The following is a 57,140-nucleotide window of genomic DNA, read 5'->3' as shown; positions in this document are numbered from 1 at the left end:
AAAAGAGGAGAGAGGAAATGATGGAGAGCGGAATAGCTGATGTAAATAAACAGGACACTAAATTAGAAAGTGGGAGTGATGATGCTTTGTGTGCTTCATCAAAGGGGTTAAATCAGAATACATGGGATTTAGAGGCGGTTATCTCCGATTTGAAAATTGAGGCGCATAGATTGCATGAGATTCTTCAAGAAAAAGAAAAAAAGCTAGAAGAGTTGGAGTTGAAGGTCTCATCGAGAGAAGAGGAGAATTCTGAATTCGAGGAGAAGATTGCGTTGTTGGATAAGGAGATAGCGACTCTCCGTGATTCTCAGGCAAGCTTAGCTCGTGATATTTCAATCGAATCGGGACGAGTTCATGCGATGCTTAACTCTAAGTCCTGGAGGCTAACCCGGCCGCTGAGACTGTGTGCTGATGTTTATGGAAATAAGAATAAATATATTTATCAAATCGCTAGAGCTACTTTCTTTGCATTACCTGGATTTGTTAGGAAGATGATAGAGCGTCCAGCGTACGAAATCTCTAAATATTCCAGGAACAAAATTCTTTTAGAAAATAAGGTTGAGAAGGATTGTGATTTAAGTTGGGATAGATTCTCTGAAGAAGTGCTTTCCAAAAGAAAACAATATAAAGGAATATTCATCCAAGAGGTTGTTATCGATTGGAATGTTCCTCTTTATCAAAGACCTCAACATATGGCCGTTGCATTGGCTCGGCTGGGTTATCTGGTTATCTATCGTACAGATAATTGGACAGCAGACGATGTTAATGGTTTTAGAGAGGTTGAGAATAATGTCTGGATCTCAAATAGAGATGAAGTCGATCTGATAGATGGTGTTATCAGGTCTGTATATTCCACAGCATATTCAAATTCTGCCGAACGCCTTTTGAGAAAAGGTGCACGTGGCACGCTTATTTATGAATACATAGATCATATTGATCCAGAAATATCGGGTGACGATGAAAATATTAAGCGTCTTCTCTCGCTAAAGAATTTTGCTTTTACTGGTGGGGCTGACTATGTGGTTGCATCAGCTCAGAAATTGTATGAGGAGGCCGTCCAAGCAGTAGGCGAGGAAAAGGTTATTTTTGTTCCGAATGGGGTGGATACCATTCACTACAGAAGTGAATCGCATAGGAGTTTTGTTCTGCCAGATACGCTTTTGGAATTTCGAGGGAAATACAAAAAGATTGTTGGATACTTTGGCGCTCTAGCTCCTTGGTTATGGTATGACGTAATTAAGGAACTGATCTCTCAGCGCACTGATGTTGGGTTTGTTTTTATTGGCCCTGATTACTATGGTGGCGCTGATTGCTTGCCTGAGTTAGAGAATGTTCTCTATATGGGGTCAATTGACTACAAAGTGCTCCCGGCCTATGCAAGAATGTTTGATGTTTGCTTTATTCCATTTAAGCCAGGGGAGATAGCCAGAACAACATCGCCTCTTAAATTATTCGAGTATTTTGCTCTTGAGAAGCCAGTTGTTGTTACTTCTGAAATGCTTGAATGCGTGCGCTATCCTGAAGTGTTTCGAGGTGATTCCGTAGAGTCTTTGTCAAAAGCGATTGACGATGCTTTGCTCACAAAGGACGATAAATCCTATAAATCCAGATTGTCGGTATTGGCTGATGATAATAATTGGAGCAAACGGGCGTCGGCATTGTTATTGGCAGTAAAATCTGAAAAGAAGGAATAAAAGCTATGAAAAAAATTATATGTGTTGTGGGTACCCGTCCGGAAGCTATAAAGATGGCTCCTGTGATACTCGCGCTAAAAAAAGAGCCATGGGCTGATGTACGTGTGTTAGCCACAGCACAACATCGAGAGATGTTGGATCAAGTTTTGAGTTTTTTTAGAATAGAGCCGGATATTGATTTGAATATCATGCGGCCAAATCAGTCACTAACGGAGTTGACGGGGCGCCTGCTTCTTCAACTCGATGAAGTCTTCAAGGCTGAAAAGCCGGATGTTGTACTAGTCCAAGGTGACACCACCACGGTAATGACTGTTGCATTGGCTTGTTTCTATCATCGAATTCCTATTGGACACGTTGAAGCAGGTTTGCGTACTTGGGATATACAGAATCCATTTCCGGAAGAGGCAAATCGCGTAATTGCAGGTAAGCTCGCGCGTTGGCATTTCGCTCCAACCGAAGGATCACGTCAGAATCTCCTTAAGGATGGAGTTGCTGATAAAGATATAGTTGTGACTGGCAATACAGTGATCGATGCACTGCTAATGGCCGCGAAGAAGGACTTGGAAATCGGAATAACCATTGATCCGAATAAACGCCTCGTACTTGTTACCTCTCACCGCCGCGAAAATTTCGGAGAGCCATTTAGACGAATCTGCCAAGCATTGAAGGTGTTGGCGCGTAAAAACCCTGATATTCAGTTCCTTTATCCTGTGCACCCCAATCCGAATGTAAAAAATGTGGCTTATGAGTTCTTGCAAGAAGAAGAAAATTTTATTTTATGTGAGCCACTGGACTATGCTCCTTTTGTTGCAGCAATGAAGAGATCAGTCCTGATCTTGACCGATTCCGGAGGCGTTCAGGAAGAGGCTCCTGCACTTGGCAAGCCTGTACTTGTATTGCGCGAGGAAACAGAACGCCCTGAAGCAGTTGCTGAAGGAGTTGTGGAATTGGTGGGATCTGATAGTGAGCATATTGTTCAAAGAGTGCAGTGCTTGCTAGATGATGAAACGGAATACAAGAAAATGGCACGAGGTGTTTCTCCATACGGAGATGGAAAGGCCGCTGAAAGAATAGTTGCCGTTCTGAGAGAGCAAGCTTAGTGAAAGTATTGCTTATTGCATATGAGTTTCCTCCAATATTGGCTGCCCAGGCATTGCGTTGGTTTTATTTATCCAATGAGCTGGTCGATATTGGTGTGGAAATCCATGTCGTATGTCCAGATATTTCGACAGAAAACGCGTTTCCCATGGATATGGATGCGCGTATTACTATCCATCGAGTCTGGCCAGGGCCTTTTATCGGATTTAGCCAGAGACTGGCAGGAAATGTCTGGAGAAATAGTAAAGCTGCGAATAGCAGAAATGCGTCAAAGCCATCTTGGCTATTTCAGGCTTATCGAGTAGTCCGATCGATTTTGAATGCTATTTTTTATCCGGATGTAAGGTCTGAATGGTATCCTTTCGCACTTCGAAAGATAAAGAAGTTGTTGAGGGACGAAAAATTCGATGCAGTAATAAGCTCACATGAGCCGTGTGTTGATATTTTTGTTGGAAATTATGCCCGTAAATTGGGGATTCCTTGGGTTATTGACATGGGTGATCCATTGCTAACCCCATACTCGCCAAAATGGAGGCGCGGAATTGATCTGAAAGTGGAGCGAAAGGTTATTCACTCAGCCTCTTCCATCTGGGTCACGGCTGGCAGTGTGTTGGACTTGTTGATAAGTCGTCATGGTGCCAGTGTCGAGAGAAAAATATCAGTATTGCCTCAAGGTTTTTCGTATAGGCGAGTAGGTCGGAAAAATAAAGAGGATGAACAACGCTTTCTTATGGTGTTTACAGGAAATTTCTACAGAGATTTCAGGAATCCGATAGAGTTGGCAAAGGCACTTTTTGGATTACAGGATCTGGCAATATCTTTTATCATTGCTGGGGATAATTCTGAATTTGAGCCCATGTTTCAAGGGATTTTCGGTGTTGAGTTTGCTGGAAAGAAAAGTCATTTTGAGTGCCTTGAGTTGCAAAGACAGGCAGATGTACTAGTGAATATTGGAAATGTCCAAAGCTACCAGATTCCAGGGAAAATATATGAATATCTGGGTGCTGAGAAGGCCATACTACACATAAAGACTGCTGAAGATTCTGACCCTGGTGTCGAACTTTTGGAAGAGACAGGTTCAGGGATTGTTGTGAAAAATTGCAGCAGACAAATTGAGGCTGTGCTAAGAGATATGTATAGGCAATGGGCAGATAATCCAGAGCAACTGACTGATGGAAGAAAAGAGGATGTTATTAAGGCTCATTCTTGGAGTCATCGAGCTCGTACTTGTAAGGAGCTGTTGAAAGAAATATTGCATTGACACTGATCGCTCTGATAGGGCAATAGATTTTTAATATATTCTGGTGTCAGATAATGCTCTTATGAGACTTGATGTAATTTTTGCCGCTGATGCGCTTCGCCCACCACTGACTGGTATCGGGCGATATACCTATGAGCTGGCGAAGCGGCTGGGTTGTCATGAGCGTATTGATAGATTGCGGTATTTTTCTTCCGGGCGATGGGTTGATGATCCCATGGCTGCTTTGGAAACCACCGCCCCTTTAAAATTATCCGTAACTAAGACCAAAGCGGCTTTGCGGGATAGGGTTGCGGGGAGTAGATTGGCTGTTCGTTTATACAAAAGGATCACCCCTGCTCTTTTTGGATGGCGACTGCGTGGAAATGACGGGTGTGTATATCATTCACCTAATTATATTGTTCCGAATTTCAGTGGTAGGACTGTAAGCACAATACACGATCTCTCTCATATCCTTTATCCGAATTTTCATCCCCAGGCCCGTGTTGAATATATGAATATGGCTTTGGGTGAAAGTTTGGCGAGGACAGATCATGTAATTACGGTATCCGAGACTGTTCGCCAGGAAGTGCTGGCTCATGGATTGATGTCGCCAGAACAAGTGACCGCTATACATTTGGCGGCGGGTAGTGATTTCCGACCTCATACATCAGAGATGCTAGACTCTGTACTGAATGCTTTGGGGCTTAAGTCTGGGAGGTATAGTCTATTTGTCGGTACCATAGAGCCACGGAAAAATATCCAACGCCTTGTTGAGGCGTATGGAATGCTACCCAAAGAGGTGCGGCACAATTGGCCTTTGGTGATTGCCGGTGGAAATGGCTGGAACTCTAGTGCGATTCACTTGTGCCTTGCAAAAGCACAAGCCCAAGGCTGGTTGCAATATATATCCTATGTCGACCAAAGCTGGCTTCCGGCATTGTATGCGGGGGCGCGGCTGATGGCCTATCCATCACTTTATGAAGGTTTTGGATTGCCTATTGTAGAAGCAATGGCGAGTGGCACTCCTGTGCTCACATCCAACGTTTCCTGCATGCCAGAGATTGCCGGAGGTGCCGCTAGGCTGGTGAATCCCTTGAATCTGGAGGAAATCTCGTTTGGCCTTCAGACCTGCCTGACTGATGAGCATTGGCAAAGGCAGGCGCGAACCTTAGGGTTGGTGCGATCTGGTCAAATGTCTTGGGATCAATGCTCTGAGCGAACAATAGAAATCTATGCCAAAGTAGCTCAATTGGTTCGATAAATCAGCGGGAGGTTTGAAGTGGATTTCGCCTATCTCTGCCATGTGCAATACTCAGTAATGAAGATACAGCTACATATCTCACTGCATTCCCCCATGATCTGAAGATTTTCGATCGATTGACTTTCGCAGTATGTAGTGGCAGAGCGATCTCTGTAACTTGTAGTCCCTGCCTGCGCATAAGCAGCAGCGTGCCGATGTCTTGATAGTCAAGCATTGTGGCCTCCGTAGAGGCTGCCACCTCCAATGCTTGGCGGTTGTACAACCGGAAACCTGACACAAAATCCCGCAGGCCAAAACCTGTCAACCAGCGGAACCATTGCCACGCGATGCGGCGCACCAGGCTGTTGCGCTCGGCGAAGTAGGCTACGACCATGTCCGCCTGCTGGCGTTGTGCCAGCAGCGTGGGCAGCTCCTCCACCTCATAGCGACCTTCAGCGTCGATGGTGACGACCGTCTGGAACCCATGGGTCTGCGCGTAGCGCAGGCCGGTCTGCAGGCTGCCCCAATTGGTCATTGCCAGCAAGGGGCGCAGTACCCTGGCGCCGCATTGCTCGGCTTCATGGCAGGTGGCATCCGTGCTTCTGTTGTCCACGACGAGCACGCTGGCCTCGACCAATGCATGCACGCGACGTATCAGGTGCGCAATCTCGGCTTCGTTGTTGCGCGTGGAAATGACAACCAGCAAGTCCTGGCGTGCTCTTGCCGGGCGGGTGTCGGGTGCCAGGCTGCGGTAGTGGCGTGCCACGCTGCGTTCGCAGGGACCGATGCTGAAAAACCGATGCAAGGCCTTGTGGCCCGATTGGCCCAGTCGTTGCCTGAGGGCCGTGTCGTGCTGCAGGCGAGCAATGCTGCTGCGCCAGGCATCAATGTCTTCAAACGGTACATGCAGGCCGGCGTGTGAGTGGGCGACCACCCAGGGCATGCCCGAACCGGGAAGGTCGGTGACCAGGCAGGGCTTGCCGTGCAGCATGGCCTCCAGCAATACGATGCCGAAAGCTTCCGTGCGTTCGCGCGAGGCAAGGCAGAAGATGTCGCATTCTGCAAACAAGGCATGTTTTTCCTCGTCCGATACCGAGCCCATCAGTCGCACGCAGGCCTGTCTGCCCTCTGGAGTGCATTGGCGTATCAGCTCTTCCAGGGATGCTCGCAGCTCTCCTTCTCCCGCGATCAGCAACTCCACGCCAGGCATGGCCGAGACGGCTCGGATCAAGGTCTCGAAGCCTTTGTAGTAGGTCAACCGTCCTATGGACAATAGGCGCAGCCGGGTGTCGGGCCGCCAGCCTTGGCCGTGATGCAGCAGCGCTGGTTCAGGAATGGTTTCGAGGTTCAGGCCCAGCGGAACGATCTCGCATTTGCTGCGCCAGGTGCGAAGGGCATTGCTGGCCTCAAGATATGGCGGCGACGTTGCGAATACTTGTTGGGCGCGTTCCAGCAAGGCCTGCTCGAACGGCCGGTACAGCATGTAGGCCAATGCCACGGACCACTTGATGTTGGACACCACCACATCGGAGTGCCAGTGGATGACCCAGGGCACGCGCCGCGCGATGGGCAGGGTCAGTGCCCAAAGCGCCGAGTTGTTGGGCAGATGCAGGTGCAGTACGTCGGGCTGAATGCGTTCGATGGCGCGGCCCAGTGCGCGCCGGAATCCCATGGCCATGGGGGCATAGACCAGATTGAATTGAACGGGCACGCGTTCCAGCCAGGCGGGATCATCTGGCTCCGGATCACCATGGACCAGGGCATGGGCATCGACACCCTGGCGTCGTTGCTCGTGTATCAGGTCGGCCAGAAAGACTTCCATGCCGCCCCGGTAGGGAGGGAAGAATTTACCGACGTGAAGTATGCGCAGGGCCATGGCGGACAGCGCCTACTTCGTCGTCTGAGGCTTTGCGGTAGCCGGGCTCAGCTGATTGCGGACCTGCCGGTACTGCGGATTCTGTGGCTCCAGGCGTATTGCCTGATCCAGACTCTTCAGTGCTTCCGGCAGGTTGCCCAGGCCGTGATAGGCCATTGCACGCCCGTAGAAAGCGGGCGCGCTGGGGCTGCGAGCAACCAGTGGTTCCAGCAGCTCTTTGGCTTGAGCGCTATCACCCTGGCCGACAAGGGCCAGCCCCAATCCGACGATCAGGCGAGGGGCGTTTGGCGAGGTCTGCAGCAGAGTTCGGAAGTCGTCGGCTGCAACTTTGTATTGCTGCGCACCTATGGCCGCCTCTGCGCGTTTCAGGCGCAGGGTCTGCTCCATTTGCTTGGCGTTGGCACTGTCTTCAGTGGGCTCGCCCAGGGCGCGCGAGTATTCCTCGAATGCTGCGCGCAACTGGCCTGTGGCCATCAACGCTTCGGCTTTCTGGTAGTACAGGGCTTGGCCATTGAAGCCTTTGGCCTGGGCTGCGGCAAAGGCATTGAGGGCTTCGGGGAATTTCTTTTGCTGGGACAGAACGGCACCCATATTGAACAGCGCATTACCGCCCAAGTCTCCAAGTGCGTTGGCCGTGGCGAAGTCTTGCAGCGCCTGGTCGAGCATGCCCTTGTCTGCGTGTGCTGTTCCTACGTTCAGGAAGGCACGGCCACGTCCCACGGCATTGGCGGGGGCTTTTTTGTCGATTTTTTCAGCGGCATCGGCCCAGGATGTGCCTGCATCCTGCAGAGAGAGCACGCGTTCGAAAGCGAGGGCTCCGAACACCACGCCGATGACGATGCCGACGATGTAGATGGTGCGTGGCTTGACCCCCGTCAGCGCAATGGCCGCCAATCCCGGGATGGCCACAGCCCACAGATAGCTGCGATACAGAACGAAGGGGTCCTGCAGCCAGACCGTGGCGAATTCGGTCGCATACCAGAGCAGGGGAAACAGGAGGCAGAGCGCGACCAAGCCAATGACACCGGGACGCCTAAGCACGGCCCAGATTGAGCAGGCCAGCAGGGCCAGGTAACCGAGCGCGCCGGCTAGGTGCCAGATCGAGCCGAAGCCGAGAGGAAATGCCGGTCTCAGGTCGATGGACATCCAGCCCACATAGGGAACGATCCACAGAAAGCCATAGGCAAAAAACAGGGCCGCTTCATTGAGGATGCTCAGGGGATAGATCTGTGAGGTGATCCCGGGCCGAAGGGCTTCCAATTGCCTTGCATAGCCTTGGGATTGCTCGTCGAAAATCTGGCCCACCAGACTGCCGAAGAAATGAAAGACTGCCGCCGAGGCAACGGCCAGCAGCAGCAAGGCCATTCCCACAATGACCATGGCAGCCTTCAGGCCGGGGCGCCGCACAAAGATATAGAGCGGCACCACCATGGCGACCGTCAGAAAGGCATGCTCCTTGGACAGGATGGCGAGCACATAGCAGATCAATGCCGCGATATGCCAGAGGGCTCGCCCGCCCTGAAGCCCGCGCACAAAGGCCCAGCATGCCAGAACGGCAAAGAGCGTTGCCATGACGATGGATCGCTGCACCAGGTATCCAACGGCGTAGACCGCGACAGGGTTGAGCGCGAAAAGGACCAGGCCCAGTTGCAGGGCTGCATCGCGCGACGCGTGGAAGTGGGGTTGCTCCTCGATGTCGTGCGGAAAGCGCGTCTGTGTCAGCAGTGCCTTGAACAATGCATAGAGAGCCGCCACGGTCGCGAGATGCAAGGCGATATTGAAGACGCGCTGCTTCCACCAGCCGTCTCCGAAAATCTGTTCGATCCAGACGAAGCTGCCATACGACAGCGTGCGCTGCTTGAAGTCCAACAGGCTGCCATAGTTGCCGAAAATCGTTCCATCCGTCAGACGCATATCGTCGAACAGCAGCCCGTTGTTCAGGCCGGGCAGATACACCCCCAATATGGCCAGCAAAAGAAGGGCACTGAACCAGTAAATCGCTTTGGAGGGGGCAGCCATTGCTTCTTGTCTTGTCTCGGATGTGGCGGAACTTGGAATGGTGGGCCGGGAAATGGCCGCTCTTGGGAAGAGCGCAGGCAGTTTACCAGCCGAGCAACCCGCTACCGCAGCCTGCTGCGCCGGTTTGACGTGAGTGTTGTGAGAAGGCTCGAGATGAAAAAAGCCCCATGCTGCGTCAGGCGCGGCATGGGGCCGGGAGGCCATCAGATGGGCGTGAACGCCCCTGGCATTTTGCTTACAGGCCAGCCGCAGCACGCAGCGCCGCTGCCTTGTCCGTCCGCTCCCAGGTGAACTCGGGCTCTTCACGGCCGAAGTGGCCATAGGCAGCGGTCTTGCTGTAGATCGGGCGCAGCAGGTCCAGCATCTGGATGATGCCCTTGGGACGCAGGTCGAAGTGGGCGGCCACCAGCTTGGCAATCTCGGCGTCGGGGATGACGCCCGTGCCTTCGGTGTAGACCGTGATGTTCATCGGGCGTGCCACGCCGATGGCGTAGGCCACCTGGATCTGGCACTGGCGCGCCAGGCCGGCGGCCACGATGTTCTTGGCCACGTAGCGCGCGGCGTAGGCGGCGCTGCGGTCCACCTTGGTCGGGTCCTTGCCACTGAAGGCGCCGCCGCCGTGGGGGCAGGCACCGCCGTAGGTGTCGACGATGATCTTGCGGCCGGTCAGGCCGCAGTCACCCTGGGGGCCACCCACGACGAAGCGGCCCGTGGGGTTGATCAGGTACTTGGTGTCCTGCAGCCACTCGGAGGGCAGCACGGGCTTGATGATTTCCTCGATGATGGCTTCGGTGAAGCTGGACTTCATCCTGGTGGCCGATTCCGACTGGTCGGGGCTGTGCTGGGTGGACAGCACCACGGTGTCGATGCTGTGGGGCTTGCCGTCCACGTAGCGCATGGTCACCTGGCTCTTGGCGTCAGGACGCAGGAAGGGCAGGCGGCCGTCCTTGCGCAACTGTGCCTGGCGCTCGACGAGGCGGTGCGCGTAGTAGATGGGCGCGGGCATCAGCTCGGGGGTCTCGTCGCAGGCGTAGCCGAACATCAGGCCCTGGTCGCCGGCGCCGGTGTTGAGCTCGTCATCGCTGGCCTTGTCCACGCCCTGGGCGATGTCCTGGCTTTGCTTGTCGTAGGCCACGAGCACGGCGCAGCCCTTGTAGTCGATGCCGTAGTCGGTGTTGTCGTAGCCGATGCGCTTGATGGTGTCGCGTGCGACCTGGATGTAGTCGACGTTGGCGCCCGTGGTGATCTCACCTGCCAAAACCACCAGGCCCGTGTTGGTCAGTGTCTCGGCGGCCACGCGGCTGTACGGGTCTTGGGCGAAAATGGCGTCCAGGATCGCGTCAGAGATCTGGTCGGCCACCTTGTCCGGATGGCCTTCAGAGACGGATTCCGAGGTGAAAAGAAAATCGTTCGCCATGTGAATAAACTCCTTGGTTGCAGCTTTTTTGATGGGCGTTGCCCAAGCTGCAGGAGCCCTGGCGAACGCTTTAGCAGACTTGTTTTACGTCGCTCTGCAAGTTGCTCAGTTAACTCAGCGACCCGCACATTTTAATGCCTTCCTTGTTCCGACTGTTTGCTGCACTGCCTTTGTGGCTATTGCACCCCCTTGGCGCGCTCATCGGCTGGGTGGCTTTCGTGGCCTCCGGCACGTACCGGCGCCGCTTTCTGGCCAATGCCCGCCAGGCCGGCTACGGCTTCGGCGCCGTGGCGCCGGCCGTGGGGCACGCGGGGCGCATGGTGGCGGAGCTGCCGCGCATGTGGATGGGCAGGCAGCCGAGCTGCCAGATGCACAACGAGGAATGCGTGCGCCGGGCCTACGCTGCCGGGCGCGGCATCATCTTTCTGACGCCCCACCTGGGCTGCTTCGAGCTGTCGGTGCAGCATGCGGCACGGCAATGGTCGGCCGAGCATGGCGCGATCACCATTCTCTACCGGCCCGCGCGCCAGCCCTGGCTGGCCCGCGTCATGGAGACGGCGCGCAACCGCCCCGGCGTGCAGGCCGTGCCGACCACGCTGGCTGGCGTGCGCCAGATGATCAAGGCGTTGCGCAAGGGCATGGCCGTGGGGCTGCTGCCCGACCAGGTTCCGCCCGAGGGGCAGGGCGTCTGGTCGCCGTTCTTCGGCCGTGATGCCTATACGATGACGCTGGCGGCGCGCCTGGCGTTGCAGACGGGGGCCGCGGTGATCGTGGCCCGTTGTGAGCGCTTGTCCTGGGGGCGGGGCTATGCGCTGTATCTTGAGGAGTTGCCCGTGCCCTTGTCCGAGAATCTGGAAGCTGCGGTGCAGCAGATCAACGAGGCGATGGAACACACCATCCGCCAATGCCCGCAGCAGTACCTGTGGGGCTATGCGCGCTACAAGCAGCCGCGCCGTGAAGCAGCTGCCGGCGAGGTGGGTGCATGAGCGGGCGCATCGGCGTGTGGCTGATGCGGTCGCTGGCGTGGATGCCGCTGCCGTGGCTGCGGGGGCTGGGTGCGTTTCTGGGGCGGCTGCTGTTCGTGCTGGCCGCGCCGCGCCGCAAGGTGGCGCTGCGCAATCTGGCGATGTGCTTTCCCGAGCTGACCGAGGCGCAGCGCGTGTATCTGGCGCGCCGCAACTTCATCGTCTTTTGCCAGACCTGGCTGGACCGCAGCTGGCTGTGGGCGGCGCCGCGCGAGGTGGTGGCCGAGCGCGTGAAGCTGCAGGGTGCCGTGCATGAGCTCGATGGCGACACCCCGACCATCCTGTTCGCGCCGCATTTCTACAGCATGGACGCGGGCGGGCTGGCCTTGCCTCTGCACACCACGCGGCCCTTCACCTCGATCTTCTCCACCCATCCGGACCCGGCGGTCGATGAGTGGTTCATGTCGGGGCGCCAGCGCTTTGGCGACGTGCGCATGCTCAACCGCGCCGACGGGGTCAAGCCCATCATCTCCAGCCTGCGCAAGGGCGGTTTGCTGTACCTTTTGCCCGACATGGACTTCGGTCGCAACGACTCGGTCTTCGTGCCTTTCTTCGGCGTGAACGCGGCCACCATTCCCTCGCTGTCGCGCTTCGCGCGCCTGGGCCGGGCCAAGGTGCTGGGCATGTACACGCGCATGACGCCCACGGGCTACGTGGCCGAGATCACGCCGGCCTGGACGGATTTCCCCACCGACGATGTCGAGGCCGATACGGCCCGCATGAACCGTGAGCTGGAGGCGGCCATCCGCACCATGCCCGACCAGTACTACTGGGTGCACAGGCGCTTCAAGACCCGGCCCGAGGGCGAGCCCTCGGTCTACTGAAAGGGGCGGGACAGGAACTGCTCCAGCGCTTGCCGCACCGCATCGGGCTGCTCGTGCACGACCCAGTGCGAGGTGCCGGCCAGGTGCTGCACCGTCAGGCGCGGCACCCACGGCTCCAGGCCTTCGACCAGTGCAGGCTGCAGCGCCGGGTCGCTGTCGCCCCAGAGCACATGCGTGGGCACGCCGATGTCCAGCATCTCGGGCGGCAGCCTCAGGTTGCGCAGTGCGTCGGCTGAGGCCGGATCTTCGGGCCGGGGCGGCACCAGGGGACTGGCGCCGTAGTAGTGGCAGGAGCCTTGCACGCCCAGGTCCCAGTGCTCGCGGTAGCGCTGCTGCAACTGCGGCGTGAGCCATCCGGGCAACTCGCCCTGCGGTGTGCGGAAAAATCCCAGCATGCGCTGCCAGTCGTTCTCGGCCAGCAGGGCGGGCGCATCAGGTCGGCGCAGGAAATGCATGTACTGGCTTGCGGCCTGCTGCACGGGGTTGTGCAGCAGTTCGCGCAGAAAGGCGCCCGGATGCGGGGCGTTGAGGATCATCAGCCGTTGCATCAGCCCGGGATGGCGGTTGGCCAGGCCCCAGGCCAGGGCACCGCCCCAGTCGTGGGCAATCACGCAGGCTGCGGGTGCGCCAGGGCTTTCGATGGCGATCAGCGCCGCCAGATCCTGCAGTAGGTGCTTGGCCTTGTACTGCTCCACACCGGCTGGCTGGCTGGAACGGCCAAAGCCCCGCAGATCGGGGGCGACGCAACGCCATTGCGTGCCGAACTGCTCCAGCATGCCTTCCCAGATGAAGCTGCCTTCAGGAAAGCCGTGCAGGAACAGCAGCAGTGGCTGGCCGGGTTCGCCGCTGACGCGGCAGTGCAGATGGATGCCGTGAGGCAGCTCGCGAATGCAGGTGTTCACCATGTTGCGCTCCTTGCGGGGCGCTGGCTACACGAGCGCCTCCAGGCGCTAATCTTGGGGGCTGTCGGTCGCGGCGGGCGTCGCAGTTGCGACGTTCGCGACGTCGGCGGGCTCGTCCGTGGCCGCCGGCGGATTCAGGCCTTCGGGATGGCTCCAGTGCCACAGCAGCTGGGCCACCTCGTCCACGCCCTGCTTCTTGAGCGCGGAGAACATGCGCACTTCGCCACCACCGGCGTTGAGCCGCGTGATGGACAGCACCTTGGCCTGCTCGGCGCGCGTGAGCTTGTCGGCCTTGGTCAGCAGCACGAGGAATTTCAGGCCTTCCTGCACGCGCGGGCGCATGGCGTCGAGCAGGGCTTCGTCCAGCTCCGTCAGGCCCAGGCGCGGATCGCACAGCAGCACGATGGCCGACAGGCTCTCGCGGCTGACCAGATAGTTCAGCATCACGCGCTGCCAGCGCTGCTTGTCCGTGCGCGAGACGGCGGCATAGCCGTAGCCGGGCAGGTCGGCCAGCACGGCGTCGGTCACGCCCTGCTTGCCCAGGGAAAACAGGTTGATGTGCTGTGTGCGGCCAGGCTTCTTGGAGGCGAAGGCCAGCTGCTTTTGCTGCGTCAGCGTGTTGATGCAGGTGGACTTGCCGGCGTTGGAGCGGCCCACGAACGCTATCTCGGGCACATCGACCTTGGGAAGATGGTGCAACTGCGCAGCCGTCGTCAAAAAGCGCGCCGTGTGCATCCAGCCCATGGCCAGCTTGGGATCGATCAGGGAGGAAGTGGGGGCGGCATCGCCAGCCGGCGCAGCAGGATTCATGGTGTGGTCAGTCTCTCGGGGCCTCATTGTAGGTTCCCCCATGGAACCGGCGCGCCCAGCGGGCTATAGGCAACGGTGCTGACAAAGCGTGGCGCATGAAACTGGCGCACTCCAAAGTCGGAGACAGCGAGCAAGGGCCGCCCCGCCGCGAAGCTGTCGTCCCCCTCCCCCGCGAAGCGGGCAGAGAGGGGGAAGGCGCGCAGCGCCTCAGGGGGAGCCTAAACCTCTTCGCTCCAGCAAAAACCATCCCTCGCAATCATGGCGCTGGCTGCGCTGGGCCCCCAACTGCCCGCCGCATAGCCGCGCGGCCCCGAGGTGTCGCTGCGCCAGTGCTGAAGGATGGGTTCCACCCAGCGCCAGGCCTGCTCCTGCTCGTCGCTGCGCACAAAGAGGTTCAGCCTGCCGGCGATCACGTCCAGCAGCAGGCGCTCGTAGGCGCCCACGCGCTTGGCACCGAAGCGCTGGTCGAAGTCCAGGTTCAGGTGCACGGGGGCCAGCGAAGGCTCGGCCTGCTGCTGGGTGGCGCCCTGTGCCAGCAGGTGCAGCTCCAGCCCGTCCTTGGGCTGCAGATTGATCACCAGGCGATTGGCTTCGGACAGGGGTGAGCGGAAGATCGGGTGGGGCACGGGCCGGAAGTTCACGACGATGCGCGCGTCCCTTCCTGCCAGCCGCTTGCCGGTGCGGATGTAGAAGGGCACGCCGGCCCAGCGCCAGTTGCAGATCTCGGTGCGCAGGGCGACGAAGGTCTCGGTTTGGCTGCCCGCCGCCACGCCTTTTTCCTGCTGGTAGGCCGGCACGGGCTGGCCCTGGCTGGCGCCGGCCAGGTACTGGCCGCGCACCACGTGCTGGCTCAGGGTTTCCGGCGTCCAGGGCCTGAGCGACTGCAGCACCTTGAGCTTTTCGTCGCGTATGGCATGGGCCGATGCGTTGATCGGCGGCTCCATGCCGATGGCGCACAGCAGCTGCAGCGCATGGTTTTGCACCATGTCGCGCAGCGCGCCGGTCTGGTCGTAGAACGCGCCCCGGCTTTCCACGCCCAGTTCCTCGGCGATGGTGATCTGGATGTTGGCAATGGTCTCGCGCCGCCACAGCGGCTCGAACAGCGCATTGCCAAAGCGCAGCGCCAGAAGGTTCTGCACAGAGGGCTTGCCCAGGTAGTGGTCTATGCGGAACACCTGCTCTTCGCGCAGCACCTTGCGCAGCGTGGCATTGATGGCCTGGTTGGAGGCCAGGTCGTGGCCCAGCGGCTTTTCCAGCACCACGCGGGTGCGCGGGCCGTTCAGGCCCACGGCGGCGATCTGCTCGCAGACCGTGGTGAACAGGCTGGGGGCGGTGGCCACGTACATCACCACCGTTTCTGCGTCGCGCGCGGCCAGCGCCTGTGCCAGCTTCCCGTAGTCGGCGGGCTGCGACAGGTCCATGCGCAGGTAGTGCAGCAGGTCTGCGAAGCGGGCGAATTCCTCGGGGTTGGGGCGCTTGGACAGCTCGACGCCGTCAAAGCGCGACTGGATGAGGGCGCGGTACTGGTCGTCGCTCAGGTCATCGCGGGCCACGCACAGGATGCGGCCGCCCTCGGGCAGGGTGCCGTGGCGAAACGCCTGGAACAGCGCCGGCATGAGCTTGCGCCATGCCAGATCGCCCGTGCCGCCAAACAAGACCAGATCGAAACCCATGTTGCCTCCCGAGGTGAATATTTTGGTAACTTAGTTACCAATTTTTGAGGAAATCGAATAAATTATAGAGTAACCACGTCATTTGATTGAAGCTTCAGATGATGATTGTTGTAATTTGATTACTTCTCTGCAAGCAGCCCTGTCGGTGAACCCCATGCTTATCCGTTGCGATCACGCCCTCGCCTGGCCTCTTTTGCAAAACCACGCCCGGGCCGTGATGCCCGATTTCGACCTGCGCGGTGCCTTCGCCTCTGACCCCGCCCGGTTCGCGCGCTTCAGCCAGGAGGCTCCGCACTGCTTTGCGGACCTGTCCAAGAATCTGTGGGACGCGCAGGCCGAAGACCTGCTGCTGCAGCTGGCCCGCAATTGCGAGGTGGAGCGCCAGCGCGACGCCATGTTCGCGGGCGAGGCCGTCAACTCCACCGAGGGGCGTGCGGCGCTGCACACGCTGCTGCGCCATCCGCCCGGCAATGCGCCGCCGGGCCTGGCCTGGGCGCTGGCCCAGGTGCACGAGACGCTGGATGCCATGCTGGCCTATGCCGAGCGCGTGCGTGCGGACGAGGACATCACCGACGTGGTGTGCATGGGCATAGGCGGATCGGGTCTGGGGCCGCAGATGGCGGTCCAGGCGCTGCAAGGCCTGGGCGATGCGCGCCGGCGCATGCACTTCGTCTCGAACGTGGATGGCCACGCGCTGCAGGCCGTGCTCGTGGGCCTGCAGCCGCGCAGCACGCTGTTCATCGTGGCCTCCAAGGTGTTCAACACGCAGGAGACGCTGACCAATGCGCGCAGCGCACTCGACTGGTTCCACGCAAACGGCGGCAGCGAGGTGTCCCGCCATTTCGTCGCGCTGACCACCCATGCCGCTGCGGCGGCGCAGATGGGCATCACCACCACCTTCGGCTTCTGGGACTGGGTGGGCGGGCGCTATTCGCTGTGGTCGTCCATCGGACTGCCGGTGGCCGTTGCCGTAGGCGCTGCCGCGTTTCGCGCCATGCTGGCCGGTGCGCACGCTATGGACATGCATTTCCGCACGTCGCCGCTGCAGGCCAATCTGCCCGTGCGCCTGGGCCTGCTCGACGTCTGGTACCGCAATCTGCTGGGCTTTGGCAGCCGCTGCATCGCGCCCTACCACGCAGGCCTGCGGCGCCTGCCGGCCTATCTGCAGCAACTGGAGATGGAGAGCAACGGCAAGCGCGTGGACCGGCAGGGCCGGCCGCTGGCGCTGGGCTCGGCGCCCGTGCTCTGGGGTGAGCCCGGCACGGATGGGCAGCATGCCTTCTTCCAGATGCTGCACCAGGGCAGCGACATCGTGCCGCTGGAGATCATTGCGGTGAAGCAGGCTTCGCACACCTTGCCAGGCCACCAGGAACAGTTGCTGGCCAACGCGCTGGCCCAGGCCCAGGCCCTGATGCAGGGGCGCGCCAGCGAGGACGGGCACCGCCATTTCCCCGGCAACCGTCCCAGCAGCTTCCTGCTGCTGGACGCGCTCACGCCTGCGGCGCTGGGCGCGCTGGTTGCGCTGCAGGAGCACCGCGTGTTCGTGGCCGGCGCGCTGTGGGGCATCAACAGCTTCGACCAATGGGGGGTGGAGCTGGGCAAGCTGCTGGCGCGTGACCTTCAGCTGCGCCTGGGCAATGGCGACATGGCGGGGCTGGACGCCTCCACCGCCGGCCTGCTGCAGCGGCTGCGGGCCTGATGGCCTGAGGGCCTGGCCCCGCTCTACGCCTCCCGGAAGCAGTTGACCGGCAGCCCTGGCACCTCGACGCGGCAATGCATCAACGCCCCGGCAGGCACGGCGGCCCGGCGTTCTTCCTCGGGGCGGCCGTGCGAGGCGGAGGTGATGTAGAGCGTGCGCAGGTCTTCTCCGCCCAGGCAGACCATGGTGGGGCAGCGCACGGGCGTCTCGATGCGCTGCACGACTTCGCCCTGCGGGTCCAGCCGCAGCACGCAGCCGCCTTCGTACATGGCCACCCAGTAGTGGCCCCGGGTGTCGACGCAGGCACCATCGGGCCGGCCGCCGTACAGGCGCCCTTGCGTGCGGGGCGCGAAGGCCTTCCACAGTGCGCGGGCCCCCAGCGTGCCGGTGTCCAGGTCGAAGGCAAAGCGGTCTATGCGGTGTGCGGGCGTGTCGGCCCAGTACAGCCATGCGTCGTCGGGGCTGAAGGCCAGCCCGTTGGCCGTGGTGCAGTCGCCTGCCATGCGCTGGACCGCGTAGCCGCCGTTGTCCACCGCGCGCAGGCACCACAGTGCCGCCTCGGGCGCGGTCTTGGGCGCGAACAGGGAGCCCGCCCAGAAGCGGCCGGCTCGGTCGCAGCGGCCGTCGTTGAGGCGGAACTGGCGTGGATCGTGGTCCAGGCCGGCCAGCATGGTGATGTGGCCGATGGCCGGCTCCAGCAGGCCGAAGCCGTCTCGCAGGCCGATGACGATGCGGCCCTGGTCCGTGGGCGCGCAGCAGCCGGGCTCGCTGGGCGTGGCCCAGCTTTGCTGCTGGCCGCTGGCCGGGTCCCAGGCATGGATGCGCAGGCCCTGGATATCGCACCAGTAGAGCCGGCGATCAGCGGGGTGCCAGAAGGGCGATTCGCCCAGGGCGCTGGGAGGAACCGGGGCGATCTGCATGGCCATGGTCTGCTCGCTGGAAGTCATGGCCAGCATTCTAGGAGCGGCTCCCGCCAGACCGCTGCTCGCAGATAGTGTGTTGCGCAGATCAGGGATATCTCTAGCCATGCATGTGCATAGAAGTATCAGCGGCCGGGCTGCCCGTACCAATGCACCCGCAGGCCTGTCCCCACAATCGGTCACCAGCGGCAGGGATGGACCGCGAAGACCACAGCATTCATTGCGAAGGAGACAGACATGCACAGCTTGCTCAGGGCGGGCGCGGCGCTGGCCGTGGCCGCATCGGCCGCCGGCGCACAGGCCGACACCGAACTCGTGATTGCGACCGTGAACAACGGCCACATGATCGAGATGCAGAAACTCTCTGCCCGCTTCGAGCAGGCCCATCCCGGCATCACGCTCAAATGGGTCACGCTGGAAGAGGGCATGCTGCGCCAGCGCGTGACCACCGACATCGCCACCAAGGGCGGCCAGTTCGACGTGATGACGGTGGGCCTGTACGAGGTGCCGATCTGGTCGAGGAATGGCTGGCTGCTGCCGATTGCCACCGATGCCGCCTATGACGCAGACGACTTGCTGCCTTCCATCCGCAAGGGCCTGTCGCACGAGGGCAGGCTCCACGCCCTGCCGTTCTATGGCGAGGCATCGATGCTCATGTACCGCCGTGATCTGGCCGAAAAGGCGGGTTTCACCATGCCCGCGCAGCCGAGCTGGGAGCAGGTGCGGGAATTTGCCGCCAAGGCCCATGATCCCAAGGCTGGCGTCTACGGCATCTGCCTGCGCGGCAAGCCGGGCTGGGGTGACAACATGGCCCTGGTCACCACCATGGTCAACACCCACGGCGGCCAGTGGTTCGACATGCAATGGAAGCCGCAGCTGGACACACCGGCCTGGAAGAAGGCCGTGGGTTTCTATGTGGAGCTGCTGAAGGCCTACGGGCCGCCCGGCGCATCGGCCAACAGCTTCAACGAGAACCTGGCGCTGTTCAACGAGGGCAAGTGCGCGGCCTGGGTCGATGCCAGCATTGCGGCCTCGTTCGTGGGCGATCCACGGCAGTCCAAGGTGGCCGGCAAGGTGGCGTATGCGGCCGCTCCCGTGGCTTCCACGCCCAAGGGGGCGACGTGGCTGTGGACCTGGAACCTGGCCATCCCCGCCAGCTCCAGGAAGGTGGATGCGGCCCAGGCCTTCATCAAATGGGCCACTTCCAAGGAGTATGTGCAGCTGGTGGCGCGCGAGCATGGCTGGCGCGCCGTTCCCACGGGCACGCGGCAGTCCACCTATGTGAGCGCCGAGTTCCAGAAGGTCGCGGACTTTGCCGGCGCCGAGAAAAGCGCCATCGACAGCGTGAGCCTGAGCGATGCGACCGAGCCGCGCTCACCCTACATCGGCGTGCAGTACGTGGCCATCCCCGAGTTCCAGGCCATAGGCATTGCCGTGGGGCAGCAAGTCAGTGCGGCGCTGTCGGGCAAGGCCACGGTGGAGCAGGCGCTCAAGACCTCGCAGACCCTGGCGGACCGCGAGATGAGGAAAAGCGGCTACTACAAGTGATGGCTGCCTCGATGCTTCGACCAAGCCCCGCGCCCATGACGCGCCTGCTGCCCCGCGCGCTCATGGCTCCCGCCGTGGCCGTGCTGCTGTGCTGGATGCTGGTGCCGCTGCTGATGACGGTGTATTTCTCGTTCGTCGACTACAACCTCATGCAGCCGGGCGGCCACCCCTTCGTGGGCCTGCGCAACTACGAGTTCTTCGTCACCGACCCGGACTTCATGCCCGCCGTGCGCCAGACCCTGGTGTTCCTGGCCAGCGTGGTGTCGATCACCGTGGTGCTGGGCGTGCTGCTGGCGCTGCTGGTCAACGAGCCATTTCCGGGCCGCGGCATGGTGCGCGTGCTGCTGATCTCGCCCTTCTTCGTGATGCCCGCCGTCAACGCGCTGCTGTGGAAGCACATGATGATGAATCCCATCTACGGCGTGCTGGCCAGCCTGTGCAGGGCGCTGGGCCTGGAGCCTGTGGACTGGCTGACCGAGGTGCCGCTGCTGTCCGTGGTCATCATGGTGTCCTGGCAGTGGCTGCCTTTTGCCTGCCTGATCTTCATCACCTCGCTGCAGTCGCTGGACCGCGAGCAGATGGAGGCGGCGCGCATGGACGGCGCCAATGCCCTGCAACGTTTCCACCACCTCACGCTGCCCCATCTGGCCCGACCGATGGCGGTGGTGGTGATGATCGAGATGATCTTCCTGCTGGGCGTGTTTGCGGAGATCGCCATCACCACGGCGGGAGGCCCGGGCAACGAGAGCACCAACCTCACCTATCTCATCTACAAGCAGTCGCTGATGCATTTCGACGTGGGCGTGGCCTCTGCGGGGGCATTGTTCGCCGTGGTGCTGGCCAACATCGTTGCCGTCTTCCTGATCCGCATCGTCGGCAAGAGCCTGGACTGAGCGCATGACGGCTCCTTCACTTTCCACCGCCTTGCGTGCCGCCGCGGCCTGGGCGCTGGCTCTGCTGCTGTTCTTTCCGCTGGGCTGGCTGTTCCTGACCGCGTTCAAGACCGAGCTGCAGGCCATTGCCGTGCCGCCGCTGTTCGTGTTCGAGCCCACGCTGGCCAACTTCGGCGAGGTGCAGCAGCGCAGCAACTACCTGCTGCACGCGCGCAACTCCTTGGTCACCAGCCTGGGGTCCACCCTGGCGGGCCTGGCCATCGCCGTGCCCGCCGCCTACTCGATGGCCTTCTTTCGCACGCGGCGCACACGCGATGTGCTGATGTGGATGCTGTCCACCAAGATGATGCCCGCCGTGGGCGCATTGCTGCCCATCTACGTGCTGGCCCAGGGCGCCGGCCTGCTGGACACGCTCACGGTGCTGACCGTGGTCTTCACGCTGTCCAACCTGCCCATCATGGTGTGGATGCTCTACAGCGCGTTCAAGGACATCCCGCACGAGATCCTCGAAGCCGCGCGCATGGATGGCGCCGGCCTGTGGGCCGAGTTCCGCCATGTGGTGCTGCCGCTGGCGCTGGGCGGCATTGCCTCCACGGGCCTGCTGTGTCTGGTGCTGAGCTGGAACGAGGCCTTCTGGTCGCTCAACCTCAGCAGCGCGCGCGCCGGCACGCTGGCCACGCTGATCGCCTCCTACTCCAGCCCCGAGGGGCTGTTCTGGGCCCGGCTCTCGGCGGCATCGCTTTTGGCCATCGCGCCCATCGTGGTGTTCGGCTGGTTCAGTCAGAAGCAACTGGTGCAGGGCATGACCTTCGGCGCCGTCAAGTAGCCGCTCTTCAAACCAAGAAAACCATGGCCTATCTGCAACTGCAAGACATGCGCAAGAGCTTTGGCGAGGCGCACATCATCCGTGGCGTGGACCTCGCCATCGAGCGCGGCGAGTTCATCGTCTTCGTCGGCCCCTCGGGCTGCGGAAAATCCACGCTGCTGCGCCTGATCGCGGGGTTGGAGTCCGTCAGCGCGGGCCATCTGCTGCTCGATGGGCGCGACATCACGCACGCGCCCTCGGGCCGGCGCGATCTGGCCATGGTGTTCCAGAGCTATGCGCTGTACCCGCACATGAGCGTGTACGACAACATGTCCTTTGCGCTGCGCTTGGCGGGCGTGCCGCGCAAGGAGATATTGCGCAAGGTCGGCCGGGCGGCAGAAACGCTCAATCTCACGGCCTGCCTGGAGCGCCGCCCGGGCGAGCTGTCGGGCGGGCAGCGCCAGCGCGTGGCCATCGGACGCGCCATCGTGCGCGAGCCCAAGGTCTTCCTGTTCGACGAGCCGCTGTCCAATCTGGATGCGGCGCTGCGCGGCAACACGCGCGTGGAAATCCTCAAGCTGCACCGTGCATTGGGCGCCACCACCATCTATGTGACGCACGACCAGGTGGAGGCCATGACCCTGGCCGACCGCGTGGTGGTGATGCGCGACGGCGCCATCGAGCAGGTGGGCTCTCCTCTGGAGCTCTATGACCGCCCGGCCAACCGCTTTGTCGCGCAGTTCATCGGCATGCCGCCGATGAACCTGCTGGCGGCCCATGCCGTGCCGGGCCTGTCGGCCAGCACGCAGGGGCGCTTGCCGCCGGACGGCACGCTGGGCATACGCCCCGAGGCGCTGCGCCTGTCCCGGGCAGATGCAGGTCCCGGTGATGGGGCTGGCGTCCAGGGGCGCGTGGACCTGATCGAAGCCTTGGGTGCCGACACGCTGGTCCATGTGGATGTGGCCGGCGTGCCGCTGGTGGCACGCCAGACCGAGCGCATGCCGCTGGCCGTGGGCGATGGGGTGAGGGTGTCCCTCGACCCGGGCTGCATGCTCCATCTGTTCGACCGTGATGGCCGTGCGCTGGCGGCCTGCTGAGCCTGGCGGCCGAGCCCTGCCTTCTTCTTTCCGTCTCTTCCCATCCCTTTGTCCGGGACACCATGAACGCGACTGCCCCCTCCCTTTCCCGCCCCACGGTGCTGCACCTGGGGCTGGGCTCTTTCCATCGCGCGCACCAGGCTGCCTACCAGCAGCGATTGATGGATGCGGGCGACACGCAGTGGGCGCTGGTGGGCGCCAACCTGCGCCCTGACATGGCGCAGACGCTGGACGCCCTGGTGCGACAAGGCGGTGCCTACACGCTGGAGACGATTGCGCCCAACGGCACGGTGCACTACCAGTGGATGGATGCCTTGAGCGAGGTGATTCCGTACGCGCCCGGGCTGGCCGCCGTCGTGCAGCGGGGCGCCTGGCCGGCCACCCGCATCATCTCCTTCACGGTCACCGAGGCTGGTTACTGCCTGGATGGTCAGGGAGCGCTCGACGCCGCGCATCCCGATCTGGCGCAGGACCTGGAGCGCGCACGCCGGGGCGAGGCGGGGACCACCCTCTATGGCGTGCTCTGCGCCATCCTGCAGGCGCGCCGCGCCACCGATGCCGGCCCCGTCACGCTGCTGAGCTGCGACAACCTGCGCCACAACGGCGACCGCCTGCGCGCCGGCCTGCTGGCCTTCATGCGCCAGGCACAGCTGCATGGGCTGGCCGACTGGGCACAGCGGCATACCAGCTGCCCCAACGCCATGGTCGATCGCATCACTCCCCGCCCGCCACCGGAGCTGCGCGCGCGCGTGCTGGCCGCCACCGGCCGCGACGACGAGGCCGCGGTGATGGCCGAGCGCTTCACGCAATGGGTGATCGAGGACCGCTTCATTGCCGGGCGCCCCGCCTGGCAGACCGTGGGCGTGGAGCTGGTGCCCTCGGTGGCGCCTTACGAAGAGGCCAAGATCCGCATCCTCAACGCCAGCCACAGCTGCATCGCCTGGGCCGGGACGCTGGCGGGCCTGGAGCATATCCACGAAGGCTGCGCCGTGCCCGCGATACGCCAGATGGCCTGGGACTACGTGACCCGGGATGTGATCGCCTGCCTTTGCGCACCGGGCCGGCCCAGCCCGCTGGACCTGCCGGCCTACCGTGACACGGTGCTGGAGCGCTTTGGCAATGCGGCCCTGCGCGACACCAACCAGCGCGTGGCGGCCGATGGGTTTGCCAAGATCCCCGGCTTCATCGCGCCCACGCTGCGCGAGCGGCTGGCGGACAACGCCGCCATCGATGCCGCGGCCATGCTGCCAGCGCTGTTCCTGGCCTTCCTGCAGCGCTGGCACCGGGGCACACTGCCCTATGCGTACCAGGACCAGGCCATGGACCCGGCGGTGGCGCATGCCATCTGCGCGGCGCCCGATCCCGTGGCCTCGCTGTGCGCCGAGCCGCTGCTGTGGGGCGAGGTGGCAGGCCATCCGCAGCTGGTGGAGTCGGTGCGCCGGGCCTCGGAGCGGGTACGGGCATTTGTGGACAGAACCGAAACATGCACAAGGCGGAGCTGACATGCGCATAGCCATCGTGGGCGAGGCCCTGATCGATTTCACCGCCACGGGTGGCCTGGCCTTCCAGGGCCATGAGGGCGGGGCGCCCGCCAATGGCGCCATCGCGGCGGCGCGGCTGGGGCAGGCCACGGGCCTTGTCTCGCAGCTCTCGGAGGACCTCTTTGGCGAGCGCCTGTTCGCGCACCTGCAGCGCAACGGCGTGGACATGCGCCTGGTGCAGCGCTGCAGCGCGCCCAGCACGCTGGCCTTTGTGGAGCGCGGCGAACACACCAACCGCTATGCCTTCTACATGCAGGGCACGGCCGACACGCTGTGGGCGCCTGCCGAGCTGCCGAAGTTGCCGGACGAATGCCGCATCCTGCAGTTCGGCTCCATCGCGCTGCTGCATGCGCCGGCGGGGCCGCGCATCCTGGATCTGGTGGCCGCGCAGCGCGGTCGGCGCCTCATCGTCTTCGACCCCAATGTGCGTCCCACGCTGATCCGCGATGCGCAGGCCTTCCGGCGCGACTGCCTGGCCTGGCTGGCCCTGGCCGACCTGGTCAAGCTCAGTGACGAGGATGCGGCCTTCATCGCGCCCGGTCAGCCGGTGCTGGAGGCTGCCGGGAGCTGGCTGTCGCGTGGGCCCAGGGCCGTGGTGCTAACGCAGGGGGCCGAGGGCGCCACCTTGCTGCGCGCAGGCCGCGCTCCGCTGTCGGTGCGCCCGCCTGCAGTGCCGCTGGCGGACACCATCGGCGCGGGCGACACCTTTGGCGCGGCACTGTCCGTGGCGTTGCTCGAGCGCGGCGTGGAGCAGGCGCAGCAGTTGAAGTCCCTGCCAGATGCCGCGTGGCGCGAGGTGCTGCGCTTTGCGGCCACGGCAGCCGCGCTCAACTGCACGCGCGCCGGCGCCCAGCCGCCCTGGCGTGCGGAGCTGGATGCCGCGCTTGCGGGCCTGGATGCTGCGCAGGCGCAGCAGCACCACAGGGCGTAGCGGCCGCCGGTGTTACCGTGCGCCCTGTGCCCGTCTCATCGTCCCTGATTGACCGACTGCCATGCCCAGCACACGCCGCCGCCCGCCGCGCCAGCGCCATCCCGAACTGGAGCGCGACTTTGTCCGCACGCCCGCCCTCGGCTATGAAGACGTGGAGGGCAGTGGCCTGGTGCGCTGCCTGGCGCATGGTTTCCCGAGTCCGCTGGTGCGCTGGCATTTCCATGACGAGTACGAGCTGCATCTCATCACCCACACCTCGGGCCGTGCCTTCGTGGGTGACTGGATAGGGCCGTTCGAGCCGGGCCACCTCGTGCTGTGCGGGCCGCGCCTGCCGCACAACTGGATATCGTTCGACGTGCCCGAGGCCGGCGCGCCCGAACGCGATCTCGTCATCCTGTTCAACCACGATCCCATTGCCCGTGCGGCCGAGCAGATCCCCGAGATGCGCGAGGTACTGCAGCTGCTGGACCGCGCGCGCCACGGCATCGAGTTCTTCGGCATGGCCGAGGCAGCGCGCGCGCACTGGGAGGGGGTCCGGGGTGCGCGCGGCATGCGCCGCTTCGCGGCCTTTTGTGATCTGCTGTCCGATCTTTCCGAATGCACGGACTACCGGCTGCTGTCGGCCGTGCAGATGCAGGGCGTGCAGGCCGAGGCCCAGGTGGACCAGATCAACGAGGTGGTCAACCGCATCATGGCGCGCGTGAACGAGCCGCTGAGCCTGGCGGACGTGGCGGCCGAACTGGGCATGAGCGAAAGCCGCTTCAGCCGTTTCTTTCGCCGTGCCACAGGCAACAGCTTCACCGACTTTGTCAGCCGCGTGCGCATCAACAGTGCCTGCCATCTGCTCATGCAGACCGATTGCTTCATCGCCGATATCTGTTTTCAGGTCGGCTTCAGCAATCTGGCCAACTTCAACCGGCGCTTCCTTGAAATCAAGGGGATGACGCCCTCGGAATTCCGCAGGCAGGCCGAAAGCCGCTTCGGCGCGGGCTGAGGCGGGCGAGGGACCTGGAATCCGGGAAAGAAGGGGTGTGGTATTGCGCGCCACATGGGTAGAGCCCTTATTGCCGCGCTGGCACAGATCGATATGCTGGGTTGCGAAAAACACATGTTCCGCATCGGATCCGTGGCCAGTTTGTGACCACGATCAAGGAATGTGTCTTCCTCTGCGCGCAGGGGCGAAAGCAGGGTTCCTGACGATATCAATCACAGGGGGCCCCATTGTAGAATCCGCCGAATTTTGCGCTTTCAACAACAGAACCACGCCCTCGATATGAAGTTGCTTGCCTCTTTGCTGACGGCTGCCATTCTTGCTGCAGCCCCCGCCTTTCCCGCTTTCTCCGCTGGCGAGGCACCTGCTGCCCCGGCTCAGCCGAAGGCGGCCAAGGCCGATCTGGCGAAGGGCGAGGCCAGCTACACCGCCGTCTGCGCGGCATGCCATGCGGCCGACGGCAATTCGACGGTGCCCATCCAGCCCAAGCTGGCCGGCCAGCATCCCGAGTACCTGGTCAAGCAGTTGCTGGAGTTCAAGGACGACAAGCGCAAGGACCCGGTGATGAAGGGCTTTGCCAGCATGCTCAGCGAGCCTGACATGAAGAACATCGCCGCCTGGCTGCATGCGCAAAAGCCCAAGGACGGCTTTGCCAAGGACAAGGACCTGGTGGCCATGGGCGAGCGCATCTACCGTGGTGGCATCCAGGAGCGCAACATCGCCGCCTGCGCAGGCTGCCACAGCCCCAACGGCGCCGGCATCCCGGCCCAGTACCCGCGTCTGGCCGGCCAGCACGCCGACTACACTACCACCCAGCTCACGGCCTTCCGTGACGGCAAGCGCGGCAATAGCATTCAGATGACGCAGGTTGCTGCCAAGCTTAACGATCGCGAAATCAAGGCCGTGGCAGACTACATCGCTGGCCTGCGTTGATGTGCTCCCGGAACCGATGCGGTTCCCAGGGTAATCACCGGGAACCTATTGCCCTATAGACGCCCCAAGCCAGGCGGGTCCATCGCATGAATGCAGATGGTCCCGCTTTTTTCATTCGGGTTTTGGTTTTTCGCTCTTCATGTCAGACAACTCTTCCGGTGCCGCTCTTGCCTCCCCCCGCCCGCAGGCCGCGCGCGCGATGCTGGAGCTGCTGGCATCGATGCGCTTTGCGATCTCGCTGCTGACGGTCATCTGCATTGCCTCGGTGATCGGCACCGTGCTCAAGCAGCATGAGCCGGTGGGCAACTACGTCAACCAGTTCGGACCGTTCTGGGCCCAGCTGTTTCTTGCGCTCAAGCTCAATGCGGTCTACAGCGCCTGGTGGTTCCTGCTGATCCTGGCCTTTCTGGTGATCAGCACCTCGCTGTGCGTGGCACGCCATGCGCCCAAGTACCTGGCCGATCTGCGCAGCTACAAGGAAAACGTTCGCGAACAAAGCCTCAAGGCCTTCGGCCACCGTGCGCAGAACGTGGTGCCCGGCAGCACCGAAGAGGCCGCCAGGCGCCTGGGCCAGCAGCTGGTGTCGGGCGGCTGGAAGGTGCGGCTGCAGCAGCGGGACACGGCGGCCGGTCCCGGCACGGGCTGGATGCTGGCGGCCAAGGCGGGCGCGGCCCACAAGCTGGGCTACATCGCCGCCCATGGCGCCATCGTGCTGATCTGCCTGGGGGGGCTGTTCGACGGTGACCTTATCGTGCGTGCGCAGATGTGGCTGGGAGGCAAAACACCTTATACCGGCGGTGGCCTGATCTCCGAGGTGTCCGAGCAGCACCGGTTGAGCGAACGCAACCCCACCTTCCGCGGCAACCTGCTGGTGACCGAGGGCGGCACGGCGGGCACGGCCATCCTGTCGCAGTCCGATGGCGTGCTGCTGCAGGAGCTGCCCTTTGCGGTGGAGCTCAAGAAGTTCATCGTCGAGTACTACTCCACGGGCATGCCCAAGCTGTTTGCCAGCGAGGTCGTCATCCACGACAAGGCCACGGGCGAGAAGCTGGAAAAGCGCATCGAGGTCAACCACCCGGCCAGCTACCGCGGCATCGAGATCTACCAGTCCAGCTTTGATGACGGCGGCTCGTCGGTGAAGCTGCATGCTGTGCCGCTGGAGGCCGGGACCAAGCCCTTCGATGTCGAAGGCGTGATTGGCGGCTCCAGCCAGTTCACGCGCAAGCTCGCCGACGGCAAGGACGAGGCGCTGACGCTGGAGTTTGCCGAGCTGCGCACCATCAACGTCGAGAACTTCGGCGGTGCGGGCGGCGCCAGTGGCAGCGCCACCGCCACCGATGTGCGCAAGGTGGACCTGAAGCAGGCCATCGACGAGCGCCTGGGCGCGGCCCACAAGACCGTGACCAAGAAGGAGCTGCGCAACATCGGCCCCAGCATCCGCTACAAGCTGCGCGATGCCGCGGGCCAGGCGCGCGAGTTCCAGAACTACATGCTGCCCGTGGACACGGGCGACGGCCAGCGCGTGTTCCTGCTGGGCGTGCGCGACAACCAGGCCGACGCCATGCGCTATCTGCGCATTCCCGCCGACCCCGAAAGCGAAATGGACACCTTCCTGCGCCTGCGCAGCGCGCTGCAGGATCCCAAACTGCGCGAGCAGGCGGCCCGGGCCTATGTGGCCAAGGCCATCGATTCCTCGCGCTCCGAGCTGAGCGGTGCGCTGGCGCAGTCGGCCACCAAGGCGCTGGAGCTGTTCGCGGGACAGACCGACAAGAAGGGTCCCGATGGCAAGCCGCTGGGCGGGCTGCAGGCCATCTCCGATTTCATGGAAAGCAATGTGCCCGCTGCCGAGCGTGAACGCGCGGGCGAGGTGCTGGTGCGCATTCTCAATGGCGTGCTGTTCGAGATGGCCCAGATCGTGCGGGCCCAGGCCGGCCAGGCACCGCTGGAGCCCAGCGAGCAGACGCAGTCCTTCATGACACAGGCCGTGTTCTCGCTCAGCGACGCGCAGTTCTACCCCGTGCCCATGGTCTTCATGCTGCAGGACTTCAAGCAGGTGCAGGCCAGCGTGTTCCAGGTGGCGCGTGCACCGGGCAAGAACGTGGTGTATCTGGGCTGCCTGTTCCTCATCATCGGCGTGTTCTGCATGCTGTACGTGCGCGACCGCCGCATCTGGATCTGGCTCACGCCCCGCGATGGCCAAAGCCATGCCGAAATGGCCTTGTCCACCAATCGCAAAACGCTCGATGGTGATAGAGAATTCGCCATGCTGGCCGGCAAGCTGATAGGCGCCGAGCCCATCCACAAGAAACCCCACGGAGGTTCCGCATGAACACCGCCACCACGACGACTTTGACGCTCAACGAGGGCTTCTTCGCCCGCCGCAACTGGTTCGACTGGGTGTTTGCGGCCCTCGTGGCGGCGGGGCTGCTCTATGCGCTGCAGCGCTATGGCGAGTACATGGATGTCTACGAGAAGTGCATCCTGGTCGGCACCATTCCCGCAGCCATCTGGCTGGGCTGGTTCTGGCGCTCGCTGCGGGCGCTGATGCTGGTGGTGGCCGGGCTGTCGCTGCTGGCCATTGCGCTGTACCAGGGGCCGGAGGGGGCGCAGCTGGCGCGCTCGGACACGGTGTTCGGCCTCAAGTACTTCCTGTCCAGCCAGTCGGCCATCCTCTGGATGAGCATGGTGTTCTTCATCAGCACCGTCTTCTACTGGATCGGCATGTTTGCGCGGGGCGAGGGCACGGCGCTGTCGCTGCTGGGCTCGCGCCTGGCCTGGCTGGCCGTGACGCTGGCGCTGGTGGGCACCATGGTGCGCTGGTACGAGAGCTATCTGATCGGCCCTGACGTGGGGCACATCCCGGTCAGCAACCTCTATGAAGTGTTCGTCATGTTCTGCTGGATGACGGCGCTGTTCTATCTGTACTACGAACAGCACTACGACACGCGTGCCCTGGGTGGCTTCGTGATGCTGGTGGTCAGCGCGGCCGTGGGCTTTTTGCTGTGGTACACGCTGGTGCGCGAGGCGCACGAGATCCAGCCCCTGGTGCCGGCGCTCAAGAGCTGGTGGATGAAGCTGCATGTGCCGGCCAACTTCATCGGCTACGGCACCTTCGCGCTGGCTGCCATGGTCTCCTTCGCCTACCTCATCAAGCAGCAGGCCACGGAGACGCGCTGGTACAAGCTCGCCCCGCTGTGGATGCTGGGCGTGGTGCTGTGCTTCGAGCCCATCGTTTTCCGCAAGGGTGCGACCGACAACGGCGGCAGCTACTGGATGGTGTACTTCGGCGTCTCGGCGCTGATCGTGGCCGGCATCCTGCTGGCGCGCAAGCGCATCGCCGAGCGGCTGCCCAGCTTCGAGCTGCTGGACGATGTGATGTACAAGTCCATCGCCGTGGGCTTTGCCTTCTTCACCATCGCCACCGTGCTGGGCGCGCTGTGGGCGGCCGAGGCCTGGGGCGGCTACTGGAGCTGGGACCCCAAGGAAACCTGGGCGCTGATCGTCTGGCTCAACTACGCGGCCTGGCTGCACATGCGCCTGGTCAAGGGTCTGCGCGGCACCGTGTCTGCCTGGTGGGCGCTGGGCGGGCTGGCCATCACCACCTTCGCCTTCCTGGGCGTGAACATGTTCCTGTCGGGACTGCACAGCTACGGCGAGCTGTGATCCGCTGCTGATTCGGACTGCCGCCGAACAAAGGGCTCTTTTTCATGGCAGTTGAGGCTGGGGCGTAGCATGGAACTTGCGCGGGCCTGCAATGCTCCCAATCGTCATGCCGCCCGGCACCCCTGCCGCAGCAGGCACTTTCGGAGATTCCCATGCTGATCCGCTCCCACGACAACGGCTTCCAACATCCGCAAGGCAGCGAAATCACGCCCCGGGCGAGCTACCTGCAGCGCCGGGCCTGGCTGCAGTACCTGGCCGCAGGTTCGGCCGGTGCCGCCTTGCCGGGCTGGGCGGCAGGCGTGCAGCGCCCCGGCAAGCTGGCGGCGCTGGCTTCCGTGCCTTCGCAGGTGCCGGGTGCGAACTCCATGGAGCGCGTCACCGCCTATGCCGATGCGTCGCAGTACAACAACTTCTACGAATTCGGCCTGGACAAGGACGATCCTGCCAAGAACGCCCACACGCTCAAGACGCGGCCGTGGACGGTGAAGATCGAAGGCCTGGTCCAGCAGCCGCAGACACTGGACCTGGATGCGCTGCTCAAGCTCGCACCGCTGGAAGAGCGCATCTACCGGCTGCGCTGCGTGGAAGGCTGGTCCATGGTGATTCCCTGGGTTGGCTATTCCCTGGCCGAGCTGCTGCGCAAGGTGCAGCCGCTGGGCAGTGCCAAGTACGTGGAATTCGTGACCCTGGCCGACAAGGCGCAGATGCCGGGCCTGCGCAGCGGCGTGCTGGACTGGCCTTACACCGAGGGGCTGCGCCTTGATGAAGCCATGCACCCGCTGACGCTGCTGGCCTTCGGCATGTATGGCGAAGTGCTGCCCAACCAGAATGGCGCGCCCGTGCGGCTGGTCGTGCCGTGGAAATACGGCTTCAAGAGCGCCAAGAGCATCGTTGCCATCCGCCTGACCGACAAGGAGCCGGGCACGGCCTGGAACAAGGCGGCGCGCAACGAGTACGGCTTTTATTCCAATGTGAATCCGGACGTGCCGCACCCGCGCTGGAGCCAGGCGACGGAGCGGCGCATTGGCGAGGATGGCCTGTTCGCCAAGAAGCGCAAGACGCTGCTGTTCAACGGCTACGAAGCCCAGGTCGGCCAGCTCTACACGGGCATGGATCTGAAGAAGTTCTATTGATGCGGTCCATGCAATGACGGTGTTACAGCGCCTTTTGCTGCACCGAGCGGCCAAGCCGCTGGTGTTTCTTGTGTGCCTGCTGCCGTTTGCGTGGCTGCTGGCCGGAGCCATCCTGAACACTCTTGGCGCCAATCCGGCCGAGGCCCTGCTGCGCTCCACGGGGGACTGGACGCTGCGCTTTCTTTGCGTGGTGCTGGCCGTGACACCGCTGCGCCAGGCGCTGGGGCTGACGGCGCTGGCGCGCTTTCGGCGCATGCTGGGCCTGTATGTGTTCTTCTACGCCGTGTTGCACCTGCTGTGCTATGCGTGGTTCGACATGGGGCTGGACTGGGGCGAGATCGTGCTCGACCTCCCCAAGCGCCCGTTCATCCTCGTGGGCTTTGCGGCCCTGCTCTTGCTGACCGCGCTTGCCGCCACATCGCCGCACCGTGTGCTCCGGGCCATGGGCGCAAAGCGCTGGCAATGGCTGCACCGCTGCATTTATGCGGTGGCGCCGCTGGCCCTGCTGCATTTCTTCTGGATGCGCGCGGGCAAGAACAACTTCGCCGAGGTCGGCGTATACGCCGCCATTCTTGCGCTGCTGCTGGGCTGGCGTGTGGCCCATGCACTGCGCCGCCGGCGCGCCAGAAGCTAGCCCGCGACGGCGCGCAGGGCAGGGCGCAGCTGGCGGGTGACGGGGTCGATGTCCGCCATGGGCAACTGGTAGTTGCGCTGGTCGAACAGATCAATGCCGCACTGCAGGCCTTCCAGCCAGTTGAACAGGTCGGCAATCGCCTTGGCGCCCATGATGGGCGCGCCGTGCTGGGGCACGATCATGTCGATGGGCAGCTGGCGCGCCATTTGCACCCACAGCCGCAGGATCTTGTTGGAGACCATGTAGCGGCGGTGAAAGCCTTCCATGCGCGCGATGTGCGGCACCAGATCGGTCACCGGCACCTGTGCCTCGATGCCGTTCATCAGGGACACGCCCAGGTCGCCCGTAAACAGGATGCGGCTGACGGGATCGTAGAAGTGGAAGTTGCCCTCGGCATGCAGGAAGTGGGCGGGCAGCAGGTGCAGCTCATGGCGGCCCAGCGGCAGCCGGCCGCCGGCGTCCGGCACGCCGATCACGCGGTTCTCGGTCTTGCCGACCTTGGTGAAGTGGGGCGCAAAGCGCTCCCAGATGCGCGAGATCACCAGCTGGGCCTTGGTGCTGGTCATCCAGCGATCCAGCGAGGCAATGATGTCGGGATCGGCGTGGGAGGCAATCAGATAGGAAAGCTTGTGCGGCGCGAAATGCCGAGACATGCCCATGAACAGCTCGTTGAACGCGAGATTGCCGCCCGGATCGATGATGGCGCCCGTGTCGTCATCGACGATGAGGAACTGGTTGGCCTGGATGGCCTGTCCATCTTCCTCGATGAGGTCGGTGAACATCAGGCAGGCGTGGTTTTTGTCTCGGTAAAGCTCTACGGGCATGGCGGGTTGTCGAGGGACAAGATGCGGTCACTCTAAGCGCCATGCCATGCAGCGGGGTTGACGTGCATCAAGCCGCAGTGCGGCTGCCGCGTCAGTCGGCCTGTGGCCTGCGGGAGTCCGAGGCGCCCGTGGGCGTGGAGCTTTCCTCGACGGCTGCATTGGAGGGGCCGGTCGGCAAGGTGGTGGGCGCCGGTGCGGGCGTTGCCCGCTCGGCCGGGCTGGAGATGCCCAGGGTCTGCGGCAGCGTGGCGCGGTGGCTGGCGGCTGGCGAGCTGGGCAGGAACAGAGGCCCCTTCTGCCCACAGGCCGCAAGGGACGCCGCACAGGCCCCAAGGGCAATGCACCTGACTAGAATTTGCGAGGCTTTCAACATAAGCGAATTGTAATGACCGACCAAGAATTTCTGGACCTTGCCGAACGACTGCTGCTGGCGGTGGAGCAAGACTGCGATCGCATCAACGATGAAACCGATGCCGACCTCGATGCCCAGCGCGTGGGAGGCATGGTGACCCTGGTCTTTGCCAACCGCAGCCAGATCGTGATCAACCAGCAAAAGCCGCTGCACGAGATCTGGCTGGCCGCCAAGGCCGGTGGCTTCCACTACCGCTACGACGCGTCGCAGGGCGCCTGGCTCGATACCAAGGGCGCGGGCGAGTTCTTCGCCAACCTGAGCCGCTACGCCACCGAGCAATCGGGCCTGGCGCTGCAGTTCTCGGCACGCTGAGACCCCGGCTTTCGGCTGGCTCCAAAAGAAAAGCCCGGCATGGCCGGGCTTTCTTGCGTGGTCGACCGCCTCAGTTGCGGAACAGGTCGAGGATGCGGTTGCGCTCCTCGGTGGCGGGCGGGGGCGTGGCGCCTGCGGCGCTGCCCGTGGATGCACTGTCCATGCCCAGGCTGCTGACGCCGCCGTTGCGCGCGTTTTCCTCGTAGTACCACTCGCCGCCCATGTTCACGACGCCGGGCGGCACGGGCATCTCGGCCACGGGAACGCCCTTGAGCGCGTGCTGCATGAAGCTGATCCAGATCGGCAGGCTCAGGCCGCCGCCGGTCTCGCGGCTGCCCAGGTTGCGCGGCGTGTCGTAGCCGATCCAGGATACGGCGGCCAGCGTGGGCTGGAAGCCTGCAAACCAGGCATCCACCGAATCGTTGGTCGTGCCGGTCTTGCCATACAGGTCGGGGCGCTTGAGCGTGGACTGCGCGCGCGCTGCCGTGCCCACGCGCGCCACGTCCTGCAGCAGGCTGTCCATGATGAAGGCGTTGCGCGCGTCGATGGCCTGGGGCAGTTCCTGCACCGGGGGCGGTGTGAATTCGGACAGGATGCGGCCCTTGTGATCGGTGACGCGGGAAATCAGCCAGGGATTGACGCGGTGGCCGCCGTTGGCGAACACGGAGTAGCCGGCCGCCAGCTGCAGCGGCGTGACGGCACCTGCGCCCAAAGCCATGGTCAGGTAGGCCGGGTGCTTGGCGGCATCAAAGCCGAAGCGCGTGACCCACTCCTGGCCCTGCTTGGGTCCCACGGCCTGCAGCAGCCGGATGGAGATCATGTTCTTGGACTTGTTCAGGCCCGTGCGCATGGTCATCGGCCCGTCGTAGCGGCTGTCGTAGTTCTTGGGCTCCCAGGGCTGCCCGCCCGTCACGCCCGCACTGAAGAACAGCGGCGCGTCATTGATCATGGTGGAGGGCGAGAAGCCCTTTTCCAGCGCCGCGGAGTAGATGAAGGGCTTGAAGGCCGAGCCGGGTTGGCGCCAGGCCTGGGTCACATGATTGAACTTGTTCTTCTGGAAGTCGAAGCCGCCGATCAGGGCGCGCAAGGCGCCCGTCTGGGGAACCAGGGCCACGAAGGCGCCTTCCACCTCGGGCAGCTGCGTGATTTCCCAGGTGTTCTTGGGCGTCTTGACCACCCGGATCACGGCGCCGGGACGGATCTTGATGTTGGGCGGTGCCTTGGGGTTCAGGCCCGATTCGGCAGGCTTGAGGCCTTCGCCCGTGATCTCGATCTGCTCGCCGTCGGCACGGGCCGCCAGGATCTTGCGCGGGTTGGCATCCAGCACCACGGCGGCGAGCACGTCTCCGTTGTCGGGGTGGTTGGCCAGGGTGTCGTCGATGGCGTCTTCACGGTCCTCGGCGTCGGCGGGCAGGGCCACGAACTTCTCGGGGCCGCGGTACTTCTGGCGGCGCTCGTAGTCCATGATGCCGCGGCGCAGCGCGGCGTAGGCGGCTTCCTGTTCGCCGGCATTGATGGTGGTATAGACGTTCAGGCCGCGCGTGTAGGCCTCGTTGCCGTACTGGGCAAAGATCAGCTGGCGCGCCATTTCGGCCACGTACTCGGCATGCACCCGGGTGTTGAAGGAGCCTGTGCGGATCTTCAGCGGCTCGGCCTTGGCTTCAGTGGCCTGGGCCGCCGTGATGAAGCCGTTTTCCTCCATGCGCTCGATGATGTAGAGCTGGCGCGAGCGGGCGCGCTTGGGGTTGCTGATCGGGTTGTAGGCCGAGGGCGCCTTGGGCAGGCCGGCCAGCATGGCCGCTTCGGCGACGGTGATGTCCTTCAGTGGCTTGCCGAAATAGGCTTCACAGGCGGCGGCAAAGCCATAGGCCCGATTTCCCAGATAAATCTGGTTCATGTAGATCTCGAGAATCTGGTTTTTGCTCAGCAGATGCTCTAGCTTGAAAGTCAGTAAGACTTCGTAAATTTTGCGTGTAAAAGTTTTCTCGGAAGACAGATAGACATTGCGTGCCACCTGCATGGTGATGGTCGATGCGCCCTGGCTTTTCACCCGGCCCAGATTGGCCAGCGCGGCGCGGGCCATGCCCTTGTAGTCGACGCCACCGTGCTCGAAAAAGCGGGTGTCTTCAATGGCCAGCACCGCGTCGGTCATCACTTTGGGGATGTCCTGGATGGGCGTCAGCGTGCGCCGCTCCTCGCCGAACTCGCCCAGCAGGGCGCCTTCGCTGGAGTACACGCGCAGCGGCAGCTTGGGCCGGTAGTCGGCCAGCTCGGACACGTCGGGCAGGTTGGGGTAGGCCATGGCCAGGGCCACGGCCACGGTCAGCATCAGGGCCAGCGCGCCGGCGACGGCGATGCCCGCCAGCCATAGCAAGGCCTTGGGAAACCAATGCATGGGCTTGGACGGAGCGGAGCGAGGCTTTCCAGCCTGGGGTTCTCGGGAGTCTGAGGACGGCATGTCGCAGGGAGTGCTGAGGAGTGCCGCATTATAAAAATGCGTTCCCCAGGGGGTCGGTAGGAGGCGGCTGCACACGGTTGCCAGCATGGCCGCAAGCCTCGCATCCTAAGCCAGGCGTACAGGCCGACATGCAAGCAGGGGTGCATTCCTGTCGCATTTGATGGCCCGCAACAATGTCTGTTTTTGGCCACTACCGTCAACCGTGCTCCGGCAGGCATGGTGAGTTGCGCGCAGTCTTGCTGATAGCATTCAACCTATATGTGAAGGTTTGTTGCGTTCTTTACATACACAAGAAGAGGGAGGGCAAGTTGATTGCTATGGGATCCTTATTCAGTCGCCAGCCCGCACCTTTGCTAGGCATCGACATCAGTTCTTCGAGCGCCAAGCTCGTTGAGCTGTCTCGTGCCAGGTCGGGCGAACTGTTGCTGGAGCGCTGTGCCATCGAGCCGCTGGAGCGGGGATGGATCACGGATGGCAACATCGAAAAGTTCGACGAAGTGGCAGAGGCTGTACGGCGGCTGGTCAAAAAAAGCGGCACGCGGACCAAGAACGTGGCCATGGCATTGCCGGCTTCGGCCGTGATCACCAAGAAGATTTCGCTGCCCGACGGCATGAGCGAGCAGGAACTGGAGGTCCAGGTCGAATCCGAGGCCAATCAGTACATTCCTTTTTCGCTCGACGAAGTGAGTCTGGACTTCTGTGTCATAGGCCCGTCATTGAATTCGCCTGGCGACGTGGATGTGCTCATTGCCGCCTCCCGCCGCGAGAAGGTGCAGGACCGCCAGGGCCTGGCCGAGGCGGCCGGCCTCAAGCCGATGGTCATCGACATCGAGCCCCATGCCTCCCGCATGGCCGCCGGACGGTTGATCGAGCGCCTGCCCAATCAGGGCAACAACGCTTTGGTGGCGCTGTTCGAGGTAGGCGCCATGACGACCAGCATGCAGATCCTGCGTGACGACGAGGTGCTGTACGACCGTGACCAGGCCTTTGGCGGCGCCCAGCTGACGCAGCTGATCGCGCGCCAATATGGTTTCTCCCTCGAAGAGGCCGAGTCCAAGAAGCGCAACGGCGAACTGCCGGAGGACTACGCTTCCGCCGTGCTCAAGCCCTTCGTGCAGAGCATGACGCAGGAAGTGTCGCGCGCACTGCAGTTCTTTTTCACCAGCACGCCCCACAACCGCATAGACCACATCCTGCTGGCTGGCGGCTCGGCACCGCTTTCCGGCCTGTCCGAGGCCATCACGCAGCAGACCGGATTCGCCTGCAGCCTTGCCAATCCCTTCGATGGCATGGAAGTCGGCAGCGGCGTGCGCCTCAAGCGCATGTCGCGCGAGGCCCCCGCCTACCTGACCGCCTGCGGTCTGGCCATGCGGAGGTTTGTGTCGTGATCCTGATCAATCTGCTTCCTCACAGAGAAGCCACACGCAAGCGACGCAAGGAAGCATTCCAAGCCACGATGGTCCTTTCGGCCCTGATAGGGCTTTTGATCATTGGTGCTGTCTACTGGTGGTACCAGATGATGATCGAAGCCCAGCAGGCGAAGAACGGCATGCTGCGCGCCGAGATCACGGTGCTGGAGTCCCAGATCAAGGAAATCGCCGGGCTGGAGGATGAAATCACGGCCCTGCGCGCCCGGCAAAAGGCCGTGGAAGACCTGCAGTCCGATCGCAATCTGCCGGTGCACATGCTCAATGAGCTGGTGGCCCAACTGCCCGATGGCGTCTACATCACCAGCATCAAGCAGGAAGGTCTGGCCGTGACCATGCAGGGCACGGCGCAGTCCAATGAGCGTGTGTCCGAAATGCTGCGCAATCTGTCCGAGGGAACGCCCTGGATCTCCAAGCCGGAACTGGTGGAGATCGTGGCCAAGACGGTCAACGTTACGCCCAAGGACCAGCGCCGTGCTGCAGCGTTCAATCTGCGCTTCCAGCTCACGCGCGCCAGCGTTGCGGAGAAAGGCCTTCCGACGGCAGCCAACCCAGGAAAGTCCCAGTGATGGCCAAGAAGAAAAAGAACGACATCGACTTCTCCGCATTGCAGGAGAACATCCAGCGCCAATTCCGTGGTCTTGATCCCAATGATCCTTCGCGGTGGCCCTTTTTGCCGCGTTTTCTTTTGTGCGTTGCCATTGCGTTGGGCGTCGCCGCCTTGCTCTGGTACGTACTGATCAAGGACTATGAGGACACGCTGGAGCAGGAGCGCAACACCGAAGTCACGCTGCGCCAGGACTTCAGCCAGAAGCTGTCCAAGGCGGTCAGCCTGGATGGCCTGAAGAAGCAGCGTGAACAGGTCCAGCAATATGTGACACAGCTGGAAAAGCAGTTGCCCAGTAAGGCGGAAATGGCTGCGCTGCTCTCGGACATCAACCAGGCCGGACTGGGGCGCAGCCTTCAGTTTGAAACGTTCCGCCCCGGGGCGATGGTGGTCAAGGAGTACTACGCCGAGCTGCCCATTGCTTTGAAGGTCACAGGACGCTTTCATGACATCGGTTCATTCGCTTCCGACGTGGCCTACCTGTCTCGCATCGTGACCTTGAACAACTTGTCGATTGTCCCTGTGGGCAAGGAGGGCAGCGAGGTCCTGAGCATGGAGGCGACGGCGCGAACCTTCCGCTACCTGGATGCCGAGGAAGTGCAGGCGCAACGTGCGGCCGCCGGGAAGGGCAAGAAATGAGGCAAATGCGTTTTCGCGGCTGGCTTGTGCTGGCCGCCTGTCTGTCGCTGGTGGCGTGCACTTCATCCGAGCATGAGGAATTGCAGACCTGGATGGCGCAGGAGCGTGCCAATGCAAAGCCTCGCGTCAAACCATTGGAAGAGCCGAAGTTATTCACGCCTCAGGCCTACCTGGGTTCGGAGGGGATGGATCCCTTCAACCCTCTGAAGCTGATGCAGGTGTTGCGCAGAGAGTCCGTGCAGTCCAACGCGAATACCAGCTTGATGGCTGCAGAGCTCAACCGCCGCAAGGAGCCGCTGGAAGCAGAGCCCCTGGATGCAATGACCATGGTGGGCAGCCTGGACAAGAAGGGTGTGCCCACGGCCTTGATCAGAGTCGGAACATTGCTGTATCAGGTCCGTGCAGGAAATTACCTGGGCCAGAACTACGGAAAGATCACCCGGATCACGGAGACTTCCATCCAGTTGCGCGAAATCGTCCAGGATGGCAGCGGCGACTGGATAGAAAGAAATAGCACACTGGAGTTGCAGGAGGGAAGGAAATGATGGGCACACATCGCAGCATGTCTCACAAAGCTCGCTGGGGAATCGCCTTGGGCGGTTGGTTGCTGGGCTCCTTTGCATGGGCGCAGTCCGCGATAGAGTCGGTCTCCGGTTCCATCCAGGGGGGCACCGAGGTGGTGCGCATCGAGCTTTCCGAAGCGCTGGCTGCGGACCCGACCGGATTTGCGATCCAGTCGCCTGCGAGGATCGCACTGGATTTTCCTGGCGCAACCAATGCGACGGGCAAATCGATGGTCGAGCTCAACCAGGGCAACCTGCGTTCCATCAATATCGTGGAAGCCTCTGGCCGTTCCCGGCTGGTGCTGAATTTGAAATCGGCGACTTCCTACCGCACTGAACGCCAAGGCAAGGCGTTGCTGATCCTGCTGGATCCTGTGGCCGCGTCTGCTGCGGCGAAGCCTTCTGCGCAGCAGGGTGTGTTTGAAGCCAAGACAGCCGTCGGTAGCGATGTCCAACCCATTAGGGATGTTGATTTCCGTCGTGGCAGCGATGGCTCGGGCCGCATCGTCGTGGGATTGAGCAATAGCCAGGTCGGCGTGGATCTGCGCCGCGAAGGCAAGGAACTGGTCGTCGATTTTCTGCGTTCTTCCTTGCCTGAAGGCTTGCGCCGCAAGCTGGATGTTGCGGATTTCGGAACACCGGTGCAGACAATCTCCTCGGTGCAGCAGGGGGAATCCGTGCGCATGCGTATCGCTCCCGTCGGCGACTGGGAGCACAGCGCCTACCAAAGCGACAGCCAGTTTGTGATCGAGGTCCGCCAGAAAAAGGTGGATGTGAGCAAGCTCACGCAGGGCCCCGGCTACAGCGGTGAAAAGCTGTCCCTGAATTTCCAGAACATCGAAGTGCGCTCCCTGCTGCAGGTGATTGCCGACTTCACGAACTTCAACATCGTGACCTCGGATACGGTTTCCGGGGCGTTGACCCTGCGTCTGAAGGATGTTCCCTGGGACCAGGCGCTGCAGATCATCATGGATGCCAAGGGCCTGGGCATGCGCAAGTCGGGCTCGGTGCTCTGGATTGCGCCCAAGGATGAAATCGATGCGCGCACCAAGCGTGACTATGAAGCCGCCATGGAAATCCAGAAACTGGAGCCGCTGCGGACCCAGGGCTTTCAGCTGAACTATGCGAAGGCGGCCGATATCCTGTTGCAAATCACGACGAACACCAGCTCTGCCGGGGTTGGCGGAACTGCGACGAGATTTCTGTCCGAGCGCGGGTCCGCAATCTCCGAGCCTCGAACCAACCAACTCTTTGTGACGGACACTCCCGCCAAGCTTGAGGCGATGAAGGCATTGCTGGCCACGCTGGATGTGCCGGTGCGGCAAGTGCTCATTGAAGCGCGTATTGTGGAAGCCCGTGACACGTTCGGTCGTGCGCTGGGGGTACGCCTCGGCGGTGGGGACTTGCGTGCCCAGCGTGGGGGTGATGGCGGCTACAGCATCGGCGGTGACAATCGTGTTGTCTTCGGTACGGGGTTCGATAATGCAAATGCTTCTGCGGGTGCTGGAGGCACGGTCAACACTTCGGGTAGCTTTGTGAATCTTCCTGCATCCTTGTCAGGAGTTACAGGATCTGGCACGTTTGCCATGTCCATCTTCAACGCTGCAGCCAATCGCTTCCTTACGCTGGAACTCTCGGCGATGGAAGCCGACGGACAAGGCAAGATCATTTCAAGCCCTCGTCTCATGACCGCCGACCAGACCAAGGCGCTGATCGAGCAGGGTACTGAATACCCATATTCAGTCACCGCACCCAACGGAGCGACCACCATAGCCTTCAAAAAGGCGGTGTTGAAGCTGGAAGTCACGCCGCAAATAACTCCTGAAGGCGATATCATCCTGGATCTGGATATCAACAAGGATTCTCGCGGTGAAACAACGACCCAGGGGGTTGCCATTGACACAAAGCATATCAAGACGCAGATCTTGGTGCAAAACGGTGGCACCGTGGTAATTGGCGGTATTTTTGAGTTGGAAGAAACGAACCAGGAAAACAAGATTCCATTGTTGGGTGATGTGCCCGTGCTGGGAAATCTTTTCAAGAGCCGATCCAAGACTTCTTCCAAGAGAGAAATGCTGGTATTCATTACGCCAAAAATGATTTCTGATAGCGCTGCAAAACGCTGAGTGAAAATTTAGGGAGATATCTGATGAAAAAACTGTGGTTGACCACTTTGACGGCCTTTGCTCTGGTCGCATGTGGAGGTGGGGGTGGGAATCCAGGGGCACCTGGAGGAGGTACGGGAGGCGGAGCGACACCGGATGTGGCCAGTGTCGAGTTCCTTCTTGACAAGACTGTTGTCGCCAATTCGGGAAGTGACTCCGCCACCTTGACGGTCACAGCACTGTCTGCAAGCAGGAATCCTGTAGCCAATGCACCTGTCTCTGTTGTGCTGGATTCAGGTGTTTTTACACCCAACGCCAACGTGACGGATGCCTCGGGTCGTGTTACTGGAAAGATAGAGATCGGTGGTGATCGTTCCAATCGGGATATCCGCTTCAACCTGAAGGCTGGTAATCAGTCGGGGACAGGTGTTGTGGCAGTCACCGGCAGCCAGATCGCCTTGACTGTGGTTCCCTCTGCTCCTTCTCCGGGACAACCAGTGGAGGTCACGGCAAAAATCTCGGATGCGAATGGCGCAGGAATTTCTGGCATTCCTGTTGTGCTTTCTGGATCGGTTCTCAGTGCTGCGGTGACGGCCCAGACGGACACGTCCGGTGTGGCCAAGTTTGCGGCGTTCAGTGCGCCCAGCACTGCCCAGGTCTACTCCCTGCAGGCCAAGGCCTCGGGAGTGGTCTCGAACGAGCAGATCACTGTGGCGGGCGGCGCTGCCCAGATTCCCGATGCTGTGGGTGTTGTCAGCGCAGCAAGCCTCTCCATCGTGCCGAATACCGTCAAGCCCAATCTGGATGGCGGACGTACAAATATGGCGCAATTGAGGGCACTGTTCCTGGACAAGGACAACCGCGCCATTCCCAATATGCGCGTCCGCTTCGAGATCGTTCCGCCCGGGCTGGGTTCCGGAGAAGCCATCTCCACGGGCAGCCAGTCCGTGATTTCCAATGCCAGCGGTGTTGCCTTGGCGCAATATATTCCAGGCTTGCGCATCAGCCCGACCAATGGGGTCAGCATCCGCATGTGCTACGGCAATTCTGATGCCGCCGTATCCAATGGAAAGTGCCCCGCGTCGCGCGTCAGCACTCTGACGGTTGCCAGCGAGCCTGTTTCCATCACTATTGGCGACAACAATGAGCTGGAAAAGGGCGCCAACAACCTGACCTATATCAAGAAATTCGACGTGGCTGTTGCCAATGCTGCCGGCGAGGCGGTTGCGGATGCGGATGTTTCGGTCAGCGTGGATATCCTGCGATATGGATTTGGCAGCTATGACAATGTGAAGAATGCACATGTCGATGGATCCGGTTTTTGCCTGAATGAGGATATCAACCGCAACGGCAATCTGGACAGCGGTGAAGACGCCAATGGCGATGGCCGCTTGACGCCGCCCAAGGCAGACATCGTGGTTTCCTATTTCAATGGCCGCAAAACGGGAGCCAATGGCCGCGTGATCGTGCAGACGGAATATCCGCAGAACGTAGCCACCTGGCTGATCTACAAGCTGACGGTGAGCTCCAATGCGGCTGGTTCCGAAGGTCGTGCCGAGCGCATCTTTGTGACCTCGTTCGTCGAGGGCGACCAGAAGAACGGCTCCTTCCTGACCTCGCCTTACGGAGTGACATCCGTCTGCCTGCCCGAGTGAACAAGTCGGTGAATCCCGATCAAGGTCCTGCCTCGCTCCGTGCGCCGGTGGTGGCCCTGATCGGCCTGCCCGGCTCCGGCAAATCGACCATAGGGCGCCAGCTGGCGCGCCTGTGGTCGATGCGTTTTGTGGATTCGGACCATGTGATCGAGCAGCGCCTGGGCTGCAGCATCCGGGAGTTTTTCGAGCGTGAGGGCGAGCAGGCTTTTCGCGACATGGAGTCGCAGGTCATTGATGAGCTGTCGGCCTCCACATCCAGCCTGCTGTTGTCCACGGGCGGCGGCGTGGTGCTGCGCGAGAAAAATCGCCGCCATCTGCATGAGCGCACCCAGGTCTTCTACCTGGAATGCACGCCAGAGGACATCGCCGCGCGGCTGCGCAACGATGTGACGCGGCCCTTGCTGCAGGTGGAGGATCCGGCGTTGCGCCTGCGTGAGTTGCTGTTGCAGCGCGAGCCTCTGTATCTGGAGACGGCGCACTTCGTGATCCAGACATCCGGCCTGTCTGTGGCGCAGGCCGCCCAGCGCATACGCATGCAGGCGGAACTGGCCTGAACGCTGCCTGCTGGAACACCAAAGGCCTCGGCACTTGCCGGGGCCTTTTTCTTTAAGATCGGCATTTGCCGGGCGCGCTGCCGTGTCGCGGAAACCTTTTCATTCTTTCTCCCCTGGAGCGACATCATCTTGCCCCACGCCTCCTCCTCGCCTGCTGCCCAGGTCGTGACCATTGACCTGGGTGAGCGCTCCTATCCGATTGCCATCGGCACCGGCCTGCTGGACCAGGCAGCCACCTATGCCGCGCTGCCTTCTGCGGTACAGGCCGTCATCGTCAGCAACGATGTGGTCGCACCGCTCTATGAGCCAGCACTGCGCCGCGTGCTGGAGCAGCGCTACCGCAGCGTGCGGACCGTGGTGCTGCCCGATGGCGAAGCCCACAAGGACTGGCAGACGCTGAATCTGATCTTCGATGACCTGCTGTCCGGTGGTTGCGACCGCAAGACCGTGCTGTTCGCGCTGGGCGGCGGCGTCATTGGCGACATGGCGGGCTTTGCTGCCGCCAGCTACATGCGCGGCGTGCCCTTCGTGCAAGTGCCCACCACGCTGTTGTCGCAGGTGGACTCGTCGGTGGGTGGCAAGACCGCCATCAACCATCCGCTGGGCAAGAACATGATCGGCGCCTTCTACCAGCCGCAGCTGGTGGTTTGCGATCTGGCTTCGCTGGACACGCTGCCCGTGCGCGAGCTGAGCGCCGGCTTGGCCGAGGTCATCAAGTACGGGCCGATCGCCGACATGGACTTCCTGGCCTGGCTGGAAGAGAACATGGATGCCTTGCTTGCCCGCGACCGCACTGCACTGGCGCACGCGATCAAGCGCAGCGTGGAGATCAAGGCCTGGGTGGTGGGGCAGGACGAGAAAGAGGCCGGATTGCGCGCCATTCTCAATTTCGGCCACACCTTCGGGCATGCGATCGAAGCCGGCATGGGCTACGGCAACTGGCTGCACGGCGAAGGCGTGGGCGCCGGCATGGTCATGGCGGCCGAGCTGTCGCAGCGCCTTGGCCTGGTGGATGCCGCCTTTGTGCAAAGGCTGCGCGTGCTGATCGAACGTGCGGGCCTGCCGGTGCGCGGCGCCGTGCTGGATGCGCGTGACAACGCTGGCCGCTATCTGGAACTGATGCGCGTGGACAAGAAGTCCGAGGCGGGCGAGATCCGCTTCGTTCTCATTGACGGGCCGGGAAAGGCCGTCATGCGCTCGGCGCCCGATGCCTTGGTGCGCGAAGTCATAGACGCCTGCTGCGCCTGACGCGCGGCGCTGGGGGCAAGCCGGAACTGCTAGAGTGCCCTTGTCAGCATGATGAGGCGATCGAATGCAGAAACAGGCCCTGGCCCCCTATGCCTGCAACCCGGCGTTCAGCCGGGGGCGGCGTTTCCCGGAGGCGCCTGCGCCCACGCGCAGCGACTTCCAGCGCGACCGGGACCGCATCGTCCATTCCTCGGCCTTCCGGCGCCTGGTCTACAAGACTCAGGTCTTCGTCAACCATGAGGGCGACCTGTTCCGTACCCGCCTGACGCACTCGCTGGAAGTGGCCCAGCTGGGCCGCTCGGTCGCCCGGTCCCTGCAGCTCGACGAGGATCTGGTCGAAGCCATCTGCCTGGCCCACGACCTGGGCCACACCCCCTTCGGCCATGCGGGCCAGGACGCGCTCAATGCCTGCATGAAGCCGCATGGCGGCTTCGAGCACAACCTGCAAAGCCTGCGCGTGGTGGACCGGCTGGAAGAGCGCTATCCAGCCTTTGACGGCCTGAACCTGAGCTTCGAGACGCGCGAGGGCGTTCTCAAGCATTGCTCGCGCACCAATGCCGAGCACCTGGAGGCGCGCGAGCCCGGCGGGGTGGCGCAGCGTTTTCTGCTGGGCCGGCAGCCTTCGCTGGAGGCCCAGCTGTGCAACCTGGCCGATGCCATTGCCTACAACGCCCATGACGTGGACGATGGCGTGCGCTCCGGCCTGATCACCATGCCCCAGCTGTGCGAGGCTGTTCCCCTGTTCGCGCGCTATCACGACGCAACACTGGCCGAGCATCCTCAACTGGGCATGCCCCTGGCCGAGCGGCGCCTGCTGTACGAAAGCATCCGCCGCATGCTCAGCGATCAGGTCTATGACGTGATCGCCGCCACGCAGCAGCGCATTGCGCAGGCGCGGCCCTGTTCGGTGGACGAGGTGCGCGCCCAGCCAGGTCCTCTGGTGGGCTTCAGCGATACCATGAGGCAGCAGTCGCAGCAGCTCAAGCAGTTCCTGTTCCGCAATCTCTACCGCCATGAGCAGGTGGTGAGGACCATGGAAGGCGCGCAGCAGGTGGTGGCCGAGCTGTTTGCGGCCTACATGGTCGAGCCCGATCGCATGAAGCCGCGCTTCGTGCAGCGGGCCATGCTGGCCGAGGACGTATCGGCGCGTGCGCGGGTGGTGGCCGACTTCATCGCCGGGATGACGGACCGCTACGCGGCCCGTGAGCATGAGCTGCTGACGGGCCTGCGCCTGCTGGGCTGAGAAATCCGAGCAACGGCGTCGCCGGGGCGGCGCGGCTAGAATGCGGACCCTGCGTGACAGGGCAGGGAAGGGTTCCTGGACGGTTTCGCAATGTCTGGGGGCGCAGTGCCCCCGTTCGCATTTTTGAAGGGCACAGCCATGACCGATACCAACCACGAGATTCGCGCGGCCGAGTTTCCGCCTGTCACCGTGATCGAGGATACGGTGCACTGGCTCGAAAAGGCCGTGATCGGCCTGAACTTGTGCCCCTTCGCCAAGGGCGTGCACATCAAGGGCCAGATCCACTACACGGTCAGCCAGGCCACCGACGCCGAGGGCGTGGCGGCAGACCTGCACCGCGAGCTGGAAGCCCTGGCCGAGGCCTCCCCGGACAAGCGCGACACCACGCTGCTGATCCTGCCGCACGCATTGCAGGACTTCCTGGACTTCAACGACTTTCTCGAAGTGGCCGACGCCATGGTCGAGGAGCTGGACCTGGGCGGCATACTGCAGGTGGCCTCGTTCCACCCTCAGTTCCAGTTCGAGGGCACCGAAGCCGACGACGTCACCAACTGCACCAACCGCTCTCCCTATCCCACGCTGCACCTGCTGCGCGAGGACAGCATAGACAAGGCGGTCGAGGTGTTCCCCGAAGCCGAATCCATCTACGAGCGCAACATGGAGACGCTGGAGAAGATCGGCATCGAAGGCTGGCTGGACCTGGGTGTGGGCGCGCGCTGCCCTATGGCGCACGCAGCCAAGCCGGGCGCTGCCGAATGAAGGCGCGCCAGGGCAAGCCTGCCGCAAAGCCCGAGCAGGATGTGACCACGCAGCTGGGCCTCAAGCCCGGCCAGTCCATTGAACTGCTCAAGGCACTGCACATCCTCACGCGCGAAGGCAAGATCAACCAGGATTCGCGCCGCAAGCTCAAGCAGGTCTACCACCTCTACCAGTTCATCGCGCCCATCCTCGAAGAACTGTCGGCCGACGGCCATGCGGTCACCCTGGCCGACCACGGCGCCGGCAAGTCCTACCTGGGATTCATCCTCTACGACCTGTATTTCAAGCCGCTGGGGCGCGGCCATATCTACGGCATAGAAACGCGCGCGCCGCTGGTGGAGGCTTCGCAGAAGCTGGCTGCCGAGCTGGGCTTCGAGCGCATGGGCTTTCTGAACATGTCGGTGGCCGAGTCCACGCATGCCGACTTCATGCCTGCGCAATTCGACGTGGTCACGGCCCTGCACGCCTGCGACACCGCCACCGACGACGCCATCGCCTTCGGCCTGGAGAAGAAGGCCAAGGCCATGGTGCTGGTGCCCTGCTGCCAGGCCGAGGTCGCAGCCTGCCTGCGCCAGACCAAGGCGCTGAGCCTGACGCGCACGCCGCTGGCCGAACTGTGGCGCCATCCCATACACACCCGCGAAATGGGCAGCCAGCTCACCAACGTGCTGCGCTGCCTGTACCTGGAGGCCTGCGGCTACCAGGTCACCGTGACAGAGCTGGTGGGCTGGGAGCACAGCATGAAAAACGAACTGATCATTGCGCGCTACACGGGGCAGAAAAAGCGCAGTGCGGTCGAGCGCATGCGCGCCATCCTGGCGGAGTTCGGCCTGCAGGATGCGATGGCACAGCGCTATCCGCTGCTGCAGGCAGCCTGAGCCGGCTGCCGCTGCAGTCTCAGGCCCCCGCCATGGCGCGGTACCAGGCGATGCCATCGGCATCGATGCTGCGCTTCACCTGCCCCGCATGCATCAAATGATTCAGGCAGGCCAGGCTTTCGCCCGTGGCCATGCCCAGCAGGGCGGGGCTGGATTCGCTGATCGGGCGTGAGAAGAGGGCGCCGAAGACATCGACGGCGCGACGCGGCTCGGCCAGGGCGGCCAGCAGCCGGTCGCTGGCACGCTCCTGGCCTGCCACCAGCGAATCGATGCGCGCATGCAGGCCGCGAAAGCAATCGCCGTGCGCGGGCAGGACGAGCACATCGTCGGGCACTTCGCGCCTGACCTTTTCCAGAGACTCCATCCAGTCGGCCATGGGGTTGGCGTCGGGTTCCATGGGGTGGACCGAGACGTTGGACGAGATGCGCGGCAGCACCTGGTCGCCCGAGATCAGCAGCTTGAGATCGGGGCAGTACAGGCTGGCGTGCTCGGGCGAGTGGCCGCTGCCGACCACCACGCGCCACAGGTGTTTTCCTATGCGCAGTTCCTCTCCATCGTGCAGGCGGCGGTAGCTGTCGGGCAGGGCATGGATGTGCTTGCCGAAGTTGCCGAAGCGGGCGCGGTAGGACTCCAGTGCGCTGTCGCTCCAGCCTGCGCGGCGGTAGAAGGCGATGGCGTCGGGCGGGGCCTCGCGGCTGCAGTCCGAGACCACGACGCGGCAGTTGAGGTACTCCAGGCGCGTCATGTACAGGGGCACATGGAACTTGCGCGTCAGCCATCCGGCCAGGCCCACATGGTCGGGGTGCATGTGGGTGACGAAGACGCGCGTCAGCGAGCGGCCATCGGTGGATTGGGAGAACAGCGCGCGCCAGGTGGCCACGCCTTCGTCGGTGCGCGCACCCGTATCGACGATGGCCCAACCCTGGCCGTCATCGATGGCCCAGAGATTGATGTGGTCCAGCGCATAGGGCAGGGGCATGCGCAGCCAGAGCACGCCGGGCGCCACCTCCAGCGTCTGCCCGCGCTGCGGCGGCGCCTCGAACGGGTAGTCGAGCACCGGCCTGGGCGGCGCTTCCGGGGCCTGCGAGGCGATCGGGTCTTGGGCTGTCTGGTTCATGGGGTTCCTTGTTCCGTCGCTGGGTTGGCCGCAATGCTATCCGGCCCTCAGCGCCTTGCCTGCAACGATACGCCTGCCGGCCTGGGCTGACTGTCACTGGCTCGTCACGGGCTGTTCCTACAGTGCACAAATCAATCAACAGGGGGAGGGCGCGGCCTTGCCGCGGGGTCCCCTGCCTACAGAGGGATATCCGCATGAAACTGAAGATGTTGTGCAGCGCGCTGGCCGGTGCGTCGCTGCTGTTGAGCGCCTGTGGCGGCAGCGATGGATCGTCCGCTGCCACCCCGACCAAGAACGTGCTGTTCTTCCTGGGTGACGGCATGGGCATCACCACCATGACCGCCGCGCGCATCTACAGCGTGGGCGAAGACGGTGAGCTGACCATGGACAAGCTGCCCGAGACGGCCTTCGTCCACACCTTCTCTAACGACGCCCAGGTGACGGACAGCGCGCCCTCGATGGCCGCCTACATGACCGGCGTGAAGATGAACAACGAAGTCATCTCCATGACGCCCGACACCAAGGCCACGGATGCCAGCGGCAAGGCCTATCACACCAACTACGACAGCACCTGCCCCAGCGGCAACGGCCAGGCCGTTCCCACGCTGCTCGAGCAGATGAAGTCCGCCGGCTACGGCACGGGCGTGGTCTCCACCGCGCGCATCACGCATGCCACGCCGGCAACCACCTATTCGCACGTCTGCCACCGCGATGCGGAAAACACCATTGCCGCGGCCCTGGTGCCCGGCGGCTCCGGCTACAACAGCAAGCTCGGCGACGGCGTGGACGTGATCCTGGGTGGTGGCTCGTACTACTTCACGCCCAAGGCCGACGGCGGCCGCCGCAACGACAGCCGCAACCTGATCGCCGAGTTCAAGACGCAAAAATACAGCTACGCCGCCAACAAGAGCGAGTTCGACAAGCTGCCCGTGGACGGCAGCAAGATCGCCGGCCTGTTCACCAAGGACCACATGGCCTATGACCTGGACCGCGATGCGACCAAGGAACCGAGCCTGGCCGAGATGACGGGCAAGGCCATCGACGCGCTGTCGGCCAAGAAGAAGGGCTTCTTCCTGATGGTGGAAGGCGGCCGCATCGACCATGCGCTGCACGCTACCAACGCGCGCCGTGCGCTGCAGGATACCGTGGCCTTCGACAACGCCATCCAGACCGCGCTGGACAAGATGGCCAAGATCGATCCGGGCCTGAAGAACACGCTGATCGTCGTCACAGCCGACCATGACCACACGCTGCACCTGAACGGCTATGCCGCGCGCACCGGCAAGACCGAGGCCGGCAAGCCCGGCGTGCTGGGCCTGGTCAAGAACTACGTGGACGGCAAGGCCTCCACCGATGTGGATGGCAATCCCTACACCATCCTGGGCTTCGGCAACGGTCCCAAGCGCCTGGCCACGCGCGGCCCCATCGACGCGGCCACGCTGGAGAGCCCCGACTACCTGCAGGAGGCCGTGGTGCCCCTGGCCTCCGAAACCCACGGCGGCGGCGACGTGTTCCTGGGGGCTCAAGGCATGGGTGCCGATACGTTCTCGGGCGTGATCGACAACACGGCCGTGTTCAACCTGATCAAGAAGAGCATCGGCTTGTGATGCCGCACGCTGCATTCAAGGCACTCAAGGAATTCCACATGCATCCGATCCTCCAAAAGACCTCCCTCGCCCTGGCGGCGGCCGGCGCGCTGGCGCTGCTGGCGCCTGCAGCCCATGCGGCTGGCGAGGCCAAGAACGTCATCTTCTTCCTCGGCGACGGCATGGGCCCGGTCACCGTGACCGCCGCGCGCATCTACAAGGGCGAAAAGCAGCTGGCCGAAAAGGCCGGCTCCCTGGCCAGCAGCGAACGCGCCACGCTGACCATGCAGTCCCTGCCCTACGCCAGCCGCATCAAGACCTTCTCGCGCGATGGCCAGACCACGGACAGCGCGCCCTCGATGGCCGCCTACATGACCGGCGTGAAGATGAACAACGAAGTCATCTCCATGTCGGCCGAGACCATGGCCTACGCGGCCAACGGCCAGCAGTACATCAACGGCGAGGACACCACCTGCCCGGCCGGCAACGGCCAACCCGCGCAGACCCTGCTGGAGCTGTCCAAGGCCAAGGGCCGCGCCGTGGGCGCCATCTCCACCACGCGCGTGGGCCATGCCACGCCTGCGGCCACCTATGCCCATATCTGCAACCGCAATGGCTACAACAGCATTGCCGAGCAGTCCGTGCCCGGGCATGCCAACTACAACGCCAGGCTGGGCGACGGCATCGACGTGCTCATGGGTGGCGGCCAGCGCAACTACCTGCCCAAGTCGGTCAACCCCAGCAGCAAGCGCACGGACACGGCCAACCTCGTGGACATGATGAAGGCCAAGGGCTACGCCTATGTTGCCAAGGGCAGCGAGCTGGCGGCCCTGGACGCGACCAAAGCGCCCAAGCTGCTGGGCCTGTTCACGCAAAGCGAAATGGCCTACGAGCTGGACCGCGTCAAGCAAAGGCTGGACGAGCCCAGCCTGTCCGACATGACCGGCAAGGCGCTGGACGTGCTCAGCCGCAATGACAAGGGCTTCTTCCTGATGGTGGAAGGCGGCCGCATCGACCACGCACTGCACGGCACCAATGCCAAGCGTGCGCTGGAAGACACGCTGGCCTTCGACCGCGCCATCGAGACCGCCATGGCCTACATGGAAAAGAAGGATCCGGGCCTGAAGAACACGCTGATCGTCGTCACCGCCGATCACGACCACAACATGGTGTTCAACGGCTACTCCAGGATCGGCAACCCCATCCTGGGCAAGGTGCAGGACTACCAGAGCGGCCAGATGGCCAAGGCCCAGGACGGCAAGCCCTACACCACGCTGGCCTTCGGCAATGGCGGACGTCCCAACGCCACGGCCTCCAGCCAGGTCAATGCCGAAGATGGCAACAAGCCCTGGATCGCGCCCACGCGCGGCGCGGAGCGCCAGGACCTCAGCGGCGTGGACACCACGGACGACAACTACCTGCAGGAGGTGGGCCTGAACCTGGGCACGCCGGGCTCCGAGACCCATGGCGGCGGCGACGTGATGCTGTTCGCCGGCGGCGCGGGCGCCAGGATCTTCAAGGGCACGATGGACAACACCAAGGTGTTCTCCAAGGTCCGCGAAGCCGCTGGCCTGTAATTGTTTTCTCCTTCGTTGGCTGCTTGCCAACCCCTGGCCGGAGCCGTGGCGCATGCGTGTGCCCGGCCCCGGTTTTTTCGCATTGGCTGGATTCCATGACGCTCTCCCTTCCGGCGCCGCGCGCGGCGCGCCACATCTACGCGGCCGTGCTGCTGGCCTGTTCCGTCTCCGCAGCATGGGCCGCCGAGCCGGCCAAGGCGGCGGCATCCGCACCCACGGCCGCAGTCCCTGCGGATTCCGTGGCGCGCACCACGGCCGCCGTGCAGGCCACGCCTGAAGCCGACCTGCGCATCACCTATGAAGCCATGAGCGTGGGCAGCGACGGCGTGCAGCGCAGCAGCGTCTATACCAACCGCGTCTACCGCCGCAAGGCCCAGCTATGGATAGAGCGCGAAATGCCCGCCGCCCTGCGCCAGAGCCAGGAGCACGGCCATGACCACGCCCACGGCCCGCACGCCGGCCACGCCCATGGCGAAGCCCGCGCCGCACCCCTGTCCATCCGCCGCGCCGATGACGGCAAGGTGGGCGTGGAAGTCATCCTGGCCAAGCTGCGCCGCGTCATCAGCGTGGACCTGGCCCACCACGGCAACGTCGGCTACGGCGGCTCCTTCGACAACGTGTACTGGATCGTGCCACCCACCGCGCTGCAGGGCATGGAGCGCGTGGGCAAGCCGCACAACGGCGTGCAGCGCTACCGCGGCAAGGCAGGCGAGCAGACCACTGTCATCGACTGGGACGTGGCCAACCAGTTCGCCCGCCGCGTGGAGCGCAGCGACTCCCACGGCACCGAGCGCATCGTCGTCACCGCCACCAAGCTGCCCGCACCGCTGGCCCAGCCCTGGAAGGCCATCGAAGGCTACGACAAGGGTGACTACTCCGACTTGCTGGATTGAACCCCAGCCCCCAACGCAAAAGAGCTGCCCGAAGGCAGCTCTTTTTTCATTCCAACGCTCAAGCGCACGGCGCAGGAAACCGGCGCAGCCTAAAGCGGGAGACACCGAGGAAGGGCCTGGGCCGGCCGCGCCGCCCCGCACCGAGGGTGTCGTCCCCCTCAGAGGGAAGCCGCGCAGCGGCTCAGGGGGAGGCCAGTTACACCTGCGCTCCAGAGTCTTTTACGACCTTGCTCCACTTCGTCGATTCGGCCTTGATGTAGGCGAGGAATTCGGCCGGCGTGTCGATCACGACATCACCGCCTTGGTCGTTGATCTTCTTGACCACGGCCGGGTCCTTGAGCACCTTGGCAATGGCCGTGTACAGGCGCTGCTGCACGGCGGCGGGCGTCTTGGCCTGGGTCCACAGGCCGAACCAGGAGGTGGCCTCGTAGCCGGGCACGCCAGCTTCGGCCACGGTGGGCACATCGGGCAGTTCGGGCGAGCGCTTGGCCGTGGTCACGGCGATGGGACGCAGCTTGCCCGAGCGCACATGCTGGATGGCCGAGGGCATGTTGTCGAACATGATGGCGATCTGGTTGCCCAGCAGGTCGGTGATGGCCGGGGCGCTGCCCTTGTAGGGCACGTGCACCATGTCCAGGCCCGTCATGGAGCGGAACAGCTCGCCCGACAGGTGGATGGAGCTGCCGCTGCCCGAGGAGCCGTAGTTCAGCTTGCCGGGGTTGGCACGCGCATAGGCGATCATTTCCTTGACGGTCTTGAACGGCTGGCTGGGGTGGGCTACCAGCAGGTTGGGCACGTTGGCCACGCGCGTCAGGGGCGAGAAGTCCTTGATGGGGTCGAAGCCGGGCTTGGCGTAGAGCGCGGCATTGATGGCATGCGTGCCCACGGTGCCCATGAACAGCGTGTAGCCGTCGGCCGGCGCACGTGCGGCGGCCACGGCGCCGATGTTGCCGCCCGCGCCGGGCTTGTTGTCCACGATCACGGTCTGGCCCAGCTCCTGCTGCAGCGCCTGGGCGACGATGCGCGCCAGGATGTCGGTGGTGCCGCCAGCGGCGAAGGGCACGAGGATGGTGATGGGCTTGCTGGGGAAGCCGTCCTGGGCCAGGGCGGCGGGGCCGGACAGGGCGCCGAGCGCGGTCAGGGATGCGGCGGCCAGCGCCTGCAGGCCACGGCGGCGGGTGAAACGGGTGGTTTGATCAAACATCGAGAGGTCTCCTGATTCGGCAATAAGGTGGATGGCCGGGCCCGGCAACGCCGGGCTGGGCCAGGGCAATGCCCTGTGTGGCGCACGCCTGTGCAGGCGGGCGCTTCCAGTGGTTCTTCTTGAAGGGGGTTGTGCCTGGGAAGGCGTTCGGTCAAACGGTTGGTCCGACGTTCTTTCAGACGGGCGCCACGCCCAGCGTGGTGCCGCCGCAGATGTAGAGCACCTGGCCGGTGACGAAGCCGTTGTCGGGCGACAGGAAGAACAGCGCGGCGCGCGCCACGTCTTCCGGTGTGCCCATGCGGCCCACGGCAATGCTGTTGAGGATGCGCTGGGTCTGCGGCGCGCCTTCGGGGTTGCTCTTGGTGAACAGCTCGGTGGCGATGGGGCCGGGGCCCAGGGCATTGACCGTGATGCGGTCGCGGCCCAGCTCCATCGCCAGGGTGCGCGTCAGGCCGATCAGGCCGGCCTTGGTCGCCGAGTAGACGATGCGGTCGGGCTTGCCCAGCGCGGCGCGCGAGGACATGTTCACGATGCGCCCCTCGCCGCAAGCACGCAGCGTGGGCAGGAAGGCCTGCACCAGCAGCATGGGCGCGCGCAGGTGCAGTCCCACCACATCGTCGAGATGCTGGGTGCTGGCGTTATCGATGGTGCCGGGGCGCGTGGCGCCCGCGTTGTTGACCAGGGCCACCACGTTGTGCGCGGCGGCAATGCGGGCCGCTGCCTCGGCGGTGGCCTGCTCGCTGGTCAGGTCGGCCTGGTAGCTCACCAGCAGCGGATGGCTCCATTCGGGCAGCACGTAGTCGAGGTTGACCACGGTGCGGCCCTGGGCCAGCAGGGCCTCGACGATGGCGCGGCCGATGCCGTTGCTGGCGCCGCTGACCACGGTGACGGGTGTCTTGTTGTCCACGGTGCTCATCGCTGTCTCAGACCTTTTCCAGGATCACGGCAATGCCCTGGCCCACGCCGATGCACATGGTGCACAGCGCGTAGCGGCCGCCCAGCGTGTGCAGCTGTTTCACGGCGGTGGTGGCAAGGCGCGCGCCCGAGGCACCCAGCGGATGGCCCAGCGCAATGGCGCCGCCCCATTGGTTGACGCGGCGGTCGTCGTCGGCAATGCCCAGATCGCGCAGCACGGCCAGGCCCTGCGCGGCGAAGGCTTCGTTCAGCTCGATCACGTCCATCTGCTCCAGCGTCAGGCCGGTCAGGGCCAGCACCTTGCGCACGGCAGGCGCGGGGCCGAAGCCCATGATGCGCGGTGCCACGCCGGCCACGGCCATGCCGACCACGCGGGCGCGGGGCACCAGGTTGTATTGCCTGGCGGCTTCCTCGTTGGCCAGCAGCAGGGCGCAGGCGCCGTCGTTCACGCCGCTGGCATTGCCGGCCGTCACCGTGCCATCCGGGCGCACCACGCCCTTGAGCTTGGCCAGCGCCTCGATGGTGGTGGCGCGCGGATGCTCGTCCTGGCTCACCACGATGGCGTCGCCCTTCTTCTGGGCAATGGACACGGACACGATTTCCTTGGCCAGGTAGCCGGCCGCGATGGCGGCGGCGGCCTTTTGCTGGCTGGCCAGGGCCATGCGGTCCTGGGCTTCGCGCTCGATCTTGAAGTCGTCGGCCACGTTCTCTGCCGTCTCGGGCATGGAGTCCACGCCGTACTGCTGCTTCATCAGCTTGTTGACGAAGCGCCAGCCGATGGTGGTGTCATAGACGGCGTTGCTGCGGCTGAAGGCGCTTTCGGCCTTGGGCATGACGAAGGGGGCGCGGCTCATGCTTTCCACGCCGCCCGCGATCATCAGGCGGGCCTCACCCGCCTTGATGGCGCGCGCGGCCGTGCCCACGGCATCCAGGCCCGAACCGCACAGGCGGTTGATGGTGGCGCCCGGCACATCGATGGGCATGCCGGCCAGCAGGGCGGACATGCGCGCCACGTTGCGGTTGTCTTCGCCGGCCTGGTTGGCGCAGCCGTAGAGCACGTCGGCCACGGCCGTCCAGTCCACGCCGGGGTTGCGCTCCATCAGCGCCTTGATCGGCACGGCGCCGAGGTCATCGGCACGCACCGGGGACAGGGCGCCGCCGTAGCGGCCGAAGGGGGTGCGGATGGCGTCGCAGATGAAGGCCTGGTTGGACTGGCTCATGGTGTCTCCTGGGAAAAGAATGAAGAGGTGCCGGGGTGCGCCGCAGCGCACCCACTGGGGGAGCGGAGGGATCAGGCCGTGGCCGTCGCGTCCTTGATGGGCAGGCCCACGATGGACTGCAGCTCGGCGTGCGAGAGGCCGGGCACGGTGTCGATCAGGCGCAGGCCCTCGGGCGTGCATTCCAGCGTGCACAGGTCGGTGTAGATGCGCTTGACGCAGGACAGGCCCGTGAGCGGATAGCTGCAGGCCTCGACGACCTTGCATTCGCCGGTCTTGGTCAGCAGGTCCATCATCACCCAGGTCTGGCGTGCACCCACGGCCAGGTCCATGGCGCCGCC

General features: G+C 63.1%; 49 protein-coding genes (2 of these 49 only partly in view). 34 read left to right on the top strand and 15 right to left on the bottom strand.

Translation table 11 applies throughout. The annotated features are described in order from the left end of the window. The 4 genes from ACF8LI_RS27785 to ACF8LI_RS27770 form a co-directional block, all read left to right on the top strand. On the top strand, window positions 1-1,694 hold the 3' portion of the coding sequence (locus tag ACF8LI_RS27785; protein ID WP_392414638.1) for a glycosyltransferase family 4 protein. Its footprint begins 1,261 nt before the window's first position; 1,694 of the gene's 2,955 nt are visible here — the last part of the coding sequence; its start codon lies beyond the left edge, outside the window; the stop codon is at window positions 1,692-1,694. A gap of 5 nt (window positions 1,695-1,699) precedes the next feature. Next, a complete protein-coding gene (wecB, locus tag ACF8LI_RS27780; protein WP_193615926.1) occupies window positions 1,700-2,794 on the top strand; it encodes a non-hydrolyzing UDP-N-acetylglucosamine 2-epimerase in 1,095 nt (364 codons plus the stop codon). Further along, the gene (locus ACF8LI_RS27775) at window positions 2,794-4,053 is read left to right on the top strand and encodes a glycosyltransferase (protein ID WP_392414637.1); all 1,260 of its coding nucleotides are present in this window, start codon (window positions 2,794-2,796) and stop codon (window positions 4,051-4,053) included. The genes wecB and ACF8LI_RS27775 overlap by 1 nt, the downstream gene beginning before the upstream one ends. A 61-nt stretch (window positions 4,054-4,114) precedes the next feature. Continuing rightward, on the top strand, window positions 4,115-5,293 hold the full coding sequence (locus tag ACF8LI_RS27770; RefSeq protein WP_392414636.1) for a glycosyltransferase family 4 protein: 1,179 nt from the start codon (window positions 4,115-4,117) through the stop codon (window positions 5,291-5,293). A 1-nt stretch (window position 5,294) separates the two neighbouring features. On the opposite strand, the gene ACF8LI_RS27765 is transcribed toward ACF8LI_RS27770, so the two are convergent. The 3 genes from ACF8LI_RS27765 to metK form a co-directional block, all read right to left on the bottom strand. Then, the gene (locus ACF8LI_RS27765; RefSeq protein ID WP_392414635.1) at window positions 5,295-7,148 is read right to left on the bottom strand and encodes a glycosyltransferase; all 1,854 of its coding nucleotides are present in this window, start codon (window positions 7,146-7,148) and stop codon (window positions 5,295-5,297) included. Between the two features lie 12 nt (window positions 7,149-7,160). Then, complete coding sequence (locus ACF8LI_RS27760) at window positions 7,161-9,167, bottom strand: tetratricopeptide repeat protein (protein WP_392414634.1); 2,007 nt, start codon at window positions 9,165-9,167, stop codon at window positions 7,161-7,163. Window positions 9,168-9,402: 235 nt separating this feature from the next. Continuing rightward, window positions 9,403-10,584, bottom strand: coding sequence for a methionine adenosyltransferase (gene metK, locus ACF8LI_RS27755; protein ID WP_017403953.1), 1,182 nt, complete (start codon window positions 10,582-10,584; stop codon window positions 9,403-9,405). 134 nt (window positions 10,585-10,718) lie between these two features. On the opposite strand from metK, the gene ACF8LI_RS27750 reads away from it, so the two are divergent. Continuing rightward, window positions 10,719-11,570, top strand: coding sequence for a lysophospholipid acyltransferase family protein (locus ACF8LI_RS27750; RefSeq protein ID WP_034364844.1), 852 nt, complete (start codon window positions 10,719-10,721; stop codon window positions 11,568-11,570). Then, on the top strand, window positions 11,567-12,433 hold the full coding sequence (locus tag ACF8LI_RS27745) for a lysophospholipid acyltransferase family protein (protein ID WP_392414633.1): 867 nt from the start codon (window positions 11,567-11,569) through the stop codon (window positions 12,431-12,433). The genes ACF8LI_RS27750 and ACF8LI_RS27745 overlap by 4 nt, the downstream gene beginning before the upstream one ends. On the opposite strand, the gene ACF8LI_RS27740 is transcribed toward ACF8LI_RS27745, so the two are convergent. The 3 genes from ACF8LI_RS27740 to zwf form a co-directional block, all read right to left on the bottom strand. Beyond that, the gene (locus ACF8LI_RS27740; RefSeq protein WP_392414632.1) at window positions 12,427-13,338 is read right to left on the bottom strand and encodes an alpha/beta fold hydrolase; all 912 of its coding nucleotides are present in this window, start codon (window positions 13,336-13,338) and stop codon (window positions 12,427-12,429) included. The genes ACF8LI_RS27745 and ACF8LI_RS27740 overlap by 7 nt on opposite strands. 45 nt (window positions 13,339-13,383) lie before the next feature. After that, complete coding sequence (yihA, locus tag ACF8LI_RS27735; RefSeq protein WP_047326503.1) at window positions 13,384-14,145, bottom strand: ribosome biogenesis GTP-binding protein YihA/YsxC; 762 nt, start codon at window positions 14,143-14,145, stop codon at window positions 13,384-13,386. Window positions 14,146-14,363: 218 nt separating this feature from the next. Next, window positions 14,364-15,818: a glucose-6-phosphate dehydrogenase gene (gene zwf, locus ACF8LI_RS27730; protein WP_047217124.1), complete on the bottom strand. Its 1,455-nt coding sequence runs from the start codon at window positions 15,816-15,818 to the stop codon at window positions 14,364-14,366. 154 nt (window positions 15,819-15,972) lie between these two features. On the opposite strand from zwf, the gene pgi reads away from it, so the two are divergent. Next, window positions 15,973-17,517: a glucose-6-phosphate isomerase gene (gene pgi / locus ACF8LI_RS27725; RefSeq protein WP_392414631.1), complete on the top strand. Its 1,545-nt coding sequence runs from the start codon at window positions 15,973-15,975 to the stop codon at window positions 17,515-17,517. 23 nt (window positions 17,518-17,540) lie between these two features. On the opposite strand, the gene ACF8LI_RS27720 is transcribed toward pgi, so the two are convergent. Then, entirely contained in the window at window positions 17,541-18,443 is a 903-nt protein-coding gene (locus ACF8LI_RS27720; protein WP_392414666.1) for an SMP-30/gluconolactonase/LRE family protein, read from the bottom strand. A 231-nt stretch (window positions 18,444-18,674) separates the two neighbouring features. Between ACF8LI_RS27720 and ACF8LI_RS27715 the strand changes: the two genes are divergently transcribed. The 12 genes from ACF8LI_RS27715 to ACF8LI_RS27660 all read left to right on the top strand — a co-directional run bounded on the left by ACF8LI_RS27715 (window position 18,675) and on the right by ACF8LI_RS27660 (window position 32,606). Next, a complete protein-coding gene (locus ACF8LI_RS27715; protein WP_392414630.1) occupies window positions 18,675-19,985 on the top strand; it encodes an ABC transporter substrate-binding protein in 1,311 nt (436 codons plus the stop codon). Between the two features lie 35 nt (window positions 19,986-20,020). Continuing rightward, window positions 20,021-20,878, top strand: coding sequence for a carbohydrate ABC transporter permease (locus tag ACF8LI_RS27710; RefSeq protein ID WP_016445524.1), 858 nt, complete (start codon window positions 20,021-20,023; stop codon window positions 20,876-20,878). A gap of 4 nt (window positions 20,879-20,882) precedes the next feature. Beyond that, on the top strand, window positions 20,883-21,704 hold the full coding sequence (locus ACF8LI_RS27705; protein WP_026062016.1) for a carbohydrate ABC transporter permease: 822 nt from the start codon (window positions 20,883-20,885) through the stop codon (window positions 21,702-21,704). A 23-nt stretch (window positions 21,705-21,727) separates the two neighbouring features. Beyond that, complete coding sequence (locus ACF8LI_RS27700; RefSeq protein ID WP_392414629.1) at window positions 21,728-22,780, top strand: ABC transporter ATP-binding protein; 1,053 nt, start codon at window positions 21,728-21,730, stop codon at window positions 22,778-22,780. Between the two features lie 62 nt (window positions 22,781-22,842). Continuing rightward, complete coding sequence (dalD, locus tag ACF8LI_RS27695) at window positions 22,843-24,282, top strand: D-arabinitol 4-dehydrogenase (RefSeq protein WP_392414628.1); 1,440 nt, start codon at window positions 22,843-22,845, stop codon at window positions 24,280-24,282. A gap of 1 nt (window position 24,283) precedes the next feature. Further along, window positions 24,284-25,252 (top strand): carbohydrate kinase, encoded by a 969-nt coding sequence (locus ACF8LI_RS27690; RefSeq protein ID WP_374006811.1) that lies wholly within the window; start codon window positions 24,284-24,286, stop codon window positions 25,250-25,252. Window positions 25,253-25,313: 61 nt separating this feature from the next. Then, a complete protein-coding gene (locus tag ACF8LI_RS27685; RefSeq protein WP_043789992.1) occupies window positions 25,314-26,246 on the top strand; it encodes an AraC family transcriptional regulator in 933 nt (310 codons plus the stop codon). Window positions 26,247-26,525: 279 nt separating this feature from the next. Next, window positions 26,526-27,176 (top strand): cytochrome c, encoded by a 651-nt coding sequence (locus ACF8LI_RS27680; protein WP_016445530.1) that lies wholly within the window; start codon window positions 26,526-26,528, stop codon window positions 27,174-27,176. A gap of 139 nt (window positions 27,177-27,315) precedes the next feature. Continuing rightward, the gene (locus tag ACF8LI_RS27675) at window positions 27,316-29,505 is read left to right on the top strand and encodes a cytochrome c biogenesis protein ResB (RefSeq protein ID WP_392414627.1); all 2,190 of its coding nucleotides are present in this window, start codon (window positions 27,316-27,318) and stop codon (window positions 29,503-29,505) included. Then, a complete protein-coding gene (gene ccsB, locus ACF8LI_RS27670; RefSeq protein ID WP_016445532.1) occupies window positions 29,502-30,839 on the top strand; it encodes a c-type cytochrome biogenesis protein CcsB in 1,338 nt (445 codons plus the stop codon). The genes ACF8LI_RS27675 and ccsB overlap by 4 nt, the downstream gene beginning before the upstream one ends. A 152-nt stretch (window positions 30,840-30,991) precedes the next feature. Beyond that, window positions 30,992-31,972: a protein-methionine-sulfoxide reductase catalytic subunit MsrP gene (gene msrP / locus ACF8LI_RS27665; protein WP_016445533.1), complete on the top strand. Its 981-nt coding sequence runs from the start codon at window positions 30,992-30,994 to the stop codon at window positions 31,970-31,972. A 13-nt stretch (window positions 31,973-31,985) separates the two neighbouring features. Beyond that, window positions 31,986-32,606, top strand: a complete 621-nt coding sequence (locus ACF8LI_RS27660) for a sulfite oxidase heme-binding subunit YedZ (RefSeq protein WP_392414626.1) — start codon at window positions 31,986-31,988, stop codon at window positions 32,604-32,606. Here the strand turns inward: ACF8LI_RS27660 and ACF8LI_RS27655 are convergent. Further along, window positions 32,603-33,430: an MBL fold metallo-hydrolase gene (locus ACF8LI_RS27655; RefSeq protein ID WP_012207382.1), complete on the bottom strand. Its 828-nt coding sequence runs from the start codon at window positions 33,428-33,430 to the stop codon at window positions 32,603-32,605. The genes ACF8LI_RS27660 and ACF8LI_RS27655 overlap by 4 nt on opposite strands. A gap of 91 nt (window positions 33,431-33,521) precedes the next feature. Continuing rightward, window positions 33,522-33,803 (bottom strand): lipoprotein, encoded by a 282-nt coding sequence (locus ACF8LI_RS27650; RefSeq protein WP_082254145.1) that lies wholly within the window; start codon window positions 33,801-33,803, stop codon window positions 33,522-33,524. Window positions 33,804-33,815: 12 nt separating this feature from the next. Between ACF8LI_RS27650 and cyaY the strand changes: the two genes are divergently transcribed. Beyond that, window positions 33,816-34,154 carry an iron donor protein CyaY gene (gene cyaY / locus ACF8LI_RS27645; protein WP_017406663.1) on the top strand — a complete coding sequence of 113 codons (339 nt, stop codon included), beginning with the start codon at window positions 33,816-33,818 and terminating at the stop codon, window positions 34,152-34,154. 70 nt (window positions 34,155-34,224) lie between these two features. On the opposite strand, the gene ACF8LI_RS27640 is transcribed toward cyaY, so the two are convergent. After that, window positions 34,225-36,549 (bottom strand): penicillin-binding protein 1A, encoded by a 2,325-nt coding sequence (locus tag ACF8LI_RS27640; RefSeq protein WP_017406662.1) that lies wholly within the window; start codon window positions 36,547-36,549, stop codon window positions 34,225-34,227. 371 nt (window positions 36,550-36,920) lie between these two features. Between ACF8LI_RS27640 and ACF8LI_RS27635 the strand changes: the two genes are divergently transcribed. The 11 genes from ACF8LI_RS27635 (at window position 36,921) to ACF8LI_RS27585 (ending at window position 48,290) form a co-directional block, all read left to right on the top strand. After that, complete coding sequence (locus ACF8LI_RS27635) at window positions 36,921-38,000, top strand: pilus assembly protein PilM (RefSeq protein WP_047473589.1); 1,080 nt, start codon at window positions 36,921-36,923, stop codon at window positions 37,998-38,000. After that, entirely contained in the window at window positions 37,997-38,608 is a 612-nt protein-coding gene (locus tag ACF8LI_RS27630; protein WP_392414625.1) for a PilN domain-containing protein, read from the top strand. The genes ACF8LI_RS27635 and ACF8LI_RS27630 overlap by 4 nt, the downstream gene beginning before the upstream one ends. After that, a complete protein-coding gene (locus ACF8LI_RS27625) occupies window positions 38,608-39,285 on the top strand; it encodes a type 4a pilus biogenesis protein PilO (RefSeq protein WP_392414624.1) in 678 nt (225 codons plus the stop codon). Before ACF8LI_RS27630 ends, ACF8LI_RS27625 begins: the two co-directional genes overlap by 1 nt. Then, window positions 39,282-39,830, top strand: a complete 549-nt coding sequence (locus ACF8LI_RS27620; RefSeq protein WP_026062714.1) for a pilus assembly protein PilP — start codon at window positions 39,282-39,284, stop codon at window positions 39,828-39,830. The genes ACF8LI_RS27625 and ACF8LI_RS27620 overlap by 4 nt, the downstream gene beginning before the upstream one ends. Next, window positions 39,827-41,974, top strand: coding sequence for a type IV pilus secretin PilQ (gene pilQ, locus ACF8LI_RS27615; protein ID WP_392414623.1), 2,148 nt, complete (start codon window positions 39,827-39,829; stop codon window positions 41,972-41,974). Before ACF8LI_RS27620 ends, pilQ begins: the two co-directional genes overlap by 4 nt. Window positions 41,975-41,997: 23 nt before the next feature. Then, entirely contained in the window at window positions 41,998-43,608 is a 1,611-nt protein-coding gene (locus ACF8LI_RS27610; protein WP_392414622.1) for a hypothetical protein, read from the top strand. A gap of 8 nt (window positions 43,609-43,616) precedes the next feature. Continuing rightward, complete coding sequence (locus ACF8LI_RS27605) at window positions 43,617-44,162, top strand: shikimate kinase (RefSeq protein WP_392414621.1); 546 nt, start codon at window positions 43,617-43,619, stop codon at window positions 44,160-44,162. A 129-nt stretch (window positions 44,163-44,291) separates the two neighbouring features. Continuing rightward, window positions 44,292-45,410 carry a 3-dehydroquinate synthase gene (aroB, locus tag ACF8LI_RS27600; RefSeq protein WP_392414620.1) on the top strand — a complete coding sequence of 373 codons (1,119 nt, stop codon included), beginning with the start codon at window positions 44,292-44,294 and terminating at the stop codon, window positions 45,408-45,410. A 64-nt stretch (window positions 45,411-45,474) separates the two neighbouring features. Beyond that, window positions 45,475-46,653, top strand: coding sequence for a deoxyguanosinetriphosphate triphosphohydrolase (locus ACF8LI_RS27595; protein WP_392414619.1), 1,179 nt, complete (start codon window positions 45,475-45,477; stop codon window positions 46,651-46,653). A 138-nt stretch (window positions 46,654-46,791) separates the two neighbouring features. Further along, window positions 46,792-47,412 carry a DUF1415 domain-containing protein gene (locus tag ACF8LI_RS27590; RefSeq protein WP_016445546.1) on the top strand — a complete coding sequence of 207 codons (621 nt, stop codon included), beginning with the start codon at window positions 46,792-46,794 and terminating at the stop codon, window positions 47,410-47,412. Next, window positions 47,409-48,290 (top strand): class I SAM-dependent methyltransferase, encoded by an 882-nt coding sequence (locus tag ACF8LI_RS27585; protein ID WP_392414618.1) that lies wholly within the window; start codon window positions 47,409-47,411, stop codon window positions 48,288-48,290. The genes ACF8LI_RS27590 and ACF8LI_RS27585 overlap by 4 nt, the downstream gene beginning before the upstream one ends. A 19-nt stretch (window positions 48,291-48,309) precedes the next feature. Here ACF8LI_RS27585 and ACF8LI_RS27580 read toward each other — a convergent pair whose 3' ends face one another. After that, complete coding sequence (locus ACF8LI_RS27580) at window positions 48,310-49,407, bottom strand: MBL fold metallo-hydrolase (RefSeq protein ID WP_392414617.1); 1,098 nt, start codon at window positions 49,405-49,407, stop codon at window positions 48,310-48,312. A 194-nt stretch (window positions 49,408-49,601) separates the two neighbouring features. Here ACF8LI_RS27580 and ACF8LI_RS27575 point away from each other — a divergent pair, with 194 nt between their 5' ends. The 3 genes from ACF8LI_RS27575 to ACF8LI_RS27565 all read left to right on the top strand — a co-directional run bounded on the left by ACF8LI_RS27575 (window position 49,602) and on the right by ACF8LI_RS27565 (window position 53,463). Next, window positions 49,602-51,014: an alkaline phosphatase gene (locus ACF8LI_RS27575; protein WP_392414616.1), complete on the top strand. Its 1,413-nt coding sequence runs from the start codon at window positions 49,602-49,604 to the stop codon at window positions 51,012-51,014. Between the two features lie 38 nt (window positions 51,015-51,052). Further along, window positions 51,053-52,570 (top strand): alkaline phosphatase, encoded by a 1,518-nt coding sequence (locus ACF8LI_RS27570; RefSeq protein ID WP_016445550.1) that lies wholly within the window; start codon window positions 51,053-51,055, stop codon window positions 52,568-52,570. Window positions 52,571-52,665: 95 nt separating this feature from the next. Continuing rightward, complete coding sequence (locus tag ACF8LI_RS27565; RefSeq protein ID WP_392414615.1) at window positions 52,666-53,463, top strand: hypothetical protein; 798 nt, start codon at window positions 52,666-52,668, stop codon at window positions 53,461-53,463. Between the two features lie 196 nt (window positions 53,464-53,659). Here the strand turns inward: ACF8LI_RS27565 and ACF8LI_RS27560 are convergent, their stop codons facing one another. The 4 genes from ACF8LI_RS27560 to ACF8LI_RS27545 all read right to left on the bottom strand — a co-directional run. Beyond that, window positions 53,660-54,667, bottom strand: coding sequence for a tripartite tricarboxylate transporter substrate binding protein (locus ACF8LI_RS27560; protein WP_016445552.1), 1,008 nt, complete (start codon window positions 54,665-54,667; stop codon window positions 53,660-53,662). A gap of 175 nt (window positions 54,668-54,842) precedes the next feature. After that, window positions 54,843-55,583 carry an SDR family NAD(P)-dependent oxidoreductase gene (locus ACF8LI_RS27555; protein WP_392414614.1) on the bottom strand — a complete coding sequence of 247 codons (741 nt, stop codon included), beginning with the start codon at window positions 55,581-55,583 and terminating at the stop codon, window positions 54,843-54,845. A gap of 7 nt (window positions 55,584-55,590) precedes the next feature. After that, the gene (pcaF, locus tag ACF8LI_RS27550; protein ID WP_392414613.1) at window positions 55,591-56,802 is read right to left on the bottom strand and encodes a 3-oxoadipyl-CoA thiolase; all 1,212 of its coding nucleotides are present in this window, start codon (window positions 56,800-56,802) and stop codon (window positions 55,591-55,593) included. A 71-nt stretch (window positions 56,803-56,873) separates the two neighbouring features. After that, a protein-coding gene (locus ACF8LI_RS27545) for a 3-oxoacid CoA-transferase subunit B (protein ID WP_026062883.1) crosses the window boundary here: on the bottom strand, window positions 56,874-57,140 show its 3' portion. The gene runs 393 nt beyond the window's last position; only the last 267 of its 660 coding nucleotides appear in the window; its start codon lies off the right edge, out of view; the stop codon is at window positions 56,874-56,876.

The sequence above is a fragment of the Delftia sp. WSY_12 genome (genome assembly GCF_043104645.1).
GTDB classification, from domain to species: Bacteria; Pseudomonadota; Gammaproteobacteria; order Burkholderiales; family Burkholderiaceae_C; genus Comamonas; species Comamonas tsuruhatensis.
Note: the sequence above shows the minus strand (reverse complement) of the source record. Positions and strands in the feature narration are given on the sequence as shown.

Excerpts from the sequence above, each read along its gene's own strand:
- ACF8LI_RS27585 (WP_392414618.1), top strand. The coding sequence starts at position 47,409 with ATGAAGGCGCGCCAGGGCAAGCCTGCCGCAAAGCCCGAGCAGGATGTG.
- wecB (WP_193615926.1), top strand. The coding sequence starts at position 1,700 with ATGAAAAAAATTATATGTGTTGTGGGTACCCGTCCGGAAGCTATAAAG.
- ACF8LI_RS27770 (WP_392414636.1), top strand. The coding sequence starts at position 4,115 with ATGAGACTTGATGTAATTTTTGCCGCTGATGCGCTTCGCCCACCACTG.
- ACF8LI_RS27640 (WP_017406662.1), bottom strand. The coding sequence starts at position 36,549 with ATGCATTGGTTTCCCAAGGCCTTGCTATGGCTGGCGGGCATCGCCGTC.
- ACF8LI_RS27660 (WP_392414626.1), top strand. The coding sequence starts at position 31,986 with ATGACGGTGTTACAGCGCCTTTTGCTGCACCGAGCGGCCAAGCCGCTG.
- ACF8LI_RS27700 (WP_392414629.1), top strand. The coding sequence starts at position 21,728 with ATGGCCTATCTGCAACTGCAAGACATGCGCAAGAGCTTTGGCGAGGCG.
- ACF8LI_RS27720 (WP_392414666.1), bottom strand. The coding sequence starts at position 18,443 with ATGGCCATGCAGATCGCCCCGGTTCCTCCCAGCGCCCTGGGCGAATCG.
- ACF8LI_RS27610 (WP_392414622.1), top strand. The coding sequence starts at position 41,998 with ATGAAAAAACTGTGGTTGACCACTTTGACGGCCTTTGCTCTGGTCGCA.
- ACF8LI_RS27740 (WP_392414632.1), bottom strand. The coding sequence starts at position 13,338 with ATGGTGAACACCTGCATTCGCGAGCTGCCTCACGGCATCCATCTGCAC.
- ACF8LI_RS27650 (WP_082254145.1), bottom strand. The coding sequence starts at position 33,803 with ATGTTGAAAGCCTCGCAAATTCTAGTCAGGTGCATTGCCCTTGGGGCC.
- yihA (WP_047326503.1), bottom strand. The coding sequence starts at position 14,145 with ATGAATCCTGCTGCGCCGGCTGGCGATGCCGCCCCCACTTCCTCCCTG.
- ACF8LI_RS27620 (WP_026062714.1), top strand. The coding sequence starts at position 39,282 with ATGAGGCAAATGCGTTTTCGCGGCTGGCTTGTGCTGGCCGCCTGTCTG.
- metK (WP_017403953.1), bottom strand. The coding sequence starts at position 10,584 with ATGGCGAACGATTTTCTTTTCACCTCGGAATCCGTCTCTGAAGGCCAT.
- ACF8LI_RS27595 (WP_392414619.1), top strand. The coding sequence starts at position 45,475 with ATGCAGAAACAGGCCCTGGCCCCCTATGCCTGCAACCCGGCGTTCAGC.
- msrP (WP_016445533.1), top strand. The coding sequence starts at position 30,992 with ATGCTGATCCGCTCCCACGACAACGGCTTCCAACATCCGCAAGGCAGC.
- cyaY (WP_017406663.1), top strand. The coding sequence starts at position 33,816 with ATGACCGACCAAGAATTTCTGGACCTTGCCGAACGACTGCTGCTGGCG.
- pcaF (WP_392414613.1), bottom strand. The coding sequence starts at position 56,802 with ATGAGCCAGTCCAACCAGGCCTTCATCTGCGACGCCATCCGCACCCCC.
- ACF8LI_RS27750 (WP_034364844.1), top strand. The coding sequence starts at position 10,719 with ATGCCTTCCTTGTTCCGACTGTTTGCTGCACTGCCTTTGTGGCTATTG.
- ACF8LI_RS27580 (WP_392414617.1), bottom strand. The coding sequence starts at position 49,407 with ATGAACCAGACAGCCCAAGACCCGATCGCCTCGCAGGCCCCGGAAGCG.
- ACF8LI_RS27745 (WP_392414633.1), top strand. The coding sequence starts at position 11,567 with ATGAGCGGGCGCATCGGCGTGTGGCTGATGCGGTCGCTGGCGTGGATG.
- ACF8LI_RS27765 (WP_392414635.1), bottom strand. The coding sequence starts at position 7,148 with ATGGCCCTGCGCATACTTCACGTCGGTAAATTCTTCCCTCCCTACCGG.
- ACF8LI_RS27655 (WP_012207382.1), bottom strand. The coding sequence starts at position 33,430 with ATGCCCGTAGAGCTTTACCGAGACAAAAACCACGCCTGCCTGATGTTC.
- ACF8LI_RS27685 (WP_043789992.1), top strand. The coding sequence starts at position 25,314 with ATGCCCAGCACACGCCGCCGCCCGCCGCGCCAGCGCCATCCCGAACTG.
- pgi (WP_392414631.1), top strand. The coding sequence starts at position 15,973 with ATGCTTATCCGTTGCGATCACGCCCTCGCCTGGCCTCTTTTGCAAAAC.
- ACF8LI_RS27715 (WP_392414630.1), top strand. The coding sequence starts at position 18,675 with ATGCACAGCTTGCTCAGGGCGGGCGCGGCGCTGGCCGTGGCCGCATCG.
- ACF8LI_RS27560 (WP_016445552.1), bottom strand. The coding sequence starts at position 54,667 with ATGTTTGATCAAACCACCCGTTTCACCCGCCGCCGTGGCCTGCAGGCG.
- dalD (WP_392414628.1), top strand. The coding sequence starts at position 22,843 with ATGAACGCGACTGCCCCCTCCCTTTCCCGCCCCACGGTGCTGCACCTG.
- ACF8LI_RS27675 (WP_392414627.1), top strand. The coding sequence starts at position 27,316 with ATGTCAGACAACTCTTCCGGTGCCGCTCTTGCCTCCCCCCGCCCGCAG.
- ACF8LI_RS27625 (WP_392414624.1), top strand. The coding sequence starts at position 38,608 with ATGGCCAAGAAGAAAAAGAACGACATCGACTTCTCCGCATTGCAGGAG.
- ccsB (WP_016445532.1), top strand. The coding sequence starts at position 29,502 with ATGAACACCGCCACCACGACGACTTTGACGCTCAACGAGGGCTTCTTC.
- ACF8LI_RS27710 (WP_016445524.1), top strand. The coding sequence starts at position 20,021 with ATGACGCGCCTGCTGCCCCGCGCGCTCATGGCTCCCGCCGTGGCCGTG.
- ACF8LI_RS27575 (WP_392414616.1), top strand. The coding sequence starts at position 49,602 with ATGAAACTGAAGATGTTGTGCAGCGCGCTGGCCGGTGCGTCGCTGCTG.
- ACF8LI_RS27565 (WP_392414615.1), top strand. The coding sequence starts at position 52,666 with ATGACGCTCTCCCTTCCGGCGCCGCGCGCGGCGCGCCACATCTACGCG.
- ACF8LI_RS27555 (WP_392414614.1), bottom strand. The coding sequence starts at position 55,583 with ATGAGCACCGTGGACAACAAGACACCCGTCACCGTGGTCAGCGGCGCC.
- ACF8LI_RS27690 (WP_374006811.1), top strand. The coding sequence starts at position 24,284 with ATGCGCATAGCCATCGTGGGCGAGGCCCTGATCGATTTCACCGCCACG.
- pilQ (WP_392414623.1), top strand. The coding sequence starts at position 39,827 with ATGATGGGCACACATCGCAGCATGTCTCACAAAGCTCGCTGGGGAATC.
- ACF8LI_RS27760 (WP_392414634.1), bottom strand. The coding sequence starts at position 9,167 with ATGGCTGCCCCCTCCAAAGCGATTTACTGGTTCAGTGCCCTTCTTTTG.
- zwf (WP_047217124.1), bottom strand. The coding sequence starts at position 15,818 with ATGGGTTTCGATCTGGTCTTGTTTGGCGGCACGGGCGATCTGGCATGG.
- ACF8LI_RS27680 (WP_016445530.1), top strand. The coding sequence starts at position 26,526 with ATGAAGTTGCTTGCCTCTTTGCTGACGGCTGCCATTCTTGCTGCAGCC.
- ACF8LI_RS27705 (WP_026062016.1), top strand. The coding sequence starts at position 20,883 with ATGACGGCTCCTTCACTTTCCACCGCCTTGCGTGCCGCCGCGGCCTGG.
- ACF8LI_RS27590 (WP_016445546.1), top strand. The coding sequence starts at position 46,792 with ATGACCGATACCAACCACGAGATTCGCGCGGCCGAGTTTCCGCCTGTC.
- ACF8LI_RS27570 (WP_016445550.1), top strand. The coding sequence starts at position 51,053 with ATGCATCCGATCCTCCAAAAGACCTCCCTCGCCCTGGCGGCGGCCGGC.